This is a genomic window from Polaromonas sp. P1_E12 (assembly GCF_056405975.1).
The window spans coordinates 54,687-110,137 of the sequence record NZ_JBFUBB010000008.1 but is presented as its reverse complement, the minus strand read 5'-3'; the positions used below and the strand labels follow the sequence as shown (position 1 = coordinate 110,137).

Below are 55,451 nucleotides of genomic sequence, written 5' to 3'. Positions count from 1 at the left end.
GTCACGCGGGAGATGGTGGACTCGTGCAGGCCCAGCTCGTCGGCGATTTCGCGCAGCACCAGCGGGCGCATGGCGAGTTCACCGTGCGTGAAGAAATTTTTCTGCCGTTCCACAATCGCACTGCTCACGCGCAGGATGGTGTCAAAGCGCTGCTGGATGTTCTTGATGAACCAGCGGGCCTCCTGCAGGCGCTGCTGCAGCGCCTGGCCGCCCTGGCCCTTGTGCTGCTTGAGGGCATTGGCATAAATGTCGTGCACGCGCAGGCGCGGCATGACGTCGCCATTGAGCGAAACCTTGAAGCCCCGGCCCGACTTGATGACGATGACGTCGGGCACGATCAGGTTGCGCTCCACGTTCACGAAGCGGCGCCCGGGCTTGGGATCGAGCCGGCCTATCACCGTGATCGCGCCCTTGATGGCGGCTTCGGTGAAACCGCACAGGTGCGACAGGCGTTTCACGTCGCGCTTGGCCAGCAGCTCCATCGGTTGCTTGCACATGGCAATGGCTGCGCGGGTTTCTTCGCAGTCCTTGCAGTCCAGCAGCTGCAGGCTCAGGCATTCCGCCAGGTTGCGCGCACCGACACCGGCAGGCTCCATGTGGTGCAGCAGCTTGAGCGCCATCGCAAAACGCTGCTCCAGTTCTTCCGCCTGCGCCATGTCATCTCTTGCAAGACCGGCCGCGAGCGACGCCAGGCTGTCTTCAAGGTAGCCGTCGTCGTTGAGCGATTCAATGAGGAAGTGCAGCGCGGCACGGTCTTCCTCCGACAGGCGCAAGCTCAGCGATTGCCGGTGCAGGTGGTCCTGCAGCGACTCATGGCTGCCCGTGAGGTCGGAGGCCTCGGCTTCGCTCTCTTCATTGTTGTTCTTGCGCGCCGGTGCGTCGCTTCCCCACTCGCTGTCGTCGGGCGTGGTTTCTACCGTGCCATCGCCTTCCCAGCTTTCCTCGAGCTTGGGCTCCGCACTGACTTCTGCGTCATTCGGGGCTGTAGCGCTAGTCTCGTCTGCGCCGCCAGCTATCGAATCCGTAGCAGATTCAAACTCGCGGCTGTCCTGGCTTACCGGCGTGTTGATGTGCTCCAGCCCAAACTCTTCGCGCACCGCCGTCTCTTCCGACACTTCCAGAAACGGGTTTTCGTCGAGCATCTGCTCGACCTCCTGGCTCAACTCAAGCGTCGACAGCTGCAACAGCCGGATCGACTGCTGTAGTTGAGGTGTCAGCGCAAGATGCTGCGAGACGCGGAGTGACAGACCTTGTTTCACTGGATTTTCAAACTTGCGGAAGGTTGAGGCAATACGTCTTTAACCAGCGGGCGCCGCGGAACTGGCTTTGCCAGGCCGCAGGCGCCGTCCCCGGAGGGGGAGAGGGAGCTACACGAAGTGAGCGACAACAGGGGGGAACCATGTTCTACATCTTGAAGTGTTCGCCGAGATAGACGCGGCGCACATCGGCGTTATTCACGATCTCGGACGGTGTGCCTTGCGCCAGCACGTGGCCGTCGCTGATGATGTAGGCGTGGTCGCAAATGCCCAGTGTTTCACGCACGTTGTGGTCGGTGATCAGCACGCCGATGCCGCGCGATTTGAGGAAACCGATGATGCGCTGGATTTCGATTACGGCAATGGGGTCGATACCGGCAAAGGGCTCATCCAGCAGGATGAAGCGCGGCTGGGTTGCCAGCGCCCGCGCGATTTCGACCCGGCGGCGCTCGCCGCCCGAGAGCGCCGGTGCCGGTGAGTTGCGCAAATGATCTACCCGCAAATCCTGCAGCAGGGCGTCGAGCCGCGACTCGATGTCTGCGCGCCCCAGCGGTTTTCCGGTTTTGTCGAGCTGCAGCTCCAGCACGGCACGCACGTTTTCTTCCACCGTGAGCTTGCGGAAAATCGACGCTTCCTGCGGCAGGTAGCTCAGGCCCAGGCGGGCACGCAGGTGAATCGGCATGTGCTCGACCGACTCGCCGTCGATGGAAATTTCGCCTGCATCGGCGCGCACCAGGCCCACGATCATGTAGAACGAGGTCGTTTTGCCCGCGCCGTTGGGGCCCAGCAGGCCCACGACTTCGCCTTTTTGCACGGACAGCGAAACGTCCTGCACCACCTTGCGGCTGCCGTACGATTTTTGCAGACCTTGCGCAACAAGGCGGCTGGGGGTCAGGGCAGGAGCGGCCGGGGCCGCTGAAGTGTCAGTCACCACATCCATCTGTGCAGGTCTTTCTAGTTCTTTTCATTGCCCAGCGTCGTGCTGGGGCGCAGAACCGGGGCTGGGCCCGCGGGCGGTGCCGCAACGGGTGCCGAGGCTGTCGCGCGGGGTGACAGCATGGCGCGAACCCGCCCCGTGGGGTTGCTGGCCGTACGGTTTTGCGCGCCCCCATCCACGGTGAAGACGTCGGTGTTGTTGTCATAAACAATCAGGCTGCCGGTGGTTTCGTCCACCAGGGTGGCACCGTTGTAGCGGCGCACCACCGCCCGCTTGATGAACTTCACCAGGTCGGCGCGGCTGTCATATTCAATGCGTTCGCCTTCGCCTTCGATGTACTCGTCTACGCCGTCACGCTTTTTCCGGTAAAACGCCAGCTTGCCGGGCGCCGCGACGGACACCGCCTGCTGGTAGCCCTCGGGATCCTGCATGACGTCAACGCGCTCGCCGCGCACGATGGTCGTTCCCTTGGTGATCACCACATTGCCGGTAAAAACGCTGGTTTGCTTCAGGTCGTCATAACGCAGGGCATCTGCCTCCGCGTTCATGGGTTTGTCCCGATCAGCTTTTTCGGCAGCGGCCGGGAAAGCCGACCCCAGCGCCAGGATGACCGGCAGGATGAGGGAAAAAATGGGGTGTTTCATAAGGCACGAATCTTGCTGCTTGGTGTTGGGTCATTGTAGCCATGCCAGCTGCGGGAATGGCTTGCACGGGGAATATTAGGGGCATAAAAAAACCCGCCGGAAATCGGGCGGGTTTTTTGAGCCGGTGTTTGGCGCGGCGCACGGCCGCGGGCGCTTTCTTTATTTGGCCTTGCGGGATTGGGCGATCAGGTGATCTGTGACCTGCAGCGCGCGGGTCATGGTTTGGGTTTGGTCCGACGAGGTGTAATAACGCCCGGCGATACCCAGCGACGGCACGCCGGCCACTTTGTAGCTGTCCTGCAGCTGTGTGGCCTTGCGCGCCTTGGAGGCGACCGAAAAGGAGTTGTAGAACTCAACGAATTTGGCCTTGTTGAGGCCCTGCTTTTCAGCCCATGCAGCTATCAGCTCGGGCGTGTTAAGCGGTTGTTTTTCCACATGAATCGTGGCAAACACCTTCTTGTGAAGTTCCTCAATTTTTCCCATGGCCTCAAGCACGTAATACAGGCGCTGCTGAGGTTCGAAATCGGGCCGGAAGGACACTGGAACACGCCGCACGGACACGTCCTTGGGGATCTGCTTCATCCAGGCTTCGAATTGCGGCTCGAAGGCGTTGCAATGGGGGCAGTTGTACCAGAAGAATTCCACCACCTCGACCCGGCCGGCGGCGGCTTCGGTCGGCGCCGGCTTGTCCAGCGTCAGGTAATCCTCGCCGTCCTTGAAGGCCTTGGCCTGGGCTTGTGCCAGGGTGGGCAGGGCGGCGATGCCGCCCAGGGCGGCGGCTGAAAACGAAAACTCACGGCGTTGCATCAGATTTTTCTCCTGGAATGACAGAAATAGCCCGGAAACCGCCCCTCTGGCGGATGCCTCGTGGCGCGGGGTATAGGGGTTTGTACACCAGCCTCGTGAAAAGTTCAGCCTATCGTTGGATGAGGGCTTCAGCGCTGGACCCGGACCAGCGCGGTTTCAATGGAATTGTTGTCCAGGCGCTCCTTGGCCTTGTCGGCATCTTCCTTCTTGTCGAAAGGGCCAAGACGCACGCGGTACACGGTGCGGCCAGCCTGCTCGCGTTCCGTCACTTTGGCCTGCATGCCCAGCAGCAGCAACTTGGCGCGTTGCTGTTCCGCATCTTCCGGCGTGCGAAAGGCACCGGCCTGAATGAAATAGCTGAAGGGATCCGCTCCCGGACCGGATGACAGGCCTTCGACCTTGGCCTTTGCCAGATCGCCCAGCGGATCGGCAGGCGCTGGTTTGGCCACTTTGGCCGGCGCTGAAGCGGCGGCCTTGGGGGTGGCTCCGGCGGAGGGGTCGGGTACTGGAACACCAGGCACTTCAACCGCTGCCGGAGGAGGCGGCTTGGGCTGGTTTTTGCCGGCCAGCGGGGCGTTCGGGTTCCAGTCCTTGTTTTTCTTGGCTTCAACAGCATCGCTGTCGGGGTTGCGTGCCTGGCTCTTGTTCATGAAAGGAACCGGCACCTTGGTGATGTAAACCGCTACCGCCAGCGCCGCGCCCAGGCCGATCAGCGCGCCAATGATCAACCCCAACAGGGTTCCGCCTCGTTGTGTATTCATACCTTGCCCACGTTCATTGCCTTGTCCTGAAATTCGCATGGTTTTCGCCACCGTTTACATCTTGCGCGGGGCGCTCACGCCCAGCACCGCGAGGCCATTGTGCAACACCTGCGCAGTCGCGGCGACCAGCGCCAGACGGGCAAGCTTCACAGCTTCGTCGTCCACCAGGATGCGCTCGGCATCGTAATAGCTGTGATAACTGGCCGCCAGCTCACGAAGGTAAAAAGCCACGTCGTGCGGTGCAAATCCGTCAGCCGCGTTGGTCAGCATGTCGGGGTACTTGGCCAGCAGCAGCATCAATGACTGCGCCTGCGGGCTGTCCAGCGCCGAGAGGTCGACAGCTTTGAGGCTGGCTTCGTCGCCACCCTGGCCGGCCCAGGTGGTGAGGATGGAGCAGATGCGCGCATGCGCGTACTGCACGTAATACACCGGGTTTTCATTGTTTTTGGCCAGCGCCAGGTCAATGTCGAAGATGTATTCGGTGTCCGGCTTGCGGCTGAGCAAAAAGAAGCGCACGGCGTCGGCGCTGGTCCATTCGATCAGGTCGCGCAAGGTGACGTAGCTTCCGGCGCGCTTGGAAATTTTGACCTCTTCGCCGTTGCGCACCACGCGCACCATGGTGTGCAGGACGTAGTCGGGGTAGCCCTGGGGAATGCCTTCGCCGGCGGCCTGCAGCCCGGCGCGCACGCGGGCAATGGTGCCGTGGTGGTCCATGCCCTGGATGTTGATGGCCTTGCCGAAGCCGCGCTCCCACTTGGCCAGGTGGTAGGCCACGTCGGGGACGAAGTAGGTGTAGCTGCCGTCGCTCTTTTTCATCACGCGGTCTTTGTCGTCGCCGTAGTCGGTCGACTTCAGCCACAGCGCGCCATCCTGCTCGTAGGTCTTGCCGGCCTCTTTCAGTCTGGCCACGGCGCTATCGACACGGCCCGAGCTGTACAGGCTGGACTCAAGGTAGTAGTTGTCGAACTTCACCGAGAAGGCCTTCAAGTCCAGGTCCTGCTCGTGGCGCAGATAGGCCACGGCGAACTGGCGTATCGAGTCCATGTCTTCCACGTCGCCCGAGGCGGTGTATTCGCGGTCGTCCGACTTGACGGTCTTTTTGGCCAGAAAGTCGGCCGCGATGTCGGCGATGTAGTCGCCGTTGTAGGCCGACTCGGGCCAGCCGGCGTCACCGGGCTTGATGCCTTTGGCGCGCGCCTGTGTGCTGGTGGCCAGGGTCTGGATCTGCACGCCCGCGTCGTTGTAATAGAACTCGCGCCAGACCTTGGCGCCTTGCGTGGCGAACAGGTTGCAGATCGCATCGCCCAGCGCGGCCTGGCGGCCGTGGCCCACATGCAGCGGGCCGGTCGGGTTGGCCGAGACGAACTCGACGATCATCTTGCGGGCCGGGTCGGCCGGCTGCACGCCGAACTGCGCGCCGGCGGCCAGCACTTCGCGCACGGTCTCCTGCTTGGCGGCGGGCTTGAGGCGGATGTTGATGAAACCGGGGCCGGCGATTTCGATGGCGTCTACCCAGCGTTCAAACGCGGGCTTCTTGAGCAGGTTGGCGCGCAGGCTTTCGGCCACCTGGCGCGGGTTGAGCTTGAGCGGCTTGGCCAGCTGCATGGCGGCCGTGCAGGCGAAGTCGCCATGGGCCGCCACCTTGGGGGATTCAAAGGCAGCTTTGTCGCCTGCGCCGGGGGAAAGTTCATCCAGCCCCGCGGCCAGAGCCGCGAGCAGGTCTTTTTTAATCGAGAGCATGGTCTGATTTTACGGTTAAGCCATCTGCCGTTCGGACCCCTCAGATACCCGGTCATCGAATTTGCCCGGCGCGGCGTTATGTGTTGGAATTCCAGCCGGAACTCAAACCTGTTTCCCAACCCAATGGAGCCACCATGAAAAAGCTGTTATCCCTGATCGCCGCCGTTTTTGCCGTCTCGATGGCCTTGTCTCCGGTGGCGCACGCCGCGGACGCTCCAGCCAAAACCGCACAGCAAACCAAAATGGGCGCCTGCAACAAGGACGCTGAAGGCAAGAAGGGCGATGAGCGCAAGGCATTCATGAAAGAGTGCCTGAGCGCCAAGAAAGAAGCACCAACGCAGCAAACCAAAATGAAAACCTGCAACGTCGACGCCAAGGGCAAAAAAGGCGACGAACGCAAAGCCTTCATGAAAGAGTGCCTGAGCAAGTAAGCCGGTCTTTTCAGATCAAACCAGCCCGCCATGAATGTCATGGCGGGCTTTTTTTGTGCCAATATTCCTCCTGGGCGCTATTAATTCGATAGCTGTTTGCGCTTGTCTACAAAGCGCTAGCGGTACTTTTCATCTATAAACGCACCGTCACACCTGCAGCAGCTGCCCCTGCGCCGCCTGCTTGACCGCCTGTGTCAATCGCTGCGCCGCAACGGATTCACGTGCCCAGTGCTGCCAGTACAGCCGCACGTCGACCGTGCTGCCCGGCAGCACTTCCTGCAGCGGCGGCTTGCGGGTGCGCGCGGCCAGCAACAGGTCGGGCACCATGCCCCAGCCCATGCCAAGCTCCAGCGCAAGCTCGAACGCATCCACCGCCGGCACGAAGTGGCGCGGGTACAGCGCGTCGCGCAGCCCGAAATGCTGTTCAAGAAAAGTATCCTGCAGCGCGTCCTTGCGGTTGAAGATCACGGCAGGGCTGGCTAGCAGGCGATGGGCCAGCCGGTTCGGTGCGGCCTTGCCACCCGCCGCGGGCTCGTTCCACTGCGCCACCAGCGCGGGCGAGGCCATGCAGCGGTAACGCATCACGCCCAGCGGTTCAGCCACGCAGCCCCGCATGGCCTGCGCCAATGCGGTGACGCAGCCCGTGACATCCCCGCTTTTCAGGGCTTCCTGGGTGTGGTCCTGATCGTCCACCACGACATCGAGCAGCAGGCCGTTAGTGTGCAGGGCTGAGGCCACGCCCGGCAAGAACCACGTGCTCAGGGAGTCGGCGTTCACCGCCACGCTGAGGCTTTGCAGGCGAGCGGGCTTTCCCCCGCCCTGCAGCCCGGCCAGCAGATCACCCTCCATGAGGCGAACCTGCCGGGTGTGCCCGAGCAAAGCCTGGCCGGCCGACGTGGCGCGTACCTGTTTGCCGCGCACCAGGAGCCGCTGCCCCAGTGCGGTTTCAAGTGACTTGATGCGCAGGGACACGGCAGCCAGCGTCAGGCTCAGGGCCTTGGCGGCTTCGCCGAAACTGCCGTGCTCAATCACGGCGGCCAATGCTTCAAGTTGTCGGGCATCGAGCATGTTGTTAGGCGCCTACTAAATCAATTAATAATTGACTAAAGCTAATTTTAGTTAATTCTATTTAACTATTATGAGCCCTGGCACACACTTGCGGCCATGAACCCGCTCACCGCCCCCGCCTTCCTGACTGGCATGGTCCTCAGCCTCTCGCTCATCATGGCCATAGGCCCGCAGAACGCCCACGTGATCCGCATGGGCCTGCTACGCCAGCATCTCTGGCTCACCGTCGCCGTCTGTGTGCTGACCGATGTGGCCCTGATCGCCGCAGGCGTTGCCGGCCTTGCGCAACTGGGCGGTCTTTCCGACAAGCTGCTGGGCGCCATGACCGGCGCGGGCGCGCTGGTGCTGCTGGTGTATGGCGCCCAGGCCATGCGGCGCTTTCTGCAGCCTGCGCACGCGTCTGCCCAGAACCCCGATATGGCCGGCGCAGAGGCCATGCCGCGCCGCAAGGCCATCGGGCTGGCACTGGCGCTGTCGTGGCTCAACCCCCATGCATGGCTGGACACCGCCGTGGTCATCGGCACCGCATCACTGGCTTACGCCCGGCCGGACAACGCCGTCTTCGGCCTGGGCGCCATCACGGGTTCATTGCTGTGGTTTACCGGCCTGGGTGTGGCGCTGTGGTGCGTGGGGCGCAGGCTCAACACACCGGCCATATGGCGCGCGATGGACCTGTTGGTAGCGCTGATGATGTGGGGCACCGCCTTCTGGCTGGTGCATGGCCTGTTTTCAGCCTGACGCTGCAGCGCGGGTGTGTGCCTAACCAAAGCCTCGGGCCAGAAAGACGGCGGCCAGCGGAATGAACGGCAGGATGTGCGCCTGCACCATCACCAGCCGCCGCGCTTGTTTGACTTCCAGCGCATCGGGCAGGGCGCCGCTGGCGCGCAACTCACGGCGCCAGCGCAAAAACATCATGGTCGGCTTGATGGAAATCAGCCCAATCGCCAGGAACATGACGAGCTTGACGTACAGCAAGGGGTTGTGGGCGTACCAGGCCGCGCCCTTGCTGCCCAGAAACACGCGCGCCAGGCCGGTCAGGAAAACCGCGCCGGCCGAGATGCCGTAGACCATGTCGATCTTGCCGAGCCTCTCGATCACGGCGGCGTTCAGCCACTCGGTGCGGCACAGCGCCGCCTCGCTCGCCAGAAAAACCACCATGGTGAGAATCGCCAGCAGGTGGGCATAGGCCAAAAGAGATTCGAGAACCATCGTCGGGATCCTTTCCAGTCAGGGTTTTGTGGTGGTGGCGGCTGGCGACGAGCACCAGAACTCCGGTTGGCTGTAATGGTGTTTCAGAAAATCCAGCCAAAGGCGAACCCGCAGCGGCAAGTGTTTGCGTTGCGGAAATACGGCGTAAATACCGTTGGGCGGCGCGGCAAAATCCTCCAGCACCGCCACCAGCTGGCCGGCGGCAATTTCTGCCTCGACCTCCCAGGTGCTGCGCCAGGCAATGCCGTACCCTCCCAGGCACCAGTCATGCAGGACCTGGCCGTCCGAGCAGTCGAGCGGCCCGCCCGGCTTGAGATGGATCAATTCGTCCTGGACCCGGAACGCCCAGCCCCGCGTTTGCGAGGCGTCGCTGGACAGCGTCAGGCAGTCGAATTTCGCCAGCTCGCTGGGGTGCTGGGGCGTGCCGTGGCGGGCCAGGTAGACCGGCGTGGCCACGCACAGCCGGCGGTTGTCAGCCATGCGCACGCTCACCAGCGAAGAGTCCGGCATGTCGCCGACGCGCACTGCGCAGTCAAAACCCTCGCCGGCCAGGTCAACTACCCGGTCGCTCAGGTTCAGCGAGATCGTGACATCGGCATGCACTTCGCGAAAGCGTGTGACCAGTGGCGCCACGTGGCGGCGGCCAAAGCCGGCCGGCGCGGTGATGCGCAGATGCCCGCTGGCCTTGACGCCGCCGGCCGAAACGCTGGCTTCGGCGTTGGCAAAATCAATCAGCAGACGCTGGCAGTCTTCAAGAAAAGCGCTGCCTTCGTGTGTGAGCGTGATGCGCCGGGTGGTGCGTACCAACAGCTTGACGCCCAGGCGGCCTTCCAGTGCATCAAGCCGACGCCCCATGATGGCCGGCGCCACGCCTTCGGCGTTCGCGGCAGCGGTCAGGCTGCCGCGTGTCGCAACCGACACGAACGATTCAAGCTGCTTGAGTTTGTCCATGCTGGATTATGTCCATGAACGTCTGAAATCAGCCGTTTTTAGCATTGATTCCAACACTTCCCACCCAGGACGCACGGTGCGCGTGTCCTCTTACACTTTTTTAATAACTCAGCCGGGCCACCGATCGCAAGACGTCCGGTGTGGTGGTCGGCAGGCCAAAAAACTCGAGGTAGGCCGGGATCTGCTCGAACAGCATGTCGGACCCCACTTGCACCGTACAGCCACGCGCCTTGGCCGCTGCCAGAAACGCGGTCATCTCCGACTTCATGACCACTTCGCCCACAAAACTGTTGGCGGCGATACGTGAAACGTCCATGGGCAGAGGATCGCCTTCGTTCATGCCCATGGGCGTGGCGTTGACCACCAGGTCGTAACCCGCCGGGTCGTTTGAGCCTGTGAGGAGTTCCAGCGTTGCGTAATGCTGGCGCAGCCGCCCAGCCAGCGCCTGCGCGGAGGCCGCATTGACGTCGCACAGCCCTAGCGCGCGCGCGCCGGCCTTGGCCAGCGAAGCCGCGATTGCCGAGCCCACGCCGCCGCTGCCGACGACGAGGGCACGTTTTCCGCGCGGATCAAAACCCTTGCGTTGCACGCCGCGCACAAAGCCTTCCCCGTCGAACATGTCGCCCACGAGCTTGCCGTCCGCGTCACGCCTGACGGCATTGCAGGCGCCGGCGATGCGTACTGTGGGTGTGGCTTCGTCCAGCAAGTCGACTGTTGTGACCTTGTGCGGCATGGTGATCAGCGCGCCCCGGAAGTTCTCCAGGCAAGACACCGACCGCAGAAAGGCCGGGTAGTCTTCGGCCTTGCAACCCATGGGCACGACCACCGCGTTCACTCCCGCCTGTTCAAAGTAGGGGTTGTAGATCATCGGCGCCTTGAAAGAATGCGTCGGGTAGCCGATATGGGCGATGAGTTCGGTATGGCCGTTGATCATGGAAGTTCCAGAAATTTGCAGTTAAACCGCTGTTGAAAATAACGCCGAATGATCGGTGCTGACGGTCATTCGCCGGCAACAAAAAAAGCCTTTGGCGATCAATACAGGCCTGGGGTGCCACCGCCGTCCACAGCGATGGCCGTACCTTGAATGTGGCGGGCACTCTCCGAACACAGGAATATCGCAAGTGCGGCGACATCCTCGGGTGTACCCAGCCGGCTGAGTCCCTCGCGTGCGATTTGTGCCTGTCGTTCTTCTTCGACGGGCTTTCCACTTGCGGCTGCACGCTGCTGAAACAGTTGCGCCACACGGCCGGTTTCAGTCAAGCCCGGAAGAATGGCGTTGACATTGACGCCGTCCCGCTTTCCAAGACCGGACAGGCCCTTGGTGAAGTTGTGCATCGCAGCGTTGACCGACCCACCGATCAGGAAGCCCGGGTCGGGCGTACGGGCAGCGCCGCCAATGATGTTGACAACGTGCCCACCCGCAGTTTTCAGCATCGGCCAAAACAGGCGGCACAAGTTCACACAGCCGAAGAACTTCAATGCAAAGCCGTCATGCCATGCGTCCTCCGGAAGGTCCAGAAACGCACCGGCGCGCGTGGCACCCGCGGAATTAACCAACACGTCACAGCGTCCAAATTTTTCGGACACCAGGGTGAATACCGCTTTGCAACCTTCTTCGCCTCGAAGATCCGCAGCACATACCTCAGGGCGGAGTGCTCCAGTGCCTGCAATTGCATCTGCGGCAGTCTTCAGGTTCTCAATGGACGATGCGGCCAAAACGGTTTGCGCACCGCGTGCGGCAAACGCAGCGGCGATGCCATGGCCGATGCCCCGGCTGGCGCCACTTATAACGATGACTTTTCCAGCGAACTCCTGTGACATGGCCGCTCTCTTTCTGATGATTTACGAAACCCTTGCGGCATTGATCGCCGAAACAGCGGCGCGCAAAGCCAGCAGGTAGCTGTCAGCGCCAAAGCCGCAGATCTGCCCCTTGACGATTTCGGCGAACACCGACACATGGCGGAAAGGCTCGCGGGCATGGATGTTCGACATGTGGAGCTCGACAACCGGCACGGTGAGGATGGCCAGCGCGTCGCGGATGCCGTAGCTGTAATGCGTCCAGGCGCCGGCGTTGATCAGCACGGCGTCGACCTTGTCGGTGAATGCCTGGTGAATCCGTTCGCACATGTCACATTCGCTGTTGGTCTGGAAATGTTCCACCTCGGCGCCGAGGTCCCGGCCCAAAGCCTGCAGGCTGGTGTTGATTTCGTCCAGCGTGATGGTGCCGTACTGCGCCGGGTCGCGTTTGCCGAACATGTTGTGGTTGATGCCGTGAAGCATGAGCACTTTCATGGTGATTTCTTTCCTGGTTGTTGACGTTGTTTGTCGTGGTTTGATTTGTATGTGGGAGGGTCGAGCTGCTTAACCAACGGGCAACTCGATCACCTGGCCGGTTTGGGCGGCCTGCGCGATGGCTTCGGTGATGCGCAGGTTCAGCAGGCCGTCGCGGGCACTGACCAGCGGCGGTGCTTCACCACGAATGACGGCGCCGAAGTGCTCCAGCTGGTGCTTGAGGGGATCGTCGCGCACCATGTCGGCCACGCTCTCGTCAAATGGCTTCCACCAGGAACGGTCTTCCGGGCTGGGATAGGTTTTCAGGCGCATGGTCGGAACCGACAGGCTTCCGTTGGTGCCCGAAATCACGTAGCAGTCTTCGTCGCCATAGCTTGGGTAGGCCTTGTTTTCCTGGGAGGTCTGCTCCCAGCTGCGCGCGCATGCGGCGGTGTCCGACAGCATGAAGCTGCCCAGCGCACCGTTGGCAAAACGCAGATTGATGGCCACCGTGTCTTCCACCGGAAAACCGCGTGTGGCATTGGAGGCAAAGGCCTGCACTGCCACGATGTCACCGCACAGCATGCGCAGGTTATGCACCTCGTGAATCATGTTCAGGAGGATGGGGCCGCCGCCGATCTCGCGGCGCCATGACGCGTCTTCGTAGTAGCGGTCGGGCTTGAAGAATGTGGCACTGCCCGTCACGGCAACCAGCTTGCCAAGTTTTCCCGAATCCACGATTTCTTTCGCTTTGGCCATGATGGGGCTGTGCGCGCGATGGTGGCCGATCAGTACCTTGGCGCCCGTCTCAGCGACCGCCTTGACCAGCTGCTCGCCTTCGGCCAGCGTGGGTGCAATGGGCTTTTCCAGCAGGATGGGCACCCCGGCCTTGATGCATTGCAGGGCCTGCGGCACATGCAGCTGGTTCGGCGTCGCAAGGATCACGCCGTCAGGGCGGTCCTTGCTGAGCAGCTCATCCAGCGATGGGTACAGCGGAACACCCGCCCTGGCGGCGATAGCCTTTGCCGCCGGCGCAGGATCGACAATGGCCGAAAGGACGCAGGTTGGGCTCTCTTGAGCCACATCCATGTGGGCCAGGCCGATGTAGCCGGCCCCTGCGACAGCGATGCGGATTTTGCTCATGAAGGAAAGATACCCGGAACCGGAATGAAAGAACAGGCCAGCCCGGCGCTCCGGTGCGCTGGGCCGGCCGGGGCGTGAAGTCCTATTTACGCAGTTTGGCGAGCTCTGCCTGCAGTGCGCCGACCACATCGGCACCCACGATGGCCGAGTGCTTCTCGATAACGGGCTTCATCTTCTCGCGGAATTTGGCCATTTCTGCGGGGCTGAACTCGCTGACCTGCATGCCGTTCTTCTTCAGGTTTTCGAGCGCGGTGCCGGACTGTTCACGCGAGGCCTTTCGCTGGTACGCAGCAGCTTCGGCGGCCGCATCCGAGAAGATTTTTTTCTCATCATTGCTCAGGGTGTCCCACAGCTTTTTGCTGACGATCACGGTTTGTGGGTTGTACTGGTGGTTGGTCACCGCCAGGTACTTTTGCACTTCATAGAACTTGTTCGCGTTGATGACCGTGAACGGGTTTTCATGGCCGTCAATGGCTTTCTGTTCCATCGCGGCATAGACCTCGGGAAAAGCCATGGGCGTCGGGTTGGCGCCCAGGGCGGTCACCCAATCGATGTTGATGGCATTGGGAATCACGCGCAGTTTCAGGCCGGCAATGTCGTCCACCTTGGTGATGGGGCGCTTGCTGTTGGTGATGTTGCGAAAACCGAGTTCCCAGTAGGCCAGCCCGTGGATGTTTTTGGCGTCAAGCCTGGAAAGCATCATTTTCCCGAAAGGCCCATCCACCACGGCATCGGCTTCCTGCGAGCTTGCAAACATGAACGGAAAATCGAAAACGGCAAATTCCTTGGCCTGGCTGGCCAGGATGCCGGAATTCATCACCACCATTTCCAGCGTGCCGCCTTGCAGCGCGGAGATGTTCGGTGCATCGCCGCCCAGCACACCGCCGGGGAAGAGGTTGACCTTGATCTTGCCGCCCGATTTCGCTGCCACGGTTTCAGCGAATTTTTTCATGCCCAGCACAATCGGGTGGCCGTCCGGGTTTTGCGTGGCGAACTTGACGGTGCGTTCCTTGATGTCCTGGGCTGAGGCCATGCCGAAGGCCGCCAGGGCGACGGTAGCGAGGACGGATTTGATAAACAGGCGTTTCATGGTTGTCTCCGGTTTTTTGAGGGGATGAGGTGTCACGGTACGCTTTGACGTGGCTGCCGGCCGTGGCGTACCCAGCACGCCCGGCAGCGCGGAAAGTTGTCAGCCGCCGTAGAACCAGCGCGCCGGAATGATGACGATTTGCGGGAAAGCCACCATCAGGAACATGATGGCGAACTGGGCCCACATAAAGGGCAACACGCCCTTGGTGACTTCGTCCATGCTCACCTTGCCCACCCCGGCCACCGTGTTCAGCACCGTGCCCACCGGCGGGGTGATCAGCCCGATGGCGTTGTTGATGATGAACAACACGCCAAAGTACACCGGGTCAATGCCGGCGGCCTTGACGACCGGCATGAGCACCGGCGTCAGCAGCAAGATGGTGGGTGTCATGTCCAGCGCGGTTCCCACCACCATCACCAGCACCATGATGGCCAGCATCAGCAACTTCGGGCTGTCCAGAAGCGGCTGCAGCAGGGCAACCACCTGGCCCGGTATCTGCGCTACCGTGATCAGCCAGGCCGACACCATGGCCGCAGCCACCAGGAACATCACGATCGCGCTGGTCTTGGCGGCGCCCACGAACAGCGGATAGAGCTTCCTCAGCGTGAGCTCCTTGTAGACGAGTACTGAAACCAGCGTTGCGTACACCGCGGCAACCACAGCGGCCTCGGTCGGCGTGAAGATGCCGAACTTCAGGCCGAACACCACAATCAGCGGCAGCACCAGCGCCCAGGTCGACTCCTTCAACGCCACCAGGACTTCTGCACGGCTCTTGCGCGGCGGGGCCTTCACCACTTCCTTGCGCACCAGCCACCACCAGGTGAGCCACAGCGACAACCCCAGCAAGAGACCTGGAAAGATGCCGGCCAGGAACAATTTGGAAATTGACACATTGGCGGCCACACCGAAGATGACAAAGGCGATCGAAGGCGGGATGACCGGCGCGATAATGCCCGCCGACGCGATCAGCCCTGCGGAGCGCGCCTTGTCATGGCCGGCGGCCACCATCATGGGCAGTAAAAGCGACGCCAGCGCAGCCGCATCGGCCACGGCAGAGCCCGACAGTGCAGCCATGATGACTGCCGCCACAATCGTGACATAGCCCAGGCCGCCCTTGATGTGGCCGACCAGGGCCATGGCGAGGTTGACGATGCGGCGCGACAGGCCACCTGCGTTCATGACCTCGCCGGCGAGCATGAAAAAGGGCACGGCCAGCAGCGGAAAGCTGTCGGCGCCGTTCACGACGTTCTGTGCCAGGATCTGCGCGTCAAACATGTCGAGGTGCCACATCAGCGCCGCGCCGCACAGCAGCAATGAAAACGCGATCGGGATGCCCAGCGCCATGGCGGCAAGCAGCGATCCGAGGAATATAGCGATGGTCATGCCGGACCTCCTTCATGCGGCTGGTCTTCGGATTCCCTGATCATCATCAGCTCACCGTCCCCGGTCTTGCCGCTGAGCAGCCGGACCAGATCCCGCAGCAGCAACAGGCCGCCGAGCACGGCGAACACCATGCCCGAGCCGTAGAACCAGCTCATGGACACTTCCATCACGGCACTGGTGGTGGTCCAGTTGATCTTGACCTGCTCCCACGCACCACGGAACATCAGCCAACAGGCAAAAAGCATGAGCAGGTAACTGATGCCGAGGCAAATTTTCTTGCCCCTGGGGCCCAGGCGACCCACCAGCATGTCGGTGCCCAGATGCCCGCGCTCGTTGATCGCCACCACGGCACCGAGAAAGGTCAGCCAGACGAACAGCCAGCGAGACAGCTCCTCTGACAGATTGATGCCCGAGTTGAAGCCATAGCGCAACACCACGTTGCCGAACACCAGCACCACCATCAGCGCCAGGAACAGCGCAATCACGCCGTCCAGCACCCGGCAAAACCGGTCTATCCACTTGTCCATGTTGTCTCCTTTTTATGCGTGGCTGCGCGCGCAGCCGTCCAGCCCTGAGCCTGTTGAAGATTGCTTTAATCCATAATGTACGAACTAGTTAGTTTTAAACGAATCGGTAGAAACCCGACATGCCGGCCCCCCGGCCGGCGCGATCCGGAAGTTACTTGCGCACGAAGCGCACGATCATTTCGATGATGCTGTCGCGCCGCGCCGTCATGGCGCGCCCCGACTGGGTGTCGCTCTTGAAGATCAGTCCGAAGGTGTGCTGGTTGGAGACATTGAAGAATGTCAGCGCAGAAATCGACGCATGGATGTCGATCGGGTCCAGGCCCGTACGGAATATGCCCGCCGCCACGCCGCGCTCGTAAAGCTTGCGGATGGCATCGATGGCCGGCACATTGAGCTGCTGGATGATCTTGCTTTGGGCCAGGTAGCTGCCGCGCTCCATGTTCTCGGACATCACCAGCCGGATATAGCCCGGATTGCTGTGGTGATGGTCGAAGGTAAAGCCCACCAGGCGGCGCAGCGCATCTTCCGGCAGCAGGTCTTCCAGGTGCAGTTCCGCCTCGATGCTGCGCATGCGCCGATACGACTCCTCCAGCACGGCGAGGTACAGCCCCTCTTTGCTGCCGAAGTAGTAATAGATCATGCGCTTGCTGGTCTTGGTGGCCGCCGCGATCTCGTCGATGCGCGCGCCGCTCAGGCCCTTCTCGGCGAATTCGGCCGTTGCCACTTCGAGGATGCCGGCCATCGTGCGTGCCGGGTCGTTGGTGCGCGTGGCCGTCTGCACAGCCGGGGCCTTGCTTTTGCGCCCACGCACCTTGGTCGAAGCTGCCTGCGAATGTACTGTTTCGTCCATTCGCGCAGTATAGGGGGCAGGCTGAGGTCATGTCATACCAGCGCAATGGTGATGCGTTCAATCGCAGCGCGTGTATCGGGCCGCACGCCGCGCCACCATGCAAAGGCTTCGGCTGCCTGCTCCACCAGCATGCCCACGCCATCGGCCAGCCGCCGGGTTCCCGCGTTTTGCGCCAGGCGCAAAAACGGCGTGAGCCCTTTTCCGTACGCCAGTTCGTAGGCCAGGCAACCAGGAGCAAACACGCTTGCCGGCACCGGCGGCAGTTCTGCGCGCAGGCTTGCCGAGGTGGCATTGAACACCACGTCAAAGGTTTGCCCCGCCAGATCCGGATAGCCGCAGCCGCGGACGTTTGCCTGGGCCGCGCCCATGGCCTGCAGTTCATGTGCCCTGGCAACCGTGCGGTTGGCAATCACCAGTTCGGCCGGGGCCTGCGCCAGAAACGGCAGCAACGCGCCCCGGGCCGCTCCGCCGGCGCCCAGCAGCAGCACGCGTTTGCCTTGCAGCTGGCAGCCCAGGTTGTGCGTGACGTCGCGCACCAGGCCCACGCCGTCGAAGTTTTCGGCAACCACGCGTGTGCCGTCAAACCTCATGGCATTGGCCGCCCCCGCGAGCTGCGCCCGCTCTGAGCGTTCGGTGGCATAGGCAAAGGCGTCGAGCTTGAAGGGCGCGGTAATGTTCATGCCTTTGCCGCCCAGGGCGCGGAAGGCATCAACGGCCCCGGTGAATCCGCCTGGCGGCCCTTCGATGGCCGTGTATTCCATGTCCTGCCCGCTAGCCTGCGCGAACATGCCGTGGATCAGCGGCGATTTGCTGAATCCTATCGGGTTGCCGATGACGGCATAGCGGTCGGTCATGGCTGCACCTCTGCATACAGCACGCCGTCGTGCTCCATCGCCTCAATGTCGGCAGCGCTATAACCAACGCTCGCGGCGATCTCGCGGTTGTGTTGACCCATGCCGGGTGCAACGCAGGCAGGTGAGGTGTCGCACTCCGAAAACCTGAAAGGCAGGTTGGGCAGGCGGATCTTGCCCAGCACCGGGTGGTCCTGCTCAATCACCATGTTGCGCGCCTGAATTTGCGGATCGTTCAGCACTTCCTCGATGTTCTGCACCTTGGCGCAGGGCACGTCAATCGCATCCAGCGCAGCCAGGCACTCGGCCACAGTACGGCCCGCTACCCAGGCTTTCGCCAGGGCAAGTATTTCGGTGCGGTTTTCGTTGCGCCCTGCGGCGCTGTGAAAGCGCGCGTCAAGCGCCAGAGCTTCGCCGCCTATCAGCAAAGCAAAACGCTTCCATGCGTCGTCGACCTGCGCGGCAATCACGAGGTAACCGTTGCTGGCGGCAAATACGCCGTACAACGTGCTTTGAGGCATGTCGTGGCCGGTTTGCTGCGGAATTTCCTTGTCGCCTGAGAGGGTGTAACACTGCACCGCATAGTCATGCATGGACACCAGGCAGTCGTAGAGGGACAAGTCAATATGCTGACCCCTGCCCGACTTGATGCGGCCCAGCAGTGCGGCACATACCGCCGCCACGCCGTGGATGCCGGTGTACATGTCGCCCAGTGAAACGCGCAGCAGCGGCGGCACGCCGCCGGGCTCGCCGACCATGGCCATGATGCCGCTCTTGGCCTCGGCAATCAGGCCGAAGCCGGCACGGTGCGCGTCGGGGCCGGTATGGCCATAGGCGGAGATCGAGCAGTACACCAGGCCAGGGTTGCGCCGGGACAGCTCTTCGTAGCCCAGGCCGAGCTTTTTCAACGCACCGGGGCGGTAGTTCTCGACGAACACGTCAGCTGTGTCGGTGAGCTTGTGCATCATTTCCAGGCCGCGCGGGTCCTTGAGGTTGATGCACAAGCCCTTCTTGCCCATGTTCTGCTGCAAAAAGTAGCCGCTTTGTCCCTTGATGAAGTAAGCGTGAGCGCGTCCCGCATCCCCGTCCCTGGGCCGCTCGACCTTGATGACGTCTGCACCCATCGCTGCCAGGCAGCGCGACAAATAGGGCCCGGCCAGGAAATGGCTGTAATCGACGACGCGGATGCCCGCCAGCGGCAGCGCTTGGGTAGCTTTATTCATAAAAACCTGAATTCATCTTTGTATATCGGGCGCAAGCAGCTATGTTTTTGATAGCAAATCATTTTTCAGATGATGGCCGGCGCGGCACCATCAGGCGGTGCTCGCCCTTTTGCACCACCTGCCCGGCCTGGTTGATCAGCTCGGCCGGCAGCACCACGATGCCCCAGCCCGGCCTGCTTTTGGAGGGCCGCATGCTGGCCACACGAAATTTCATGTGCAGCGTGTCATTGATCTTGATCGGCAGCAGGAAGTCCCAGGTCCAGCCCAGCGACATGCCGGGCAGGAAGCGGTATTCGCTCTGGGTTTTCAGGCCGTCGGCAACCGACAGCCCCATCAGGCCGTGCGCAACACGGCAGCCGAAGTGCGAGGCATTGGCGTAGGCTTCATCCACATGCACGGGCGTGAAGTCGCCCGTGAGTTCGGCGTAGGCATCGATGCGCGCGGCGGTGAAGGTGTAGGACGGGCTGGTGCACTCGTCGCCGACCTGGGCGTCGTCCCAGTATTTTTCCGGCGTGGCGAACTGGATGTTGGGGTTGGGCATGAGGCGCCTTTCAGGCAGTGGTGGCTCTGGGATTGACTGCCAATACAGCAGACACGCAGCCGGTGCTGGCCTGGATCAGCTCGACGGCCAGGCCATCGGGCAGTTGCAGCCAGTTGCGGCCCTGGGGCAGTTGCTTCACGCCCCATGTCTTCGCCCCGGCCAAGGCGGCCTCCAGGTCGTCCACCATGATGCCCAGATGCGCCAGCCAGCCGGCGTCGTTCGACGGCGGCGCTGCAAAGCCTGGCGTACTCATGAGCTGCAGGCCGCCGATCGTCCAGTACTGGTGCGGTGCATCGGCGGGTCCGTCGATCTCGCGCACATCCATGCCCAGCACCTCCAGGAAGAAGTTGATATGCCACCGGATGTCTTTGACGCGCACCGCAACGTGTTCTACATAGGATTTTTGTTTGTGGGGGGCCAAGGTGTGCTCTTTTGAATCGCGTTGACGCGGCTGTGCGCGCTCAATACCCTTGATGCAGGCCACCAGGGCCTGGTTGACGGGTGTGGGTACGCCGCATTTCGCGCCCTGGCGCACCACCGCGCCGTTCACAAAGTCGATCTCGGTGATGGAGCCCTTCTCCAGGCTTTGCAGCATCGAGGTCTTGAACGCGTAGGGCAGGCCTTCGCCCGCCTTGACCCACGGCTGGCGCGGGTCAGTGGTGGCGAGCGTGATGCCGCTGGCTTGTGCCACCGCCATCGCTTCGGCCACGGCCGCAATGCCGCAGGCCTCAAGCTCAGGCACCTGGTACATATCGCCGTAGGTCAGGCGCGTGATGGCGCTCACGGCGCCGGTGGCCACATTGACCAGCAGCTTGTCCCAGATGGTGCCGATGATGTTGCGGCTGACGATGGTGTCGAGCCCGGCGGCGTTGAAGGCGGCGGCGATGCGCTGTACGCGCTCCGTGATGCGGCCATCCAGTTCACCCAGGTGGGTGTCCTTGCCGCGCGTTCCAATCAGCACATGCCCGGCGCCGAGCTGCGTGCCGCCCGCATAGGTTTTGCCGGCCAGCACGCGCTCGCGGCCCACGATGCTGCCCAGGATGTCTTCGTGTCCCAGCCCGTTTTGCAGTGACAGCACCACCGTGTCCGGCCCCAGCAGCGACAGGGCTGCCTCCATGGCCGGGCGGGTGTCGAAGGACTTGACCAGCACGATCACCAGGTCCACCGCACCGGTGTTCATGGCCACGCCTGCGGCGGAGGTCGCGGCATGCACCTGCACGCAGCGGTCTACACCGCCGTCGCGCAGGATCAGCCCGCGACTGTTCATGGCCTCGACCTGGGCAGCATTGCGGTTGATGAGCCAGACCTCGTGACCAGCCTCCGTCAGCACGCCGCCTAGTGCACAGCCCAGCGCGCCGGCGCCCAGAACACAAATCTTCACTGCACAACTCCTTCGTGATTCAGGAGCGAATTCTGGGTGGGTCCGACCATGTCGTCCATGCAATGAGGGCAATACCAATCATTGCGTATCACAATAGAGGTATGGAAAAGGACCTGGATCTGCTGGACATCAAGCTGCTGCGGCTGCTGGACCAGCTCTACACCACCCGCAGCGTCACCCGGTCGGCCGAGGCCTTGGGGCAAAGCCAGCCCACGGTCAGCATCTGGCTGGCGCGCCTGCGCAAGCAGCTTGGCGACCCGCTGTTTGTGCGTACGGCAGGCGGCATGCTGCCCACGCCGCGCACCGATATGCTGATTGCCACGGTGCGCGAGGTGCTGGGCGGATTGCAGCGACTGGCCCAGTCAGAGGCTGCCTTTGAACCGTCTACGGCGCAGCGGCGCTTTCGCATCTGTATGACCGACGCCAGCCACGTCACGCTGTTGCCCCGGCTGCTGTCCCACGTGCGGGCGGTGGCGCCGGGCGTGGCGCTGGAAGCCGCGCGTATCGATGCCGGCCTGGCGCATGCCCTGCAAGCAGGTGAGGCCGATCTTGCCGTCGGCTTTCTGCCCTGGCTCGACACGGGCTTCTACCAGCAGACGCTGTACGGCCAGGACTGGATTTGCCTGGCCAATGCCCGGCATCCGCGGGTGGGCAGCGAATTGGGTGCCGACTGGAGCCTGGCTGTCTACCAGGCCGAGGCGCACATCGGCATCAGTTCCGGCACCGGCTACCAGCTGCTGGACAGCGCCCTGGCGTCACAAAACATCTCGCGCCGCGTGTTGCTGGAGCTGCCGGGCTTTCTGGGCCTCTCGGCCATTTTGTCCACCACCGACCTGATCGCCACGCTGCCGCGCCACATCGGCGAAACCCTGGCCCGCGCCGCCGGCCTCCAGGTGCTGCCCTGCCCGCTGGCGATTCCCGGATTTACCGTGAAGCAACACTGGCATGCCCGCTACCACCACGACCCGGCCTCCCGCTGGCTGCGCAGCGTGTGTGCCGAGTTGTTTATGAAAAGTGCCCCCAGCCCTTTATAGCTTTGCGCGAGCAGCTACATTTTTTATAGCAACAAAACTCAGCGCGTCACCCGGTTGGCTTGCAGAGCCTGGATGGCGTCGTCGTCATAACCGAGCTCCCGCAGCAGTTCGCGCGTGTGCTCGCCCAGCCTGGGCGGGTTCAGGCGCACCCCGGGACGTTTGCCGCCCAGGGTCAGCGGCAGCAGGACGGTGGCGCTTGTTTGCCCGGTGCGGGCGCCGTCGGTCAAGGTGATGGGCGCCAGCCCGCCCGTGGCCTTGAGATGCGGGTCGTCAAACAAATCCTGCGGCCGGGTGATGGGCGCAAACGGCAATGCATGTTTTTCGAACACGGCACCCAATTCGGCCGCGCTGTGCCCAGCCAGATGTGAGCGCAGCAGGGGCATCAGCCACTCGCGCGCAAGTACCCGGTCGTTGTTGGTCAGCAGCCGTGCGTCGGCCCGCAGGTCTTGCAGCCCAAAAGCCTCGCAAAAAATGGCCCACTGCGTGTCGCTGACCACGGCCAGGAAAATCTGCTCACCGTCCCTGACCGTGAACACGTCGTAAATCGCCCACGCCGAAATGCGGCTCGGCATGGGCGCGGCAGGCTGCCCCGTCACCGCGAACTGCATCATGTGCTGGGCGACCAGGAAAACATTGTTTTCAAACAGCGCGGCCTGCACTTCCTGGCCCTTGCCCGTCTTCTCTCGCGCGGCCAGCGCGGCCATGGCGCCGATGGCGCCGAACATGCCGCCCATGATGTCGTTGACACTGCTGCCGGCGCGCAGCGGATCGCCGGCCCGGCCTGTCATATACGCCAGCCCGCCCATCATCTGCACCACTTCATCGAGCGCAGTGCGATGGTCGTAAGGGCCGGGCAAAAAGCCTTTGTGGCTTACATAGATCAAGCGCTCGTTGAGCTGCGAGAGGCTGGCGTAATCCAGGCCAAGCTTCTTCATGGTGCCGGGCTTGAAGTTTTCGCTCACGATGTCGGCGGTGGCAACCAGCTTGAGCACCAGCTCGCGGCCCTCGGGGGTCTGCAGGTCGACGGCGATGCTTTTTTTGTTGCGATTGAACAGGGGGAAAAATCCCGCACCGGAGCCGAGCAGCTTGCGGGTGTTGTCCCCCGAGATCGGCTCGACCTTGATGACCTCGGCCCCCAGGTCGGCCAGCAGCATGCCGCAGGTCGGCCCCATGACCATATGGGTGAATTCGACGACACGCAGCCCTGCATAGGGCAGGCTTTGTTCGCCGGATACGCTGGCTTCAGGCATGCAAACGTCCTTGTACAAAATCTTTGGGGAGGCCCGCCTCGGGTGTCATGCCATAAAGCGGTTCGCCCGGCAATCCGGCCTTGAGCGGCTCGCGCGCAGCCATCAACTTGACGAGATCCACTCCCGTGGAAATACCCATGGCCTCAAACATGAAAACCAGGTCTTCAGTGACCACATTGCCTGACGCGCCCGGTGCATAGGGGCAGCCACCCAGGCCGCCCAGCGAAGCATCGAAGGTGCGCACGCCCTCTTCATACGCAGCCAGGCAGTTGGCCAAGCCCAGTCCGCGCGTGTTGTGCATGTGCGCGGCGCCTGCCTTGTCGCCAAGCTCGGCGCGCAGGCGCCTGAAGAGGCGGCGCACCTGCGCGGGGTTGGCATAGCCGACCGTGTCCGACAAACCCGACTCATCCGCGCCGGCGGCAACACATTGCGCGGCCAGGCGGATCACGTCGTCCTCAGGCACTACGCCCTGCAGCGTGCAGCCGAAAGCCGTCGAGACGGCGGCCTCGAGTTTTACCTGTGGTGCAAGCTCACGGCGCAGCCCGTCAATGGCCCGCACTTCTTCGACCATCTCTTCGCGCGTCTTGCGCACATTGGCCAGCGAATGCGCCGCGCTGGCCGACACCGGCATGGTCAGCTTGTGCACGCCGGCCTGCAGCGCTGCTTCAGCGCCGCGGCGGTTGGGCACCAGGGCCATGACCGTGAGGCCGGGCAAGGTGAGCGCATGCCGTACCACCTCCGCCACGTCGGCCATTTGCGGCAACAGTTTGGCGGGGACGAACGAACCCACCTCGATTTCGCGCAGGCCGGCCGCGTGCAGGGCGGTGATCCAGCGCAATTTGTCGGCGGTCGCCATCGTGCGGGAAACACTTTGAAGACCATCGCGTGGGCCGACTTCACTGATCAGCACCTGGCTGGGCTGGGTGGTTTGCATCATTCTCAGGTGTTCTGTAAGATAGAACTATATTCTTTCTAATGAAATGATGAAGCAGGTTGCCGGCACTGTCAAGCAGGCAATCGACACGTAAGCCCAGGAGATCGAGCCATGCCGCGCAAAGCCCAGACCGAATCCGTTGCAGACGCCCATGCCGCTCCCGGCGGTGCCGCGGCAGTGGACCGCGCCCTGTCGCTGCTGTCGGCGTTCAGGGCGGGTGACATCTCACTGGGCCTGAGCGAACTGGCGGAACGCACGCAGCTTTACAAGAGCACGGTGCTGCGGCTGCTGGCTTCGCTGGAGCATGCGCGGCTGGTCCAGAAACTCGGCGACGGCCGCTACGCGCTGGGCGCCGAGGTGGCGCGCCTGCAGGGTGTTTACGCCGCCTCGTTTTCGCTGGACCGGGTGGTGCTGCCGGTGCTGCGCGAGCTGGTTGCGGCCACCGGCGAGAGCGCGGCCTACCATGTGCGCCAGGGCGAGGCTCGCCTGTGCCTGTACCGCGTGGACTCGCCGCACCCGATCCGCGACCACATCAAGGCCGGCGATCTGCTACCCGTCGACCGCGGCACGGGTGCTCGCATTTTGATAGCGTTCGGCGCAGGACAGCTAAGGGTTGGAGGCCAAAAAGACCGTCAGCTATACGCCAAAATCCGCGAACAGGGTTACTACACGGCTGTGGGCGACCGGCTGGCCGAGGTGGCCGGCATTTCGGCCCCGGTGTTTGGGGCCGATGGCGCACTGGCGGGCGCACTGACGCTGACCATGCCCGGCAACCGCTACAGCGAACGCCATGTCAAGCCGGTACTGGAAGCCGCCCGCCGCCTGACAGGCCGGGTTTAAGGGCTTCCCCCGGTTCAGCCTTGCGCCGAAGTGGGCTCGATGCGCCACTGGATGTTGAGCGAAAACTGTTCCCCTGGGCCCAGCACACGCAAGCCGGGCTGCCCTGGCAAATGAAAGGCATCGATAGGCTGCGTGATGGGCTCAAAACAAAACGCGGGCCCTTGCGGTGGGCGGTAAACCAGGCAGAAGTGTTCCTCGGCACCGCCGTTGCGCGCGAAGTCCGGCATGCGGGCCGTGACCTGCAGGCCCTGCTCGGGCCAGGCAACGCAGGCCTTGCCGCCCCAGCCGGTGTAGCCGTTGTCGATGAGCGGGCCGTTGGCCGGCGCACCCTTGTTCAGGTCCCAGCCCGCCGGAAAGTCGGTCGTGTGCGCAACCGGCAGCGGGTCGTCGCCGCAGAGCCAAAGGCCCTCCACCGGCGCGGTAATCCGTGTTTGCGGGGTGCGGGGAAACCAGGGATGCACGCCCAAGCCATATGGCAGCGGCTTGACGCCCAGGTGGCGCACCTGCACCTGCTGGTCCAGCCCGCCTTCGACCAGCCGGAAGGTCTGCACGGCTTCGTAGTCGTACGGGTTGCCGTCGAAGCCGTGCGACACCAGCGTCATCACCAGGGTGTCGTCAGCCGGCTGCGAAACCTGCCACGGCTGCAGCCAGCCGTCGCCATGAATGGGATAGGGTTCGCCCGCGCGATTCGGGCGCATGGCGTGGAATTGCCCCTCATGCGTGAAGCCTCCGCCGCTGATACGGTTGGACCACGGCACCATGGCAAATGAAGCGGTCTGGTAGAGATCGTCCGTTTTGCCGTCCCAAGGCCGCCAGAGGTCCAGCGGCCCTTGCGGACGGTCAAGCTGCCAGGCGGCCACACTGCCGCCGAGCGAGGGAACCAGTCCCAGGCGCTGGCCGGAATGGCGCAGCCAGACTACAGGATGTGCGGAATCGGTCATTGAAGGTCTTTCACGGTGAGGGCAGGTAGATGGTGCTTTGTCCGTGGCATCAGCCGGCGAACAAACCGGCAGGCGCACCTGGGCTGTCGATCGCGACTGCGAACAGGCCGCCGGCCAGCGGCTGGTCGGCGAGCTGCCCGGGCGTGAGCCCGGTGCGTGCCGTGCTGATAAAAAGCGTGCGCATGTCCGGCCCGCCAAAGGCGCAGTTGGTCACATGGCTTGTCGGCAGCGGCACGCGGCACAGTTCCTGCGCAGTGACCGGGTCATGGCAGCTGATGCAGGCACCGCCCCAGTGGGCAATCCACAGGCGGCCGTCGGCGTCGGTGGTCATGCCGTCGGGAACGCCGTCGCCGGCCGCAAAGGCCAGCCACAGCCGCTTGCCTGACAAGGTTCCCGCCGCGCTGTCGAAGTCATACGCATGGATGCGGCCATTGACGGTATCGTTGAAATACAGGGTGCGTCCGTCGGCGGACCAAGTGGGGCCGTTGGTCACCGCAAAACCTTCTTCATGGCGCGTGCAGCGGCCATCAGGGTCATAGCGATACAGCGAGCCGGTGGGGGCCACGCAGTCAAAGTCCATCGTCCCCGCCCAAAAGCGGCCTTGCCTGTCGCACTTGCCATCGTTGAAGCGATTGCCCGGCAACGCAGCCTCGGGTTGGTGCAGGTAGCGTGGTTCGCCGCCCAAAGCGGGGTCAAACAGCGCGAAGCCGCGCCGCAGGGTCACGATCAGACCGGGCGCATGCGCCCGCTCGGCCAGCGCGGAAATTTCCTCGTCAAAGGCCCAGCTGCTGCGCGCGCCGGTAGCGGGGTGAAAGCGGTGCAGGCGACAGCCAAGAATGTCCACCCAATACAGGGATTGCTCCCGCGGCGACCACAAGGTACCCTCACCCAGCAGGGCCCCCGCCGGATGGACGCAATGCACCTTGCCAGGGACCGGCATGGCCAGCCGCTGCTGATACACGCCTGCGCGCGTGTCTGGAATCAATGTCACTAATGTCTCCGTATTGCGGGGCTGTGCGGTGGCCTCTTGACGCGGTGGATGATATCAATGCATAGTGATGTTGGAAACTTATTCTTTTTATATTAATTGATACACAACTTGCAATGTCAAACATTTCCAGCTCTGCCCCCATGCGTGCCGCTCCCGCAAGCGAGACCCTCTCCGTCTTTCCCAGCCTGAACAAGCGGTCGGTATTTGTCACCGGCGGAGGCAGCGGCATAGGCGCCGCCATCGTGACAGCCTTTGCGCAGCAGGGCGCGCGCGTTGCCTTCATCGATGTCGCGAAGGAGGCCAGTGAAGCGCTTGCGCAGGAACTGGCGGATGCGGGGCACGCCCGCCCATGGTGGCGCGCCTGCGATGTGCGGGATGTTGCCGCGCTGCAGTCGGCAATCACCGACGCAGCAGGCGCGCTGGGCGACTTCTCGGTGCTGGTCAACAATGTGGCCAGCGATGACCGCCACAGCCTGGAGTCTGTAACGCCCGCCTACTACGATGACCGCATCGCGATCAATGAACGGCCCGCTTTTTTTGCAATCCAGTCGGTGGTGCCGGGCATGCAACGCCTCGGTGCCGGCTCCATCATCAACCTGGGTTCCACCGGCTGGCAAGGCAAGGGCGCAGGCTACCCCTGTTATGCCATCGCCAAATCGTCGGTGAACGGCCTGACGCGTGGACTCGCGAAAACGCTGGGCCGGGACCGCATCCGCATCAACACCGTGTCGCCGGGCTGGGTCATGACCGAGCGGCAGATCAAGCTCTGGCTGGATGCCGAAGGCGAGAAGGAGCTCCAGCGTAACCAGTGCCTGCCCGACAAGCTGCTGCCCCACGACATCGCGCGCATGGTGCTGTTCCTGGCATCCGACGACGCCGCCATGTGCACCGCGCAGGAGTTCACGGTGGATGCCGGCTGGGTGTAGACCTCCCCCCCGAAGCGCCTCCGGCGCCTCCCCCCTCAGGGGGCGACACTGGCGGCCCGGCAAAGCCGGTTCCGCGGTGTCTCTGGCCTAAGTCCGCTGGGGCTCTCAGTCCATCTCGAGTTTCCGCCCGTAGAGTGTGAGACTTGCAGTCTTCAGGGCCTTCATCATGACCTTGGCGGCTGGCGATGGCAGCCGGTCGGTACGGGTGATGATGCCGAAGGCGTCCATGTGGCAGGGCATGTCCAGCGGCAGCACCGAGACGATACCGTGCGCGGCGTAATACCGCGCCACATCGGCGGCGACCACGGCCACCATGTCGCTTTGCTGCAGCATGCGCGTGATGAAAAGCAGGGCTGAAGACTCCACCACGTTGATCGGCGGTGCAAGCCCATCCTCCCGGAACATCAGCTCGAACCGGTGCCGCAGGACACTGCCCGCGGGCGGCACAATCCAGGCGGCCGCCACCACGTCGCGCAGGGTGAGGCCAGACACACCCAGCAGCGGGTGCCCCGGCCTCGCCATGGCGCACACCGGCTCCTCGACCAGGGGCTCATAGCGCAAATTGGTCTTGTCATGTTCGGCAAAGAGGCGTGCCACCAGGATGTCGAGCTTGCCCTGCTCCAGGCGCTCGAGCAGTACCGGGCTGGTTTCGATGTCCAGCGAAATGCGCAGGCTCGGGTGCTCCTGTTTGACCACGGCCACCGCAGACGGCAACAAGGCCAGCCCCGGCGACGTGATGGCGCCGATGCCGACCTGGCCGAAGTGCCCGGTTTTGAGGGCGGTGAGCTCGTCATGTGCCTGGTTCAGGCTGGCCAGTGCCATGCGCGCGTGCCGGATCATGGTTTCGCCATACCAGGTTGGCCGCATGCCGCGGGGCAAGCGCTCAAAAAGCTGTACCTCCAAGACATCTTCCAGATCCTTGAGCAACTTGGACGCCGCCGGCTGGGTCATGCTGAGAACCTGTGCTGCGCGATGAATATTGCCTTCTTCGGCCAGTGCAACCAGCAACAGCAATTGCCGTGTTTTGAGCCGTGCGCGTATGAACCAGTGGTTGTAGGTGCTCATCGGGGTTTTCCAGAATGCGTAGAACGATATCTATTTTGTCAAAAAAACGATTGGATTGATATCAAAATTAATTCTAGACTGCAGCGCTATGAAGACGAGGCTCTCACTCTCATGAAATTCGGCGAACTGCAACAAAACGCCCGGCATTACATCAATGGGCGCTGGGAAACCGGCACCACCACCGGCACCAGCACCAACCCCTCGGATACCCGGGAGGTGGTCAGCGAGTACGCACGTGCCGACCGCAACCAGACCGAACTTGCGATCCGGGCCGCGGCCGAGGCATTGCCGCACTGGAGCCACAGTACGCCGCAACGCCGGGCCGATGTGCTTGACCAGATCGGCAGCGAGATCCTGGCGCGCAAGGATGAGCTGGGCATGCTGCTGGCACGGGAAGAAGGAAAAACCTTGCCCGAAGGCGTGGGCGAAGCGGCACGGGCCGGCCAGATATTCAAGTTTTTCGCAGGCGAAGCATTGCGTGTTCAGGGGGAGACCATGGCATCGGTCCGGCCCGGCATCCAGGTCGACGTGACGCGTGAGCCTGTCGGCGTGGTGGGAATCATCGCGCCATGGAATTTCCCGTTGGCGATTCCGGCCTGGAAAATCGCGCCGGCACTGGCCTATGGGAACACGGTGATTTTCAAACCGGCCGAGCTGGTGCCCACCTGTGGTTGGGCTCTGGCCGAAATCATCAGCCGCTGCGGGCTGCCTGCGGGCGTCTTCAACCTTGTCATGGGAAGCGGCCGGGAAGTCGGGCAAACGCTGGTCGACCATCCCCTGGTCAATGCGCTGAGCTTCACGGGCTCGGTGACAACCGGCGAACGCATCCTTCAGTCGGCTTCCGCGCGCCGCGCGAAAGTGCAGCTTGAAATGGGTGGCAAAAATCCGCTGGTGATACTGGCTGATGCCGATCTTGACCAGGCCGTCGAATGCGCCGTGCAAGGCTCGTACTTTTCGACCGGCCAGCGCTGCACCGCGTCAAGCCGGCTCATCGTGGAAGCGCCTGTACACGATGCATTCGTTGCGCGCCTGCGCCACCGCATTGCCGGGCTCAAGGTGGGCCACGCGCTGGAGCGGGGCATCGATATGGGTCCGGTGGTTGACCGCAGCCAGCTCGAACAGAACCAGTCGTATCTGGACATAGGGCGCAACGAGGGCGCCGAGCATGTCTGGGGCGGCGAATTGCTGGAGCGCCCGACACCGGGGCATTACATGAATCCGGCGCTCTTCCTGGCCCGGCCGGAACACCGCATTGCGCGCGAAGAGATTTTTGGACCCATAGCGTGTGTGTTGCAGGCCGATGACTTTGAACACGCACTGGCCCTGGCCAACGACACCCCCTTCGGCCTCTGTGCAGGCATCTGCACGACGTCCCTCAAGCACGCCATGCACTTCAAGCGTCACGCAGAAGTCGGCATGACCATGGTGAACCTGCCTACTGCGGGTGTCGACTTCCACGTTCCGTTCGGCGGGCGCAAAGGGTCGAGTTATGGCTCACGCGAACAAGGCCGCTACGCTGCCGAGTTCTACACCACCGTCAAGACCGGTTACGTGCTAGCCTGAGCCATTGAAGATCACCAGAGAGCTGTCAGTTCCATTTCAACCAAGGAGACAAAATGAAAATCCATCGCCGCACCCTCGCCGTCGCACTCGCCTGCGCCCCCCTTGCCGGCCTGTTGCCGGTTTCAGCATGGGCACAAAAGCCCATCGTGCTGGGCTTTAGCCAGGTCGGCGCAGAGAGCGAATGGCGCACCGCCAATACCGAATCCATCAAATCGGCCGCCAAGGACGCGGGTATCGAACTCAAATTCTCCGATGCCCAGCAGAAGCAGGAAAACCAGATCAAGGCGATTCGCTCCTTCATTGCCCAAAAGGTGGACGTGATCGCGTTCTCGCCCGTGGTCGAGTCGGGCTGGGAAACCGTTTTGCGTGAAGCCAAGGCCGCCAAAATTCCGGTGGTGCTGACTGACCGCTCCGTGAACGTCAAAGACACCTCTCTGTATGTTTCCTTCATGGGCTCGGACTTTGTGGAGGAAGGCCGCAAGGCAGGCCGCTGGCTTGTCGAAAAAATGAAGGGTACAAGCGGCCAGGTCAACATCGTTGAGTTGCAGGGAACCGTGGGTTCCGCACCGGCGATTGACCGGAAAAAAGGATTTGAAGAAATCATCAAGGCCGACCCGAAGTTCAAAATCATCCGCTCGCAGACGGGTGATTTCACCCGGGCCAAGGGCAAGGAAGTGATGGAAGCCTTTCTCAAGGCCGAAGGCAAGAAGATCAATGTGCTTTTCGCGCACAACGACGACATGGCTATCGGTGCGATCCAGGCGATTGAAGAGGCTGGCATGAAGCCGGCCAAGGACATCACCATCATCTCGATCGATGCCGTCAAGGGCGCTTTCGAAGCCATGATGGCCGGCAAGCTTAACGTCTCCGTGGAGTGCAGCCCCTTGCTGGGCCCGCAACTGATGGCGGCAGTCAAGGATATCAAGGCCGGCAAGTCCGTTCAGAAACGTATCGTTACCGAAGAGGGTATTTTCCCGATGGAAGTAGCCGCCAAGGAATTCCCCAAGCGTAAATACTGATCAGCATCCGGGCCGGCGCCTCGATACTGGGGCGCTCTTTCAAACCTCCAGAAGGAAACTATTTCATGAAGCGTACATTTCTCCAGACTCTGCTCGCCGGCCTCGTGCTGGGAACCCTCGGTATTGCACCGTCAGTCCAGGCGCAGGACAAAGGCAGCATCGGCATTTCGATGCCCACCAAATCCTCTGCCCGCTGGATCGCCGACGGCGACAACATGGTCAAGGTACTCAAGGAGCGCGGCTACAAAACCGACCTGCAATATGCCGATGACGACATCCCGAACCAGCTTGCCCAGATCGAGAACATGATCACCAAGGGCGCGAAGGTGCTGGTGATCGCCTCCATCGACGGCACCACGCTGTCCAAGGCGTTGCAGAACGCGGCCGACAAGGGTGTCAAGGTCATCGCCTACGACCGTCTCATCAAGGGTTCGAAGAACGTGGATTACTACGCCACCTTCGACAACTTCCAGGTTGGCGTGCTGCAGGCTACTTCCATCGTCGACAAGCTGGGCCTGAAGCAGGGCAAGGGCCCTTTCAACATTGAACTCTTCGGCGGCTCCCCGGACGACAACAATGCATTTTTCTTCTACGACGGTGCCATGAGCGTGCTCAAGCCCTACATCGACAGCGGCAAGCTGGTGGTGCGCAGCAAGCAAATGGGCATGAACAAGGTCGGCACGCTGCGCTGGGACGGTGCGGTGGCCCAGGCACGCATGGACAACCTGCTCTCGGCCTACTACGGCAAGGAAAAAGTCCACGCAGTCCTGTCGCCATATGACGGCCTGTCCATCGGCATTCTGTCCTCGCTCAAAGGTGTCGGCTACTGCACGGCGCAGCAGCCTTGCCCGGTGGTCAGCGGGCAGGACGCCGAAATTCCTTCGGTCAAGTCCATCCTGAAAGGCGAGCAGTACTCGACGGTGTTCAAGGACACGCGCGAGCTGGCCAAGGTGACGGCCAACATGGTGGACGCCACCCTCTCTGGCAAGCAGCCCGAGATCAATGACACCAAGACCTACAACAACGGCGTGAAAGTGGTGCCCTCCTACCTGCTCAAACCGGTGGCTGTGGATGCCTCTAACTGGAACCAGGTTCTGATTGGCAGCGGTTACTACAAAGAGTCACAAATCAAGTAACCCCGGCTGAAGGGTGAAAGCACGACGGTCCCGTGCCGGGGAGGCGCGGGACTGTTTACGCCCATCGGTGTCAGTCGCCGTCGGAGCGATTTTTGTACCAAAGGACAGGCATTGGAAACGATTCTCGAGATGCGCGACATCCGCAAAACCTTCCCAGGGGTGGTCGCGCTGAACAAGGTCAACCTGCGCGTGCGCGCGGGTGAGATTCATGCCATCGTCGGTGAAAACGGCGCCGGAAAATCGACCTTGATGAAAGTGCTCTCGGGGGTCTATCCGCACGGCTCCTACAGCGGGGACATCGTCTACGAAGGCCAGGAGCGCCAGTTCCTCGGAATCCACGACAGCGAGCAGCTGGGCGTCATCATCATCCACCAGGAACTGGCGCTGGTGCCGCTGCTATCCATTGCCGAGAACATTTTCCTCGGCAACGAGACTGCACAGCGCGGCGTGATCGACTGGATGGCTGCGCACAGCAAGACGCAGGACCTGCTGAAAAAAGTGGGCCTCAAGGAATCGCCCGCCACGCTGATCACGGACATCGGCGTGGGCAAGCAGCAACTGGTGGAAATTGCCAAGGCCTTGTCCAGGCAGGTCAAGTTGCTGATCCTTGACGAGCCGACGGCGAGCCTCAACGAAAACGACAGCCAGGCCTTGCTGGACCTGTTGCTGGAACTCAAGGGGCAGGGCATTACCTGCATCCTTATTTCACACAAGCTCAACGAAATTTCACGCGTGGCGGACGCCATCACCATCCTGCGCGACGGCAGCACCGTCGAAACACTGGACTGCCGTGCCGAAGCCATCAGCGAAGACCGCGTCATTCGCGGCATGGTGGGCCGCGAGATGGCTGACCGATATCCGCCGCGCCAGCCGAAAATTGGCGAGACCGTGTTTGAAGTGCGCGACTGGAACGTCTACCACCCGCTGCACACGGACAGGAAATTCATCAAAGGCGTCAGCCTGCAGGTGCGGCGCGGTGAAATCGTCGGCATTGCCGGGCTGATGGGGGCGGGGCGCACGGAACTTGCCATGAGCATCTTTGGCCGTTCGTGGGGGCGCCGCATCAGCGGCCAGGTCCTTCTGAACGGCCAGCCTGTTGATGTCGGCACGGTAGAGAAAGCCGTTCGCCATGGTCTGGCCTATGTGACCGAAGACCGCAAGGGCAACGGGCTGATATTGAACGAAGACATCCAGTTCAACGTCTCGCTGGCCAACCTCAAGGGCGTTTCAAGTGCCTCCGTCATCGACAGCGGCCGCGAATACCAGGTCGCGCAGAGCTACCGCGAAAAACTCCGCATCCGGTGCTCAAGCGTCGGCCAGAAAGTCCTCAACCTCTCGGGCGGGAACCAGCAGAAAGTGGTGCTCGGGAAATGGCTGTTCACCAGTCCCGAAGTGCTCATCCTCGACGAGCCCACGCGCGGCATCGACGTGGGCGCCAAGTACGAGATTTACACCCTGATGGCCCAGCTCGCGGCAGAAGGGAAATGCATCATCATGATTTCCTCGGAAATGCCGGAATTGCTGGGCATGACGGACCGGATCTACGTCATGAACGAAGGCCGCTTCATCGCCGAGATGCCGACGGCCGAAGCCTCCCAGGAAAAGATCATGCGCGCGATCATGAAAGCAAGCTGAAATGAACAACGAGTCCTCCAACGCCACCGCGATTGCGGCAAAAACCGCCGCTGCCAGCGGCAAATCGCCGCTCGACTACCTGAAGCACAACTTCCGCGAGTACGGCATGCTGATCACGCTGGTGGCCATCATGGGCTTCTTCCAGTACATGACCGAGGGCACGCTCATGCAGCCCCTCAACCTCACCAACCTGGTCCTGCAGAACAGCTACATCGTCATCATGGCGCTGGGTATGCTGATGGTGATCGTGGCCGGGCATATCGACCTGTCGGTCGGTTCGGTGTGCGGCTTCATCGGCGCGCTGGCGGCCGTGCTGATGGTGGAGTACGGCTGGCATTTCGTGCCGGCCTCGCTGGTGTGCCTGCTCTGCGGCGCGCTGATAGGCGGGGTTCAGGGCTGGTTTGTCGCGTTCTTCCGCATCCCTTCTTTTATCGTCACGCTGGCCGGCATGCTGGTGTTCAAGGGGCTGGCGCTGGCACTGCTGCAAGGCCAGTCGGTCGGCCCCTTCCCCGATTCATTCCAGATGCTCAGCTCGGGTTTCATGCCCGACCTGCTGAGCAGCGAAGGCCTGCGCATGACTTCGCTGCTGCTGGGCGTGGCGCTGGCCGCCGTGCTCGCCGTGGCCGGCATACGCGCGCGGGCCAAGCAGCTCAAGCACGGCATCCAGGCCGAGCCCGCCGCCATTTTCTTCGTCAAAACGGCGATGTTCTCGGCACTGCTGATCTATTTCAGCTACCTGCTAGCTTCCTACAGGGGGCTGCCGAATGTGCTGATCGTGATGGCCGCGCTGATTTTCCTGTTCCACTTCATCACGGGTCGCACCACCATCGGGCGGCGCGTCTATGCGCTGGGCGGCAACGAAAAGGCAGCCAAGCTGTCGGGCATCAAGACCGAGCGCCTGGCCTTCTACACCTTCGTGAACATGGGCGTGCTGGCGGCGCTGGCGGGCCTGGTGTTTGCCGCGCGCCTGAACACTGCTACACCCAAGGCCGGCCTGGGCTTTGAACTCGATGTCATCGCCGCCTGCTTTATCGGCGGGGCCTCGGCTTCGGGCGGTGTCGGCAAGGTCATGGGCGCGGTGATCGGTGCGTTTGTGATGGGCGTGATGAACAACGGCATGTCCATCCTGGGCATCGGCATCGACTACCAGCAAGTCATCAAAGGTGTGGTGCTGCTGGCCGCCGTGTTTGTCGACGTCTACAACAAGAACAAGGCATGAACCTCCTGGCCGTTCTGAAGGCGAATATCGTGGCGCGTGGCGCGAAGGCCGCTCCATGACCGTGGCCGACGCCGCCCCCGTGCTGGAGCTTGCGGGCATCCACAAACAGTTCGCGGGTATTCCGGCCTTGCAGGATGTGCGTTTGCGCCTGTTTCCCGGTGAAATCCATGCCTTGATGGGGCAAAACGGCGCCGGCAAGTCCACGCTCATCAAGGTGTTGACAGGCGTGCTGGAAGCCAGCGGCGGCCAGATGCAACTTGCCGGAAAACCGGTATGGCCGGACTCTCCCCTGGCCGCGCAGCGGCTGGGCATCAGCACGGTCTACCAGGAAGTCAATCTCTGCCCCAACCTGTCGGTGGCGGAAAACATCTTCGCGGGCCGCTATCCGCGGTACGGGTTTGCGCAGGGGTCTCGCATCGACTGGACCACCGTGAACCGCCGTGCGCGCGAACTGGTCGCGCGCATGGGCCTGGACATCGACGTCACGCGCCTGTTGTCCAGCTACCCGGTCGCCGTGCAGCAACTGGTGGCCATCGCGCGCGCCATCGGCATTGAATCCAAAGTGCTGATCCTCGACGAGCCAACCTCCAGCCTCGACGATGACGAGGTGCAAAAACTCTTTGAGGTGCTGCGTCGCTTGCGTGGCGAGGGGCTGGCCATTGTTTTTGTCACTCATTTCCTCAACCAGGTGTATGCGGTGTCGGATCGCATCACCGTTCTGCGCAACGGCAGTTGGGTCGGCGAGTGGCGTGCCAGTGAACTGGGGCCGCAGGCACTGATCGCGGCCATGCTGGGCCGGGAACTGGCCGCGCAATCCGCCACCGCCGCCGTGCCTCCGGAATTTGACGATGCTGCGCCGGCGCTTTTGCAAGCTGAAGGTCTGGGCCAGGCCGGTCAGTTGCAGCCTGTGGACCTGCGCGTGCGTGCCGGCGAGGTCGTGGGCCTGGCCGGGCTGCTGGGCTCGGGCCGCACTGAACTGGCGCGCCTGCTGTTCGGCCTGGAGACGCCGGACCGCGGCATGCTCAGAATCGACGGCGAGGCGGTCACGTTTTCCAATCCCGCCGAGGCGATCCGGCAGGGCCTCGCCCTATGTCCCGAGGAGCGCAAGACCGATGGCATCGTGGCCGAGCTCTCAGTCCGGGAAAACATCGTACTGGCGCTGCAGGCCCGCATGGGCATGCGCCGTTTTTTATCGCGTGCCGAACAAACCGCATTGGCCGAACGCTTTGTCCAGGCGATGGGTATCAAGACCGCGAGTGTGGACACCCCCATAGGCCTGCTGTCGGGCGGCAACCAGCAAAAGGCCATGATCGCGCGCTGGCTCGCGACCGAGCCGCGCCTGCTGATCCTGGACGAACCCACGCGCGGCGTCGACGTGGCCGCGAAGCAGGAAATCATGGAGCAGATCCTGCGCCTGGCTGAGGCTGGCATGGCGGTGATTTTCATCTCTTCTGAAATGAGCGAGGTGGTTCGTGTGGCGCACCGCATCGTGGTGCTGCGTGACCGCCGCAAGGTGGGTGAGTTGCCGGCAGGCAGCAGCGAAGACACCGTCTATGAACTGATTGCGGCTGAACATGCCTGAAGAGAAACACCACCCCTCGCCTCTGGCCACTGCCATGAGGCACCGCCTGGCCTGGCCGCTCATCACACTGTTCCTGCTGCTGGCTGTGAACACAGTGTTTAACGCCAGTTTCCTGCACGTCGAGTGGCGTGACGGTCATTTGTACGGCAGCCTGATCGATATTCTCAACCGTGCCGCGCCGCTGGTGCTGGTGTCGCTCGGCATGACGTTGGTGATCGCCACCCGCGGCATCGACATTTCCGTGGGCGCCGTGGTGGCCATTGCTGCCGCAGTGGCCGCCTGGATGATTGGCGGGTCGGTGGCAGGGAGCGTGAGCCGTTTCCCGATGCCGCTGGCAATTCTGGCGGCATTGGCCATCGCGCTGCTGTGCGGACTATGGAACGGGCTGCTGGTCGCCAGGGTAGGCATGCAACCCATCATCGCCACACTGATCCTCATGGTAGCGGGTCGCGGCATCGCGCAGCTGATCACCGGCGGGCAGATCATCACCATCTACTACGCGCCATTTTTCTTCCTGGGCAGCGGTTACCTGCTGGGCCTGCCGTTCTCGCTCTCTATCGTGGCCGTGGTCTTTGCGTTGCTGTACCTGGCGGTGACGCGCACCGCCCTCGGGCTGTTCATACAGGCTGTGGGCATTAATCCAACCGCAGCACGCGTCGCGGGCGTGCAGGCCAGGCGCCTGATGGTTGCCGCCTACGGCTTCTGTGGCTTGTGCGCGGGCATTGCGGGCTTGCTGATCAGCTCCAACGTCAAAAGCGCCGATGGCAACAACGCGGGTCAGTTGCTCGAGCTGGATGCCATCCTGGCCGTGACGCTGGGCGGCACCGCCCTCACCGGTGGGCGTTTCAGCCTCGTGGGCAGCGTGATCGGCGCGCTGATCATCCAGACGCTGACTTATGCCATTTACTCGCTGGGTGTGCCGCCTGAGATCAACCTGGTGGTCAAAGCTGTGGTGGTATTTGTGGTCATGCTGCTGCAATCGGCTGAATTCCGGGCCGAGATCGGTATCTGGATGCGGCGGCCGGCCGCGCGGGGGATGCGGCCATGAACACAACCGTCACCCGGCCCCCCGTAGAGGCCGCCTCCAGCCAACGGGCACCTGCTGCGCCGGCTTCAGGTTTTAATCCCAAATACCTGCCGCTGGCGGCCACCATATCGCTCTTCGTTGCCATGGCGACCATGGGTTCGGTGCTCTACAGCGGGTTCTTTTCGGCTCAGGTGTTTCTCAACCTGCTGATTGACAACGCCTTTCTGGTCATCATCGCCGTGGGCATGACGTTTGTCATCCTGTCGGGCGGCATTGACCTGTCCGTCGGCTCCGTGGTCGCACTCACCACCATGGTGTCTGCCGCGCTGGTGGAGCACCATGGCTGGAGTCCGGCCGCGGTGATTCCGCTGGTGCTCCTCATGGGCACGGCGTTCGGCGCCTTCATGGGTTTTCTGATTGAGCGTTTTCGCCTGCAGCCTTTCATCGTGACGCTGGCCGGCATGTTTCTGGCGCGCGGCCTGTGTTACCTGATCAGCGTCGATTCCATCAGCATCACCAACGAGTTTTATTCAGAGGTTTCGCAGCTGCGCATTCCCTTGTGGGAAGACGCTTCCCTCTCGATCAGTGCCGTGATCGCCATCGCGGTGCTGCTGGCGGCGGTGTTCATTGCACACTGCACTCCCTTTGGCCGCGCGGTGTATGCCGTCGGCGGCAACGAGCAATCGGCACTGCTGATGGGTCTGCCGGTGCGCCGCACGCTGGTGGGGGTTTACACGCTGTCGGGTTTTTGCTCGGCGCTGGCCGGTGTGGTCTTCACCTTCTACATGCTTTCGGGCTACGGCTTGCACGCCACCGGCATGGAGCTTGACGCCATTGCCGCCGTGGTCATTGGCGGCACCTTGCTCAGCGGCGGCGTGGGTTATGTGGCCGGCACCCTGTTCGGGGTGTTGATGCTCGGAATCATCCAGACCCTGATCTCTTTTGACGGCACTTTGAGCTCCTGGTGGACGCGCATTGTCGTCGGCGTGTTGCTGTTTGTTTTTTGCCTCCTGCAACGGCTGCTGGCAAATCGCACACCCAAATCTTCCTGAAACCTTAATGGCCAGACCATCATGACAAGCACCAAACGAAAACTACGTTCCACCGAGTGGTTCGGCACGGCCGACAAAAACGGCTTTATGTACCGCAGCTGGATGAAGAACCAGGGCATTCCCGACCATGAGTTCGACGGCCGCCCCATCATCGGCATCTGCAATACCTGGTCGGAGCTCACGCCTTGCAATGCCCACTTCCGCAAGATTGCCGAGCATGTGAAGCGCGGCATCTCAGAGGCGGGCGGCTTTCCGGTCGAGTTTCCGGTGTTCTCGAACGGCGAGTCGAACCTGCGTCCCACCGCCATGCTCACACGCAACCTTGCCAGCATGGACGTGGAAGAAGCGATTCGCGGAAACCCCATTGATGCCGTGGTGCTGCTCACCGGTTGCGACAAGACCACGCCCGCATTGCTGATGGGTGCTGCGAGCTGCGACATTCCGGCCATCGTGGTGACCGGCGGGCCCATGCTCAACGGCAAGCTTGAAGGCAAAAACATCGGCTCGGGCACGGCGGTGTGGCAATTGCACGAGTCACTGAAGGCCGGCGAAATCCAGCTGCACCAGTTCCTGGCGGCCGAGGGCGGCATGTCGCGTTCGGCCGGCACTTGCAACACCATGGGCACGGCCTCCACCATGGCCTGCATGGCCGAAGCGCTGGGTACTTCGCTGCCGCACAACGCCGCCATTCCCGCGGTGGATGCACGCCGCTATGTGCTGGCGCAGATGTCGGGCGCGCGGGCCGTCGAGATGGCGCGCGAGGGCCTGACGCTGTCGAAAATCCTCACACGCGAAGCCTTCGAAAATGCGATCCGCGTCAATGCCGCCATTGGCGGTTCCACCAATGCAGTGATTCACCTCAAGGCGATCGCGGGCCGCATTGGTGTGCAGCTGGACCTGGAAGACTGGACACGGATTGGCCGCAACACGCCCACCCTCGTTGACCTGCAGCCTTCCGGCCGTTTTCTGATGGAAGAGTTTTACTATGCCGGCGGCCTGCCCGCCGTGTTGCGCCGGCTGGGTGAAAACAGCTTGCTGCCGCATCCCAATGCGCTCACCGTCAATGGCCGGTCGATATGGGACAACGTGCGTGAGGCGCCGCAGTACAACGACGAGGTGATCCGCCCTCTCGACAACCCCTTGATCGCCGACGGCGGTATCTGCATCCTGCGCGGCAACCTGGCGCCGCGCGGCGCCGTGCTCAAGCCCTCCGCGGCCTCGCCCGAACTGCTCAAGCACCGCGGCCGCGCGGTCGTATTCGAGAACCTCGAGCACTACAAGGAACGCATCGTCGACGAGAACCTCGACATCGATGCCAGCTGCGTGATGGTGATGAAGAACTGCGGGCCCAAGGGCTACCCCGGCATGGCCGAAGTCGGCAACATGGGCCTGCCGCCCAAGCTGCTGCGGCGCGGCGTCAAGGACATGGTGCGCATCTCGGACGCACGAATGAGCGGCACCGCTTACGGCACCGTTGTGCTGCATGTGGCGCCAGAAGCAGCGGCCGGCGGGCCGCTGGCCGCGGTACGCGACGGCGACTGGATCGAGCTCGACTGCGATGCGGGCCGCCTGCACCTGGACATCAGCGATGCCGAACTGGCTGAACGCCTTGCCGCCCTGCAGAAGGCCCCTGCAGGCATGCGTGGCGGCTACCAGCGCCTGTATGTCGACCACGTGCTGCAGGCCGACGAGGGCTGTGATTTCGATTTTCTGGTCGGCTGCCGCGGCTCCGAAGTTCCTCGGCACTCCCATTAAACCGCTCAAGCAGTGAACTACTGAACTTTATCCAACCTGATCCAGTCCCCATGAACACGCTCCGCCAGCCGCGTTACCGCGGTATCTTCCCCGTTGCCCCCACCACCTTCACCGAAACCGGCGAGCTTGACCTTGAAAGCCAGAAGCGCTGCGTCGACTTCATGATCGACGCCGGCTCCGACGGCATCTGCATCCTGGCCAACTTCTCCGAGCAATTCGTGCTTTCGGACGAAGAACGTGAAACCCTGACCCGTACCGTCCTCGAACATGTGGCCGGCCGCGTGCCGGTGATCGTGACCACCACCCACTACGGCACGAAGGTTTGCGCCGAACGCAGCCGCCGGGCGCAAGACATGGGCGCCGCCATGCTGATGGTCATGCCGCCGTATCACGGGGCCACCTTTCGCGTGAGCGAGCCGCAGATTTACGAGTTTTATGCGCGGCTGTCGGACGCGGTCAACATTCCCATCATGATCCAGGATGCGCCCGCCAGCGGCACCGTGCTTTCAGCCTGCTTCCTCGCGCGTATGGCCCGTGAGATTGAACACGTCGCCTATTTCAAGATCGAAACCGCCGGTGCAGCATCCAAACTGCGCGAACTGATCCGTTTGGGAGGCGACGCGGTGGAAGGGCCCTGGGACGGCGAAGAGGCCATCACACTGCTGCCCGACCTTGATGCCGGTGCCACCGGCTCCATGACCGGCGGCGGTTACCCCGATGGCATTCGTCCGATCATCGAGGCGCACCGCGCCGGTGATCACGACAAGGCCTATGCCCTTTACCAGCAGTGGCTGCCACTGATCAATTACGAGAATCGCCAGGCAGGGCTGCTGGCCGCCAAGACCTTGATGAAGGAAGGCGGCGTGATCGCCTGCGAGGCGCCGCGTCATCCTTTTCCGGCCATGCACCCGGACACGCGTGCTGGGCTGCTGGCGACCGCCAGGCGGCTTGATCCGCTTGTGCTGCGCTGGGCGCGGTAGACGGCGGGAACAACTTAGGCGGCATGGCGCGCGCCGCACGGCCTCTGCCGCATCGGTATTTGCGCTTTCCGCCTGAGTTTTTGCTTCTTTTTTGATAGCAGCTTGCGCTTATATCTGTTGGGCTGCACGCCTATGAGGCCATTAACGAGGCGTTCCAGACCCGATCTGGCGCGCCAGGTGCATTTGGTGCAGGGTGATCTTGCGCACCTCGGCCTGGCTGGTTTCGATGTGGGCGCGCAGCAGCATGGCGGCCTGGTCGCCACGCTTGGCGCGCACCGCCTTGAGAATCTTGGCGTGCTCTTCATAGGTGGCCTCAATGCGCGGCTGCTTGATGAAGTCAAGCCGGCGAATGATGCGGATGCGGTCGGTCACGTCGCGGTGCACACGCGCCATCTCGGCATTGCCGGCAGCCGCCACCAGCGCGCAATGAAAAGCTTCGTCCCACTGGGCGACCCGAACATGATCGGTGCTGCGCTCGCCCACCGGAACCAGCCAGATGGCCGCCAGTTCATCGAGCAGCGCCGTGTCAATCGTCTGGCTACCGGCGCACAGCCGCTGCACGGCCGTGGTTTCCAGCACCATGCGCAGGTCGTAGAGCTGTTCAAACTTGTCGAAATCAAAGGGCAGCACACGCCAGCCACTGCGAAACAGCACCTCGACGAAACCTTCCTGCTGCAAGCGAAACAGGGCCTGGCGCACGGGCGTGCGCGAGACGCCAAGACGTTCGCTGATTTCGGTTTCGGTGAAGCGGTCGCCCGGCACCAGCTTGAACTCGGAGACGTCGCGCTTGAGTTCGTCGTACACCTCGTTGGCCCGCGAACGGTGGACGAGCGCAGCGGCAAGGCTCGCGGGAGGGTTGGAGGCAGTGTGCATGGTGAAACTCTAGCAGTGTTGGGGCTGTGCCGGCAGTGCCGCCAGCAACTCGCCGCTGGTGGCGGTCCAGCCGACGATGGCGCCCTGGGCGCGGATCATCGCCACGGCCGCCGACTTGAAGACGGGGAAATAACTTTCAGTGCAGTCTTCCAGCAGCAGGCTGTCATAGCCGCGGTCGTTGGCTTCTCGCATGGAGGTCTGCACGCAGACTTCCGTGGTCACGCCCATGAACAGCAGGTGCGTGATACCGGCATGCTGCAGCCGCTCGTGCAGGCCGGTGGCATAGAAGGCGCCTTTGCCGGGCTTGTCGATGGCGATCTCGCCGGGCAGCGGCGCCAGCTCGGGGATGATCTGGTTTCCCGGTTCACCGGCTATCAGGATGCGGCCCATCGCTCCCATGTCGCCGATACGCAGGGTCGGGTTGCCGCGGCTGCGCTTGGCGGGCGGGCAATCGGCCAGGTCGGCCCCGTGCGCCTCGCGGGTGTGCACCACAAGCCCGCCCGCGCGGCGCCAGGCCTCCAGCACGGCCTTGCAGGCCGGCACGATGGCCTGCAACAGCGAGACGTCATTGCCCAGCGTTTCACCGAAGCCGCCGGGCTCGATGAAGTCGCGCTGCATGTCGATGATGACCAGCGCGGTGTGCGCCAGCTCGAACTCGTAGGCGAAAGGAGCCGCTGCGATTTTCATAGGAGTGCTCCTTCGTGGGCCACCGCGGAACCGGCTTTGCCGGGCTGCTGGTGGCGTCCCCTTGAGGGGGGAGCGGCTGCAGGCCGCTTCGGGGGGGAACTCATCGTCCCCCGCCCATGTGCGCACCCAGCACCTGCCGCTGGGCCCCGGAGGCCGCGGTCTCGAAGACGATGCGCCCCTCGCTCATCACCACGATGCGGTCGGCCAGTTCAAGCAGTTCGTCCAGGTCTTCGCTGACCAGCAGCACTGCCGCGCCCTGCTGCGCCACGCCCCGCAGGCGGGTGTGGATTTCCTTCACGGCGGCGAAGTCCAGGCCGAACACCGGGTTGGCGGCGATCAGCACCTTGATCTCGCCATGCAGCTCGCGCGCCAGCACGGCACGTTGCACGTTGCCGCCAGAGAGGCTGCGAATGGGTGCGTTCTCCCCCTGCGTCTTGATGCCGTAGCCCTTGATCCATTCGCGCGCGCGGCTGCGCCAGAGCCCGAATCGCAAGCGTCCCGCGGCGCATAGCGGCGGCCGGTCGAAGTCGCGCAGCGCCATGTTTTCGGCCACGCTGAAGTCACCCACACAGGCATTGCGCAGCGGCTCCTCAGGCAGGCTGCGCACCTTCAGGCGGTGGTTCTCGCCCCGCGTAGCAGCGTAAGGCTCGCCGCCCACCCGCACCATGCCGGCGGCGCGCGCCCGCTGGCCGACCAACGCTTCGACCAGCTCGCGCTGGCCGTTGCCGGATACGCCGGCGACGCCGAGGATCTCGCCCGCGAGCACCGACAGGCTCAGGTCGCGCACCGCTAGCGTGCCGCGGTCGCCCATGACCTGCAGGCCGTGAACATCAAGGGATGCGGTTTGTGCCGCAACATCGACAGCCCGCACGGCGCTGGTGGCAGGCACCTTGGGTTCCGTGGCCTGGTTTTCGGGGTGGGCCGCGGCCGCATCACCCACCATGGCCTGCGCGAGCCGCGCCGGGTCGGTCGCCGGCACCGATGTGACGTGTACCGCCTTGCCGCGGCGCAAGACGGTCACGTCGTCGGCATAGGCCATGACTTCGCGGAACTTGTGGGTGATGATGAGCACCGTGCAGTGGCCGGCACGTGCGAAGTCGCGCACATGGCCCAGCACTTCGTCGGCCTCCTGCGGCGTCAGCACCGAAGTCGGCTCGTCCAGGATCAGCAGGCGCGGCTTGAGATAGAGCTGCTTGAGCAGTTCGAGCTTTTGTTTCTCGCCGGCGGCCATGTCCAGCGGACGCGTGTCCAGGTCCAGCCGGAAGGGCGTGGTTTGCACAAAGGCCTCCAGCTCCGCGCGTTTTTGCGTCCAGTCGATCAGCGCCGGCGTCTTGCCGCCGGCCAGCAGCAGGTTTTCGGCGACCGTCATGCCGGGCGCCAGCGTGAAATGCTGGTAGACCATGCCAATGCCCAGCGCGCGAGCCACCACCGGATTGGCGATCGTCTGCTCACGGTCGTCGATGACGATGCTGCCTTCCGAGGGCCGCTGGAATCCCGCCACGCACTTGACCAGTGTGCTTTTGCCCGCGCCGTTTTCACCGAGAAGCGCATGCACGGTTCCCGGCGCCACCTTCATGTTGACACCGTCGAGCGCCGTGAAGCTGCCGAACCGCATGCTCATGCGGTAGATGTCCAGCGCCAGCGCGCCGGTGGCGGGCGGCAGGCTGCCGATGGTGATGCCTGGACTCATGGCGTGGCCAGTGCGTCCAGCACCGCCGCCGATGAAGCATGCGCGCCGAACACGCCGCCCTGCATGGTGATCATCTTCAGCGCTGCCTCATGGTTGCCGCGGTCGGTGGCGGCGGTGCAGTCCGACAGCAACAGGCATTCGAAGCCGCGGTCGTTGGCGTCGCGCATGGTGGTGTGCACGCAAACGTCGGTGGTGATGCCGGTGAGAATCAGGTTCTCGATGCCGCGCGTTCGCAGCACCATCTCCAGATCGGTGGCGTAGAACGAGCCTTTGCCGGGCTTGTCGATCACCACCTCGCCGGGCAGCGGTGCCAATTCGGGAATGATCTCCCAGCCCGGTTCGCCGCGCACCAGGATGCGCCCGCAAGGGCCGTCGTCGCCGATGCCCGCGCCGTGGGCGCCGATACGGCGCGAGCGCCAGCGCTTGTTGGCCGGCAGGTCCGACAGGTCGGGCCGGTGGCCTTCGCGCGTGTGGATCACGTGGTAGCCCGCGGCACGCATGCCGGCCATCAGGGCCCTGAGCGGTTCAATCGGCGCGCGCGTCAGCGAGATGTCATAGCCCATCTTGTCCACGTAGCCGCCTTCACCGCAGAAGTCGGTCTGCATGTCGATAACGATAAGCGCGGTGTTGCCGGGCCGCAGGTCGCCGTTGTACGGCCATGGGTAGGGGTTGGCGTTGACGAAGCGTTCCATCTGGATGTTTTCCTTGTCAGTGCTTGCAGTCACTAGCGGGTGGCGGAAAGCTCGCCCGGGCTGCCACTCACGGTGCTGCCTGGCCGGCAGGTGATGACCAGGATCAGCAGGGTGAGCACATAGGGAACAATGTTGAAAAGGTGGTATCCCCAGTTGATGCCGACGGACTGCAGGGCCGGGCCGATGGCGCCGGCGCCGCCGAACAGCAGCGAGGCGTACACGCAGCGCAGGGGGCTCCAGCGCGCGAAGATCACCAGCGCCACCGCGATCAGGCCCTGGCCGCTGGAGATGCCTTCGTTCCAGCTGCCGGGATAAAACAGGGTGAGCGAAGCGCCGCCCAGGCCGGCAACCAGGCCGCCGGCGGCGGTCGCGGCAATGCGGATGGCGGACACCGAATAACCGAGCGAGCGAGCGGCGTTGGCCGAATCCCCCGCCATGCGTACCATCAGGCCAGCGCGTGTGTTGGCAAAGGCCCACCACAAGGCCACGGCCAGCGCCAGCCCGATCGGCACCAGCACATTGATCTGCAGCGCCGAGCGGACGGCGGCCGAGCTGCTCCAGCCGCCCAGCGCGATGGCGGGCAGTTGCGGCGCCTGCGGCTGGATCAGCGGCTTGCCCAGGTAGAAGGCCAGGCCCGTGCCCAGCAGCATCAACGCAATGCCGGTGGCAATGTCGTTGACCCGCGGTAGCGAGCAGAGAATGCCATGCAGTGCGGCCAGCAGCGCGCCGGTGGCCGCCGCCGCCAGCACACCGACCCAGGGCGAGCCCGAGAGCCAGGAGGCGCCGAAGGCCGACATGGCCGACAGCACCAGCACGCCCTCCAGCCCCAGGTTAATGCGGCCGGATTTTTCGGTGATGCATTCGCCCAGGCTGACAAAGAGGAAGGGCGCGCCGACGCGCAGCGCGCCGCCGACGATACCGGCGAAAAAGATCAGGAGCTGGTCGGTGGTCATGGCTTTTCCTCCGGCAAAGGAATCGGGCTCGGCTCCGAAGGGCCGAAGCGGCTGATACGCTCAAAAAAAGTTTTCCAGTCCACATCGCGCAGAGCCTCGCTGGCCAGGATCAGCACAAAGGCGATGCCCTGCAGCACCAGCACCGAGGCATCGGGCAGGCCCAGGCGGCGCTGCAGCAGGCTGCCGGCCGCGCCAAAGCCGCCGAACAGGATGGCCACCGGGATGATGGCCACGGGATGCTGGCGTGCGATGAAAGCCACCAGGATGCCGGCGTAGCCGTAGCCCGCGATCAGGGCGGCGTTGGCATTGGTGTGCACGGCCGCGACCTCGATGGCGCCGGCCAGGCCGGCGCAGGCCCCGCCCAGCGCACAGGCCAGCAGGATCAGCCTGGAGGCCGGTAGCCCGACGAGTTGCGCCGCACGCGGGTTGCCGCCGACCACGCGCACCGCGAAGCCCGAGGGCGTCATTCGAAACCACAGGCCCGCCGCCAGGCAGGCCAGCACGCCGATCACCAGCCCCCAGTGCACATCGGAGCCGGCGATGCCGCCGATGCGCAGGCCTTCGGCCAGCGAAAAAGTCGACGGCTTGTTGAGGCTGGACGGATCGCGCAGCGGCCCTTCGACCAGGTGCTTGAACAGGCCGACGGCCACATAGGCCAGCAACAGGCTGCTGATGGTTTCGTTGATGCCGCGGTATTGCCGCAGCCAGCCAGCCAACCCAATCCACAAGGCACCGGCCAGCGCGGCGGCGAGGCAGACCATCACCGTGCCTGCCATGTTCGCGGGCAGGGGCAGGCTTTGCGCGAGGCCGGCGCAGGCCAGTCCGCCCAGCACCACCGCGCCCTCGCCGCCTATGACTGTCAAGCCCGCGCGCGCCGGAATGGCGACACACAGGGCTGTGAGCATCAGCGGCGCGGCGCGCTGCAGCGTGTTCTGCCAGGAATACCAGTCGCCGAACGCGCCCTTGAACAGCAGCAGCCAGACCTCCAGGGGGCTGACACCGGCGAACCAGGCGAAAACCCCGAACACCCCCAGTGCCGCGATGATGGCGCTGCCCGGCAGCAGGAAGTTGGCGAGGGAGTGGCGCATGGATAAGGAAAGTCTCAGGCCCGCAAGGTCAGCCGCCGGCTCACACGGAGCCGATCACGCCTTCGACCAGGTAGTTCATCTTCTCGAGCTCAAGGTCGGTCTGCTTGAAGACCTTGCCGGAAGGCACGATGGTGCCGCCCTTGTTGTCCTTGAGCGGACCCTTGAAGATGTCGAAACTGCCCGCCATCATCTGCGCCTTGACACCGTCGGCCTGCTTTTTCGCCGCCTCGGTCACGGTGGGTCCGTAAGCCGACATCTTCACGTAGCCCTCCTTCAGGCCGCCACGGATGAAGTTGGGGTGCGGCTTGCCGCTGCGTGCCGCCTCGATGAAGGTGGTGTAGGCCGTGAGCCAGTTCCACTCGGCACCGGTCAGGTAGGCCTGCGGAGCCAGCTTGGCCTGGCTGGCGTGGTAGCCGCAGACCATCTTGCCGCGCTTGGCGGCTGTTTCCACGATGACCTTGGGGCCGTCCACGTGCATGGTGAAGACGTCCACACCCTGGTCGGCCAGGCTGTTGGTGGCTTCAGCCTCCTTCACGGGCATGGACCAGTCGCCGGTGAAGATCACGCTGGTGGTGATGCCGGGCTTGACCGAACGCGCGCCCATGGTGAAGGCATTGATGTTGCGCAGCACTTGCGGGATCGGCTTGGCGGCGATGAAACCGATCTTGTTGCTCTTGGTCATGTGGCCGGCGATCACGCCGTTGAGGTATTGGCACTCATCGATGTAACCAAAAAAGCTGGCGGTGTTTTTCGGGTGCTTGCCTTCCGTCCACATGCCGCCGCAATGCGCAAAACGCGCCGCGGGAAACTTGGCCGCCACCGCCAGCATGTGCGGATCGAAGTAGCCGAAGGAGGTGGGAAACACCAGGCTGGCGCCGTCCTGCGCGATCATGCCGGTCATGGTCTTCTGCACGGCCGCGGTTTCGGGAACGTTTTCTTCTTCCACCACCTTGATGCCCGGCATCTTCTTGAGCTCGGCCGCCGCTTGCGCCTGGGCCTGGTTGTAGCCGTAGTCGTCACGCGGGCCGACGTAGATCACGCCCACGGTCAGGGGCTTTTGCGCGAAGGCAAACGGGCCGGTTGCCGCGGCGCCGAGCGCGGCCAGGGTCTTGATCGAATCGCGGCGATTGAGGAAGTTGCTCATGGTCAATGCTCCAGGGGTTATGAGGTCAAGGAAATGAAACTCAGGCAAGAAGACTCACGTGCGCGGCGACCACGCGCCAGCCCTCGGGCGTGCGCATCCAGGTCTGGCTCTGCCGGCCGGTTCTGGCGCTGCCGGCGCGCTGGAATTCAGTATTGGCGGTCGCCATGTCGCGGCCATAGGTTGTGATCACGGTTTTCAGCAACCGCCGCTCCAGGCCCTGCGCCGGCCGTCCTGCCCGGAAGGCCTGGATGTCGGCGTAGCCGTAAAGGTTTTCCGTCGCGCCGTAGCGCAGGGTGTGCGGGCTGTTCCAGAACAGCTCGTCCAGCACGTCCACCTTGTTGTTGACCAGCGCATCCTCATAACGCGCAAACACCGCCGTGACTTCGGCCAGGACGTCGGGGAGGTTGATGGCAAGGCTGGGGTTCATGCTTGTGTCACCAGTGTGGCGGGCCGGATATGGGCGTCGCCGGCGTCGCCGAGCACCTGTGCGACCCGCAAGGCCAGGTCTTCGCGCCAGGGCGCGGCGATGACCTGCACGCCTATCGGCATGCCGCCGGCTGCCGGCCACATGGGCGCGGTGACCACGGGGCAGCCGGAAAAAGAGATGGGCTGGGTGAGCAGGCCCATCGCGGCGCGGCAGGGCTGGCGCACGCCGTTGATGTCCAGCCACTCGGTGCCGATGACCGTGGCGCCGACCGGTGTGGCAGGCGTGAGCAGCACGTCCCAGTCCTGGAACAGGGCGTTGACCTTGTCGCGGTAGCTGCGGCGAAAGCGCTGTGCGCGCACATACCAATCAGCGGGCTGCAGCGCGCCGGCGATGAAACGGTCCACCGACAGCGGTTCGAATTCGTCGGCACGCGTGCGCAGGTCGCCCAGGTGCAGGCTGCCGCCTTCGCTCGCGGTGATGATGAAGGCCGCCGCGCGCGCCAGTGCAGCATCCGGCCACACCACGTCGGCTTGCGCACCCAGGGTGCGGGCGGCCAGCGCCACCACCTCGCGCGCTTCGGGCCCGGCATTGTCGTGAAAGTACCCGCCCAACACACCGATGCGCAGGCCGCTTGCACCCTTGCCCAGGACCGGAGAGACCGGCTGCACACGCAGCGCATGGCAGCCCGGGTCCAGCGGGTCGGGCAACTGCAGCGCATCGTAGGCCAGCACCAGCCCGCCCAGGCTGCTGGCGAGCGGACCCAGGTGGTCGATGCTGTGCACGAAGGGATAACTGCCGCGGCGCGATAGCCGGCCGAAGGTCGGCTTCAGGCCCCAGACACCGCACAGCGACGACGGCACGCGGATGGAACCGTTGGTGTCCGAGCCCAGGGTGAGGGGAACCTGCCCGGCCGCGACCGCCGCGCCGGAGCCGCCCGACGAACCGCCGGCGATGCGCGTCAGGTCGTGCGGGTTGCGGCAGGGGCCGTAGTGTGTGTTTTCCGTGGTGAAGCCGTAGGCGTATTCGTCCATGTTCAGCGCGCCGACGAGCACGGCGCCGGCCGCCTTCATCTGCGTGACGAGGACCGCATCGGCCGAAGCCGCGGGCAGGCCGCGGTTGATTTTTGAGCCGGCCAGTGTGGTCAGCCCTTCGATGTCGAACAGGTTCTTGACCGCGTACGGCACGCCAGCCAGCGGTCCCAGGGGTTCGCCGCGCGCCCGCTGCGCGTCCACCGCGTCGGCCTCAGCGCGGGCCCGGGTGCGGGTTGTTTCGGTGAAGGCATTGACCCGGCCGTCCGTGCTGTCAATGCATGCCAGGCTGGCATCGAGCAGTTCGCGCGCGCTGACCTGCCCCGCCGCAACGGCGGCGGCCATGGCGGACGCATCAAACACCATGCTTTTCATGACTGCTCGCGCCCGCCGTCGCTGGACGGGAAAACCGCCGGGCAGTAAATTTCGGCCGGCTCGTCGTGCGGGGCCAGCGGCGCCGCGTCCAGCAGCGCGGCCATGACGGTGGTGCGCTGCAGGTGGGCGGCCACGCGTGCCGCGCGGTCCGGCGGCAGCGGCAGGCCCAGCACCGCGCCGGCGCTTGCGACATAACTTGCAATGCTTGCTTCGTCCATCATGGCTGCAGCTTTCTCAACGCCTGACTTCGCGCTGGAAGATTTCCAGGCTGAGTTTCTTGGTGCTGATGAAGCTGGCCTCAGACAAGGTCTCCACCGTGCGCGGACGCGCATCGCCGTAGGGCAGGATTTCGGCTACGCGCGTCGGGCGCTTGGTCAGCAGCAGTACCTGGTCGGCGAGGTACACGGCTTCTTCCAGGTCATGCGACACCAGCAGCATGGTCGTGCCGGTCTGCATGAACACCTCCTGCAGTTTTTCGCGGATGAACAGCGTCATCTCGAAGTCCAGCGCCGAGAACGGCTCGTCCAGGAACAGCACCTCGGGATTGGGCGCCAGCGCCCGCATGATGGAGGCTGTCTGTTGCTGCCCGCCCGAGAGTTCATAGGGGTAGCGGTTCAGGTCGAACTTCACGTCGAAGGAGGCCACGAGTTCGGCCATGCGCCTGTCGACTTCCGCCTTGGATCTGCCTTCAAGCTTGAGCGGATAGGCGATGTTGTCGATGGTGCGCATCCACGGGAACATGGCCTCGCGGTAGTTCTGGAAGACGTAGCCGATCTTGGTGTCTTTGAGCGACTTGCCGTCAAACAGGATTTCGCCCGCGTCTATGGGGATCAGGCCCGCGATCATGTTGATCAGCGTGGACTTGCCGCAGCCGTTGGGCCCGAACACCGAGACGATCTTGTGCTTGGGGATGTCCAGGTTGAAGTCTTCGTACAGCGGCCAGCCGGCGAAGTACTTGGTCAGGCCGCGTATGGTGATGTGCGTGCCGGCCGGGCCGGGCTGGAATTCACGCACCGGGACGTCGGCGAATACGGGAGCATTAATTACAGCGGACATGTCGGACTCCGGTGGGATCCATGGGTAAACACAGCGGTGAGTGACCGCAGGCCTCTCACCTTCAAGCAGGGGCCGCGGAACCGGCTTTGCCGGGCCGCAGGCGCAGCGGCCCCCTCGGGGGGAAGCGCATTACACGAAGTGAAAAGCGTGGGGGCCATTTATCTTCCGCTCCAATGCACGATGCGTCGCTCTGCGACGAGAAAAAGGATATTCAGCGCATAACCCAGGGCGCCGGCAGCCAGGATGGACGCGTACATGTCCTTCACGTTCATGACCTGCTGCGAGTTGATGATGCGGTTGCCCAGGCCGGTGTCGGCGCCGATGAACATCTCGGCGACGATCACGATGACGAGTGCCATGGACACCGCTGAACGCAGGCCGACAAAGCTCGGCTGCAGGCTTTCCCAGATCAGCACGTCCTTGAACACTTGCCAGCGCGAGGCGCCCATGACCCTGGCCGCCATGACACGCTGCTTGCGCGCGTTGATCACGCCGTAAGCGCTATTGAACACCACGATCAGCAGCGCGCCGAAGGCGGCAATCGCTACCTTGTTGATGTCCGACACGCCGAAAATCATCAGGAACAGCGGGATCAGCGCCGAAGACGGTGTGGAGCGAAAGAAGTCGATCAGGAATTCGACGCTGCGGTAGGCTTTTTCATTGCTGCCCAGCAGCACGCCCAGCGGCATGCCGACCGCAGCGGCGATCATGAAGGCCTGCACCGTGCGCCATACGGTGACCGCAAAGTCCTTGAGCAGCGGTCCGCCGGCCAGGCCGCTGAGCAGCGCGCCCAGCGCATCGATGGGTGGCGGCAGCAGGATGGCCTTGATGAAGCCCAGGCGCACGGCCAGGTCCCAGATGATGAAGAGCGCCACCGGGCCGATGAAGGGCAGGGCCTTGTCCAGCGCCGGCTTGCGCTGCACGACGGCCGCCGGCGCGGCCGGAGGCGTCCAGGGTTTGGCGGGCGTTGCCGTCACGGGAGAGGTGGTACTCATGGTGTTCAACCCTTGTAGAGCATGGTGTCCACGATGAGGCGCGAGCTGAAGATGCCTTTTTCGGAGAACAGGTCGAAGAATTTCTGGAAGTGCGCCACGTCGGCCGGGGTGAACTCGTTGTACATGGTGTAGGCGGCCAGCGGTACCTCGCCGGTGAGCGGGCCTTCGATGGCGGTGTAGCCCTTGAGGTACTGGCGTGCCTCGACCGATTTGCTGCGCACGTAAGCCACGCCCTTGCCATAGGCAGCGACGAATTTTTTTGCCGCGTCGGGATTCTTCTTGATGAAGTCGGAAGACAGCGAGGCCGAGCCGCCGAACCACGGCGCCATCGGGTCGCCCAGTACATAGCGCGCAATCACGCCGGCTTCAAGCACACGGGTGGTGCCATTCATGCGGCCTATGGTGCCGGTGGGCTCCAGCGTGTAGGCGCCGTCGATCTGGCCGGCGGCAAGCGCGGCCACATGCTGGCCGATGGGCAGCTCGACCACGGTCGCGCCGGTAGCGCCGCCGCGCTCCAGCACGGTCTTGGCCAGTGTCACGTTCTGGATGCCGGGGCCGGAGCCGACGCGCTTGCCTTTGAGGTCGGCCATCACCTTGGCCGGACTGGCCGCCGGCACGATCACCTCGTCGAGCACATTCTTCACGTTGCTGGGGTTGGAGCAGAAGATCTTGAAGGTGCCGGGCTGGGCGATCTCGCCGATGGCGATGTTGGCCGAACCGGTGCCGTTGGCGGTACCGTCGGCGCGGCCCGAGAGCACCGCCTCCATCACCTGCTGCGCACCGGCGAATTTGAGCGGCTCCACGTCAAGGCCGGCCTCTTTGAAGTAGCCCAGCTCGATGGCTGAGTAGAACGGCAGGCCGGCGGCGATGGGCCAGTAGCCGATGCGGATTTTCGGCCCGCCCTGCGCATGCAGGAAGGCGGGCATGCCCAGCAGCCCCAAAGTGGCGCCGGCGGCCGTGGCCTTGAGCAGCGAGCGGCGTGCCGGGCCGTGGGGGGCGGATGACGGTGTGGGAACGGGCTTCATGAAATGCTCCTGCTGGTGATGGGTAAACGGTGGATGAACGGGTTGGTAAAGGGTGATGAAAGCTTCAGGCCGGTGCGCTGGACTTCAGTGATTCGAGGTAGGCGCGCCAGCCACCCAGATGCGTGATGTCCTCGGCGCCTTGCAGCGCGTGCGCCTCGCAAACAAAACCCTGGACGCTGCCGCCGCCCTCCAGCGCCAGCGTGCCTATGCCCAGGGGCGCGGGGATCAGCGCAACGAAAGAGCCGTAGTGCTGCACCGGCATTTCCCAGATTTCCAGCGCGATGCCCGCGCCCTCGTTGGGGGCCACACGCAGCAGCCCCGGCTTGGGCGGCACCGTACCCGGCAGCGCGTAGAAGCGATAGTCAGGCGCGGTGCGTGCGGGGCCCACCAGCGTGGCGCCGCGCGTTGTCAGCTGGCTGTTCAGCGGCATGCCCGAAAGATGTGCGCCCACCACGGCCAGCCTGACCGTGGCCGCCGGCTGGATGCCTGGCAACGCTGCGGGTGCGGGCAGCGCTTCGTTCAATGCTCCCAGCGGCAAACCAGTGGCATGGTGATAGCGCTGTCCCAACTCAGCCAGTTGCCAGTCGCTGCCCGCCAGCCCCACCAGCGTGATGCCGAAAGGCAGGCCGTCAGGACGCAGGCTGCTGGGCACGGAAAGGGCCGCGTAGTCCAGCAGGTTGACGAAGTTGGTGTAGGTGCCCAGGTTGCGGTTCAGCGTGATGGGGTCGCGCTGCATGGCCTGCAGCGTGTAGTGCGTGGGCGCGGTCGGCAGGAGCAGCACGTCAATGTCGCGCCACATTGCGCCCGCCTGCTGGCCCAGCGCGCGCAACTTTGTTTGGGCTGCATACAGGTCGGCGGCGCTGTATTGGCGGCCTGCGCCGATGATGCTGCGGACCGGTTCGATCACTGCGTCTTCATGTGTGTCGAAAAAATCGCGTACGGCGGTGTAGCGTTCAGCCACCAGCGCGCTTTCATAGAGCAGCGCGGCCGCCTCGGCCAGCGGCGCGAAATTGATGGGCACCGGCACGCCGCCCAGGGCCTGCATGCGGGTGACAGCTTCGCCAAAAGCCTGCTCGGCCAGCGCGTCGCCGCAGAAGCCCAGTGTTGAAGGCACACCGAAACGAAAGCCTGCGGGCAAGGCGGTGTCGGCCATCGCCAGCACGCGCGAGTAGGGATCCAGCGGGTCGTAGCCCATGGCCGCTTCGAGCACGCGGGCGGCCGTGGCCACGGTGCGCGCGAAGATGGAGACGCAGTCCACGCTCTGCGCGGCCGGCACCACGCCGCGCGCGCTGACCAGACCCCTGGACGGCTTCAATCCCACGATGTTGTTCAGGCCGGCTGGTACGCGCCCCGAGCCGGCCGTGTCTGTACCCAGTGCAAAGTCGGCTTGCCCGGTCGCTACTAC

Annotated in this window: 55 protein-coding genes and 1 pseudogene (2 of these 56 cut by a window edge); 15 read left to right on the top strand and 41 right to left on the bottom strand. The window is 63.5% G+C overall.

The genetic code is table 11. The features are described from left to right. The 6 genes from AC1D13_RS20840 to argS all read right to left on the bottom strand — a co-directional run. Nucleotides 1–1,259: the 5' portion of an RNA polymerase factor sigma-54 gene (locus AC1D13_RS20840; RefSeq protein WP_457282377.1), read on the bottom strand. It extends 277 nt beyond the left edge of the window; 1,259 of the gene's 1,536 nt are visible here — the first part of the coding sequence; it begins with the start codon at nt 1,257–1,259; its stop codon lies off the left edge, out of view. Nucleotides 1,260–1,404: 145 nt separating this feature from the next. Next, on the bottom strand, nt 1,405–2,196 hold the full coding sequence (lptB, locus tag AC1D13_RS20835) for an LPS export ABC transporter ATP-binding protein (RefSeq protein WP_457282376.1): 792 nt from the start codon (nt 2,194–2,196) through the stop codon (nt 1,405–1,407). Nucleotides 2,197–2,210: 14 nt separating this feature from the next. Next, nucleotides 2,211–2,837, bottom strand: a complete 627-nt coding sequence (lptA, locus tag AC1D13_RS20830; RefSeq protein ID WP_457282375.1) for a lipopolysaccharide transport periplasmic protein LptA — start codon at nt 2,835–2,837, stop codon at nt 2,211–2,213. Nucleotides 2,838–2,996: 159 nt separating this feature from the next. Next, on the bottom strand, nt 2,997–3,644 hold the full coding sequence (locus AC1D13_RS20825) for a thiol:disulfide interchange protein DsbA/DsbL (RefSeq protein WP_477666926.1): 648 nt from the start codon (nt 3,642–3,644) through the stop codon (nt 2,997–2,999). A 128-nt stretch (nt 3,645–3,772) separates the two neighbouring features. Further along, nucleotides 3,773–4,405, bottom strand: a complete 633-nt coding sequence (locus AC1D13_RS20820; RefSeq protein ID WP_457282373.1) for an SPOR domain-containing protein — start codon at nt 4,403–4,405, stop codon at nt 3,773–3,775. A 54-nt stretch (nt 4,406–4,459) separates the two neighbouring features. After that, entirely contained in the window at nt 4,460–6,145 is a 1,686-nt protein-coding gene (gene argS / locus AC1D13_RS20815; RefSeq protein ID WP_477666925.1) for an arginine--tRNA ligase, read from the bottom strand. 134 nt (nt 6,146–6,279) lie between these two features. Between argS and AC1D13_RS20810 the strand changes: the two genes are divergently transcribed. After that, on the top strand, nt 6,280–6,576 hold the full coding sequence (locus tag AC1D13_RS20810) for a PsiF family protein (protein WP_457282371.1): 297 nt from the start codon (nt 6,280–6,282) through the stop codon (nt 6,574–6,576). Nucleotides 6,577–6,723: 147 nt separating this feature from the next. Here AC1D13_RS20810 and AC1D13_RS20805 read toward each other — a convergent pair whose 3' ends face one another. Beyond that, nucleotides 6,724–7,644 carry an HTH-type transcriptional regulator ArgP gene (locus tag AC1D13_RS20805; RefSeq protein WP_477690215.1) on the bottom strand — a complete coding sequence of 307 codons (921 nt, stop codon included), beginning with the start codon at nt 7,642–7,644 and terminating at the stop codon, nt 6,724–6,726. Nucleotides 7,645–7,740: 96 nt separating this feature from the next. On the opposite strand from AC1D13_RS20805, the gene AC1D13_RS20800 reads away from it, so the two are divergent. Then, complete coding sequence (locus AC1D13_RS20800; RefSeq protein ID WP_457282369.1) at nt 7,741–8,382, top strand: LysE/ArgO family amino acid transporter; 642 nt, start codon at nt 7,741–7,743, stop codon at nt 8,380–8,382. A gap of 21 nt (nt 8,383–8,403) precedes the next feature. Here AC1D13_RS20800 and AC1D13_RS20795 read toward each other — a convergent pair whose 3' ends face one another. From AC1D13_RS20795 to AC1D13_RS20725, 15 genes and pseudogenes are all read right to left on the bottom strand, one after another. Further along, on the bottom strand, nt 8,404–8,853 hold the full coding sequence (locus AC1D13_RS20795; RefSeq protein ID WP_457282368.1) for a DUF2214 family protein: 450 nt from the start codon (nt 8,851–8,853) through the stop codon (nt 8,404–8,406). 18 nt (nt 8,854–8,871) lie between these two features. Beyond that, a complete protein-coding gene (locus AC1D13_RS20790; RefSeq protein WP_457282367.1) occupies nt 8,872–9,804 on the bottom strand; it encodes a LysR family transcriptional regulator in 933 nt (310 codons plus the stop codon). A gap of 100 nt (nt 9,805–9,904) precedes the next feature. After that, nucleotides 9,905–10,738, bottom strand: coding sequence for a shikimate dehydrogenase family protein (locus AC1D13_RS20785; protein WP_477690214.1), 834 nt, complete (start codon nt 10,736–10,738; stop codon nt 9,905–9,907). Between the two features lie 98 nt (nt 10,739–10,836). Beyond that, nucleotides 10,837–11,625, bottom strand: a complete 789-nt coding sequence (locus AC1D13_RS20780; protein WP_457282365.1) for an SDR family oxidoreductase — start codon at nt 11,623–11,625, stop codon at nt 10,837–10,839. A 21-nt stretch (nt 11,626–11,646) separates the two neighbouring features. Further along, nucleotides 11,647–12,096, bottom strand: coding sequence for a type II 3-dehydroquinate dehydratase (gene aroQ / locus AC1D13_RS20775; protein ID WP_477690213.1), 450 nt, complete (start codon nt 12,094–12,096; stop codon nt 11,647–11,649). 69 nt (nt 12,097–12,165) lie between these two features. Beyond that, the gene (locus AC1D13_RS20770; protein ID WP_477690212.1) at nt 12,166–13,218 is read right to left on the bottom strand and encodes a Gfo/Idh/MocA family protein; all 1,053 of its coding nucleotides are present in this window, start codon (nt 13,216–13,218) and stop codon (nt 12,166–12,168) included. A gap of 82 nt (nt 13,219–13,300) precedes the next feature. Then, a complete protein-coding gene (locus AC1D13_RS20765; protein ID WP_477690211.1) occupies nt 13,301–14,308 on the bottom strand; it encodes a TRAP transporter substrate-binding protein in 1,008 nt (335 codons plus the stop codon). 99 nt (nt 14,309–14,407) lie between these two features. Continuing rightward, nucleotides 14,408–15,691, bottom strand: a complete 1,284-nt coding sequence (locus AC1D13_RS20760) for a TRAP transporter large permease subunit (RefSeq protein WP_457282361.1) — start codon at nt 15,689–15,691, stop codon at nt 14,408–14,410. Continuing rightward, complete coding sequence (locus tag AC1D13_RS20755; protein WP_457282360.1) at nt 15,688–16,218, bottom strand: TRAP transporter small permease; 531 nt, start codon at nt 16,216–16,218, stop codon at nt 15,688–15,690. Before AC1D13_RS20755 ends, AC1D13_RS20760 begins: the two co-directional genes overlap by 4 nt. Before the next feature lie 151 nt (nt 16,219–16,369). Beyond that, a complete protein-coding gene (locus tag AC1D13_RS20750) occupies nt 16,370–17,068 on the bottom strand; it encodes a TetR/AcrR family transcriptional regulator (protein WP_477690210.1) in 699 nt (232 codons plus the stop codon). 32 nt (nt 17,069–17,100) lie between these two features. Next, nucleotides 17,101–17,922, bottom strand: a complete 822-nt coding sequence (gene aroE, locus AC1D13_RS20745; protein ID WP_477690209.1) for a shikimate dehydrogenase — start codon at nt 17,920–17,922, stop codon at nt 17,101–17,103. Continuing rightward, nucleotides 17,919–19,142, bottom strand: coding sequence for a CaiB/BaiF CoA transferase family protein (locus AC1D13_RS20740; protein WP_477690208.1), 1,224 nt, complete (start codon nt 19,140–19,142; stop codon nt 17,919–17,921). Before AC1D13_RS20740 ends, aroE begins: the two co-directional genes overlap by 4 nt. A gap of 58 nt (nt 19,143–19,200) precedes the next feature. Next, nucleotides 19,201–19,683: a MaoC family dehydratase gene (locus AC1D13_RS20735; protein ID WP_477690207.1), complete on the bottom strand. Its 483-nt coding sequence runs from the start codon at nt 19,681–19,683 to the stop codon at nt 19,201–19,203. Between the two features lie 10 nt (nt 19,684–19,693). After that, nucleotides 19,694–20,104: a VOC family protein gene (locus AC1D13_RS20730; protein ID WP_457282454.1), complete on the bottom strand. Its 411-nt coding sequence runs from the start codon at nt 20,102–20,104 to the stop codon at nt 19,694–19,696. A gap of 18 nt (nt 20,105–20,122) precedes the next feature. Next, nucleotides 20,123–21,064: pseudogene (locus AC1D13_RS20725) on the bottom strand (ketopantoate reductase family protein); the annotation flags it as partial. A 101-nt stretch (nt 21,065–21,165) separates the two neighbouring features. Between AC1D13_RS20725 and AC1D13_RS20720 the strand changes: the two are divergent. Beyond that, nucleotides 21,166–22,098: a LysR family transcriptional regulator gene (locus tag AC1D13_RS20720; protein WP_477690206.1), complete on the top strand. Its 933-nt coding sequence runs from the start codon at nt 21,166–21,168 to the stop codon at nt 22,096–22,098. Nucleotides 22,099–22,136: 38 nt separating this feature from the next. On the opposite strand, the gene AC1D13_RS20715 is transcribed toward AC1D13_RS20720, so the two are convergent. Then, nucleotides 22,137–23,348: a CaiB/BaiF CoA transferase family protein gene (locus AC1D13_RS20715; protein ID WP_477690205.1), complete on the bottom strand. Its 1,212-nt coding sequence runs from the start codon at nt 23,346–23,348 to the stop codon at nt 22,137–22,139. Then, nucleotides 23,341–24,285 carry a hydroxymethylglutaryl-CoA lyase gene (locus AC1D13_RS20710; RefSeq protein ID WP_477690204.1) on the bottom strand — a complete coding sequence of 315 codons (945 nt, stop codon included), beginning with the start codon at nt 24,283–24,285 and terminating at the stop codon, nt 23,341–23,343. Before AC1D13_RS20710 ends, AC1D13_RS20715 begins: the two co-directional genes overlap by 8 nt. Nucleotides 24,286–24,393: 108 nt before the next feature. On the opposite strand from AC1D13_RS20710, the gene AC1D13_RS20705 reads away from it, so the two are divergent. Then, the gene (locus AC1D13_RS20705) at nt 24,394–25,122 is read left to right on the top strand and encodes an IclR family transcriptional regulator (RefSeq protein ID WP_477690203.1); all 729 of its coding nucleotides are present in this window, start codon (nt 24,394–24,396) and stop codon (nt 25,120–25,122) included. A 14-nt stretch (nt 25,123–25,136) separates the two neighbouring features. On the opposite strand, the gene AC1D13_RS20700 is transcribed toward AC1D13_RS20705, so the two are convergent. Together AC1D13_RS20700 and AC1D13_RS20695 are read right to left on the bottom strand one after the other, a co-directional pair. Beyond that, nucleotides 25,137–26,063 carry an aldose 1-epimerase gene (locus AC1D13_RS20700; RefSeq protein ID WP_477690202.1) on the bottom strand — a complete coding sequence of 309 codons (927 nt, stop codon included), beginning with the start codon at nt 26,061–26,063 and terminating at the stop codon, nt 25,137–25,139. A gap of 49 nt (nt 26,064–26,112) precedes the next feature. After that, on the bottom strand, nt 26,113–27,003 hold the full coding sequence (locus tag AC1D13_RS20695) for an SMP-30/gluconolactonase/LRE family protein (protein WP_477690236.1): 891 nt from the start codon (nt 27,001–27,003) through the stop codon (nt 26,113–26,115). 191 nt (nt 27,004–27,194) lie between these two features. Here AC1D13_RS20695 and AC1D13_RS20690 point away from each other — a divergent pair, with 191 nt between their 5' ends. Further along, nucleotides 27,195–27,980: an SDR family NAD(P)-dependent oxidoreductase gene (locus AC1D13_RS20690; protein ID WP_477690201.1), complete on the top strand. Its 786-nt coding sequence runs from the start codon at nt 27,195–27,197 to the stop codon at nt 27,978–27,980. A 105-nt stretch (nt 27,981–28,085) separates the two neighbouring features. On the opposite strand, the gene AC1D13_RS20685 is transcribed toward AC1D13_RS20690, so the two are convergent. Next, nucleotides 28,086–29,045 (bottom strand): LysR family transcriptional regulator, encoded by a 960-nt coding sequence (locus AC1D13_RS20685; protein WP_457282349.1) that lies wholly within the window; start codon nt 29,043–29,045, stop codon nt 28,086–28,088. Between the two features lie 111 nt (nt 29,046–29,156). Here AC1D13_RS20685 and AC1D13_RS20680 point away from each other — a divergent pair, with 111 nt between their 5' ends. The 10 genes from AC1D13_RS20680 to AC1D13_RS20635 all read left to right on the top strand — a co-directional run bounded on the left by AC1D13_RS20680 (nt 29,157) and on the right by AC1D13_RS20635 (nt 42,013). Further along, nucleotides 29,157–30,608: an aldehyde dehydrogenase family protein gene (locus AC1D13_RS20680; RefSeq protein WP_457282348.1), complete on the top strand. Its 1,452-nt coding sequence runs from the start codon at nt 29,157–29,159 to the stop codon at nt 30,606–30,608. Nucleotides 30,609–30,661: 53 nt separating this feature from the next. Beyond that, the gene (locus AC1D13_RS20675) at nt 30,662–31,627 is read left to right on the top strand and encodes an ABC transporter substrate-binding protein (protein ID WP_457282347.1); all 966 of its coding nucleotides are present in this window, start codon (nt 30,662–30,664) and stop codon (nt 31,625–31,627) included. Between the two features lie 65 nt (nt 31,628–31,692). After that, the gene (gene chvE / locus AC1D13_RS20670; RefSeq protein ID WP_457282346.1) at nt 31,693–32,763 is read left to right on the top strand and encodes a multiple monosaccharide ABC transporter substrate-binding protein; all 1,071 of its coding nucleotides are present in this window, start codon (nt 31,693–31,695) and stop codon (nt 32,761–32,763) included. Nucleotides 32,764–32,892: 129 nt separating this feature from the next. Continuing rightward, on the top strand, nt 32,893–34,398 hold the full coding sequence (mmsA, locus tag AC1D13_RS20665) for a multiple monosaccharide ABC transporter ATP-binding protein (RefSeq protein WP_457282452.1): 1,506 nt from the start codon (nt 32,893–32,895) through the stop codon (nt 34,396–34,398). Between the two features lies 1 nt (nt 34,399). After that, nucleotides 34,400–35,617, top strand: coding sequence for a multiple monosaccharide ABC transporter permease (gene mmsB, locus AC1D13_RS20660; RefSeq protein WP_457282345.1), 1,218 nt, complete (start codon nt 34,400–34,402; stop codon nt 35,615–35,617). Nucleotides 35,618–35,672: 55 nt separating this feature from the next. Next, the gene (locus tag AC1D13_RS20655) at nt 35,673–37,199 is read left to right on the top strand and encodes a sugar ABC transporter ATP-binding protein (RefSeq protein ID WP_477690200.1); all 1,527 of its coding nucleotides are present in this window, start codon (nt 35,673–35,675) and stop codon (nt 37,197–37,199) included. Further along, nucleotides 37,192–38,247, top strand: coding sequence for an ABC transporter permease (locus AC1D13_RS20650; protein ID WP_477666911.1), 1,056 nt, complete (start codon nt 37,192–37,194; stop codon nt 38,245–38,247). Before AC1D13_RS20655 ends, AC1D13_RS20650 begins: the two co-directional genes overlap by 8 nt. Next, a complete protein-coding gene (gene yjfF / locus AC1D13_RS20645) occupies nt 38,244–39,278 on the top strand; it encodes a galactofuranose ABC transporter, permease protein YjfF (protein WP_457282342.1) in 1,035 nt (344 codons plus the stop codon). The genes AC1D13_RS20650 and yjfF overlap by 4 nt, the downstream gene beginning before the upstream one ends. 21 nt (nt 39,279–39,299) lie before the next feature. Further along, entirely contained in the window at nt 39,300–41,033 is a 1,734-nt protein-coding gene (locus AC1D13_RS20640) for an IlvD/Edd family dehydratase (protein ID WP_477690199.1), read from the top strand. A 50-nt stretch (nt 41,034–41,083) separates the two neighbouring features. Then, nucleotides 41,084–42,013 (top strand): dihydrodipicolinate synthase family protein, encoded by a 930-nt coding sequence (locus tag AC1D13_RS20635; protein ID WP_457282340.1) that lies wholly within the window; start codon nt 41,084–41,086, stop codon nt 42,011–42,013. Between the two features lie 141 nt (nt 42,014–42,154). Here the strand turns inward: AC1D13_RS20635 and AC1D13_RS20630 are convergent, their stop codons facing one another. The 14 genes from AC1D13_RS20630 to atzF all read right to left on the bottom strand — a co-directional run. Then, nucleotides 42,155–42,886 carry a GntR family transcriptional regulator gene (locus AC1D13_RS20630; RefSeq protein WP_457282339.1) on the bottom strand — a complete coding sequence of 244 codons (732 nt, stop codon included), beginning with the start codon at nt 42,884–42,886 and terminating at the stop codon, nt 42,155–42,157. 9 nt (nt 42,887–42,895) lie between these two features. Further along, entirely contained in the window at nt 42,896–43,573 is a 678-nt protein-coding gene (locus AC1D13_RS20625; protein ID WP_477666909.1) for a cysteine hydrolase family protein, read from the bottom strand. A 100-nt stretch (nt 43,574–43,673) separates the two neighbouring features. Beyond that, nucleotides 43,674–45,263 carry an ABC transporter ATP-binding protein gene (locus AC1D13_RS20620; protein WP_457282337.1) on the bottom strand — a complete coding sequence of 530 codons (1,590 nt, stop codon included), beginning with the start codon at nt 45,261–45,263 and terminating at the stop codon, nt 43,674–43,676. Beyond that, on the bottom strand, nt 45,260–45,955 hold the full coding sequence (biuH, locus tag AC1D13_RS20615; protein ID WP_457282451.1) for a biuret amidohydrolase: 696 nt from the start codon (nt 45,953–45,955) through the stop codon (nt 45,260–45,262). The genes AC1D13_RS20620 and biuH overlap by 4 nt, the downstream gene beginning before the upstream one ends. Before the next feature lie 32 nt (nt 45,956–45,987). After that, nucleotides 45,988–46,908, bottom strand: a complete 921-nt coding sequence (locus AC1D13_RS20610; RefSeq protein ID WP_457282336.1) for an ABC transporter permease — start codon at nt 46,906–46,908, stop codon at nt 45,988–45,990. Then, nucleotides 46,905–47,996 (bottom strand): ABC transporter permease, encoded by a 1,092-nt coding sequence (locus AC1D13_RS20605; RefSeq protein ID WP_457282335.1) that lies wholly within the window; start codon nt 47,994–47,996, stop codon nt 46,905–46,907. The genes AC1D13_RS20610 and AC1D13_RS20605 overlap by 4 nt, the downstream gene beginning before the upstream one ends. Nucleotides 47,997–48,036: 40 nt before the next feature. Beyond that, nucleotides 48,037–49,140, bottom strand: coding sequence for a BMP family ABC transporter substrate-binding protein (locus AC1D13_RS20600; RefSeq protein WP_477666908.1), 1,104 nt, complete (start codon nt 49,138–49,140; stop codon nt 48,037–48,039). Between the two features lie 40 nt (nt 49,141–49,180). Then, nucleotides 49,181–49,567 carry an oxalurate catabolism protein HpxZ gene (gene hpxZ, locus AC1D13_RS20595; RefSeq protein WP_457282333.1) on the bottom strand — a complete coding sequence of 129 codons (387 nt, stop codon included), beginning with the start codon at nt 49,565–49,567 and terminating at the stop codon, nt 49,181–49,183. After that, nucleotides 49,564–50,961, bottom strand: a complete 1,398-nt coding sequence (locus AC1D13_RS20590; RefSeq protein ID WP_477666972.1) for an AtzE family amidohydrolase — start codon at nt 50,959–50,961, stop codon at nt 49,564–49,566. Before AC1D13_RS20590 ends, hpxZ begins: the two co-directional genes overlap by 4 nt. 5 nt (nt 50,962–50,966) lie before the next feature. Further along, nucleotides 50,967–51,191, bottom strand: a complete 225-nt coding sequence (locus AC1D13_RS20585; protein WP_457282332.1) for an AtzG-like protein — start codon at nt 51,189–51,191, stop codon at nt 50,967–50,969. Between the two features lie 13 nt (nt 51,192–51,204). Next, nucleotides 51,205–52,026, bottom strand: a complete 822-nt coding sequence (locus AC1D13_RS20580) for an ABC transporter ATP-binding protein (protein WP_477666907.1) — start codon at nt 52,024–52,026, stop codon at nt 51,205–51,207. 158 nt (nt 52,027–52,184) lie between these two features. Beyond that, nucleotides 52,185–53,021, bottom strand: a complete 837-nt coding sequence (locus AC1D13_RS20575) for an ABC transporter permease (RefSeq protein WP_457282330.1) — start codon at nt 53,019–53,021, stop codon at nt 52,185–52,187. Nucleotides 53,022–53,026: 5 nt separating this feature from the next. Then, nucleotides 53,027–54,046, bottom strand: a complete 1,020-nt coding sequence (locus AC1D13_RS20570; RefSeq protein ID WP_477666906.1) for an ABC transporter substrate-binding protein — start codon at nt 54,044–54,046, stop codon at nt 53,027–53,029. Between the two features lie 64 nt (nt 54,047–54,110). Then, nucleotides 54,111–55,451 carry the 3' portion of an allophanate hydrolase gene (gene atzF, locus AC1D13_RS20565; RefSeq protein WP_457282328.1) on the bottom strand. 357 nt of this gene lie beyond the right edge of the window, so 1,341 of the gene's 1,698 nt are visible here — the last part of the coding sequence; its start codon lies off the right edge, out of view; it ends in the stop codon at nt 54,111–54,113.

Excerpts from the sequence above, each read along its gene's own strand:
- mmsA (WP_457282452.1), top strand. The coding sequence starts at position 32,893 with ATGCGCGACATCCGCAAAACCTTCCCAGGGGTGGTCGCGCTGAACAAG.
- AC1D13_RS20600 (WP_477666908.1), bottom strand. The coding sequence starts at position 49,140 with ATGAGCAACTTCCTCAATCGCCGCGATTCGATCAAGACCCTGGCCGCG.
- AC1D13_RS20735 (WP_477690207.1), bottom strand. The coding sequence starts at position 19,683 with ATGCCCAACCCCAACATCCAGTTCGCCACGCCGGAAAAATACTGGGAC.
- biuH (WP_457282451.1), bottom strand. The coding sequence starts at position 45,955 with ATGGAACGCTTCGTCAACGCCAACCCCTACCCATGGCCGTACAACGGC.
- AC1D13_RS20800 (WP_457282369.1), top strand. The coding sequence starts at position 7,741 with ATGAACCCGCTCACCGCCCCCGCCTTCCTGACTGGCATGGTCCTCAGC.
- AC1D13_RS20805 (WP_477690215.1), bottom strand. The coding sequence starts at position 7,644 with ATGCTCGATGCCCGACAACTTGAAGCATTGGCCGCCGTGATTGAGCAC.
- AC1D13_RS20590 (WP_477666972.1), bottom strand. The coding sequence starts at position 50,961 with ATGGTGTTTGATGCGTCCGCCATGGCCGCCGCCGTTGCGGCGGGGCAG.
- AC1D13_RS20700 (WP_477690202.1), bottom strand. The coding sequence starts at position 26,063 with ATGACCGATTCCGCACATCCTGTAGTCTGGCTGCGCCATTCCGGCCAG.
- AC1D13_RS20585 (WP_457282332.1), bottom strand. The coding sequence starts at position 51,191 with ATGATGGACGAAGCAAGCATTGCAAGTTATGTCGCAAGCGCCGGCGCG.
- AC1D13_RS20710 (WP_477690204.1), bottom strand. The coding sequence starts at position 24,285 with ATGATGCAAACCACCCAGCCCAGCCAGGTGCTGATCAGTGAAGTCGGC.
- AC1D13_RS20810 (WP_457282371.1), top strand. The coding sequence starts at position 6,280 with ATGAAAAAGCTGTTATCCCTGATCGCCGCCGTTTTTGCCGTCTCGATG.
- AC1D13_RS20605 (WP_457282335.1), bottom strand. The coding sequence starts at position 47,996 with ATGCGCCACTCCCTCGCCAACTTCCTGCTGCCGGGCAGCGCCATCATC.
- AC1D13_RS20750 (WP_477690210.1), bottom strand. The coding sequence starts at position 17,068 with ATGGACGAAACAGTACATTCGCAGGCAGCTTCGACCAAGGTGCGTGGG.
- AC1D13_RS20790 (WP_457282367.1), bottom strand. The coding sequence starts at position 9,804 with ATGGACAAACTCAAGCAGCTTGAATCGTTCGTGTCGGTTGCGACACGC.
- AC1D13_RS20720 (WP_477690206.1), top strand. The coding sequence starts at position 21,166 with ATGGAAAAGGACCTGGATCTGCTGGACATCAAGCTGCTGCGGCTGCTG.
- AC1D13_RS20755 (WP_457282360.1), bottom strand. The coding sequence starts at position 16,218 with ATGGACAAGTGGATAGACCGGTTTTGCCGGGTGCTGGACGGCGTGATT.
- AC1D13_RS20655 (WP_477690200.1), top strand. The coding sequence starts at position 35,673 with ATGACCGTGGCCGACGCCGCCCCCGTGCTGGAGCTTGCGGGCATCCAC.
- AC1D13_RS20640 (WP_477690199.1), top strand. The coding sequence starts at position 39,300 with ATGACAAGCACCAAACGAAAACTACGTTCCACCGAGTGGTTCGGCACG.
- AC1D13_RS20785 (WP_477690214.1), bottom strand. The coding sequence starts at position 10,738 with ATGATCAACGGCCATACCGAACTCATCGCCCATATCGGCTACCCGACG.
- AC1D13_RS20575 (WP_457282330.1), bottom strand. The coding sequence starts at position 53,021 with ATGAGTACCACCTCTCCCGTGACGGCAACGCCCGCCAAACCCTGGACG.
- AC1D13_RS20705 (WP_477690203.1), top strand. The coding sequence starts at position 24,394 with ATGCCGCGCAAAGCCCAGACCGAATCCGTTGCAGACGCCCATGCCGCT.
- AC1D13_RS20580 (WP_477666907.1), bottom strand. The coding sequence starts at position 52,026 with ATGTCCGCTGTAATTAATGCTCCCGTATTCGCCGACGTCCCGGTGCGT.
- AC1D13_RS20630 (WP_457282339.1), bottom strand. The coding sequence starts at position 42,886 with ATGCACACTGCCTCCAACCCTCCCGCGAGCCTTGCCGCTGCGCTCGTC.
- AC1D13_RS20770 (WP_477690212.1), bottom strand. The coding sequence starts at position 13,218 with ATGAGCAAAATCCGCATCGCTGTCGCAGGGGCCGGCTACATCGGCCTG.
- aroE (WP_477690209.1), bottom strand. The coding sequence starts at position 17,922 with ATGACCGACCGCTATGCCGTCATCGGCAACCCGATAGGATTCAGCAAA.
- lptA (WP_457282375.1), bottom strand. The coding sequence starts at position 2,837 with ATGAAACACCCCATTTTTTCCCTCATCCTGCCGGTCATCCTGGCGCTG.
- chvE (WP_457282346.1), top strand. The coding sequence starts at position 31,693 with ATGAAGCGTACATTTCTCCAGACTCTGCTCGCCGGCCTCGTGCTGGGA.
- hpxZ (WP_457282333.1), bottom strand. The coding sequence starts at position 49,567 with ATGAACCCCAGCCTTGCCATCAACCTCCCCGACGTCCTGGCCGAAGTC.
- AC1D13_RS20690 (WP_477690201.1), top strand. The coding sequence starts at position 27,195 with ATGCGTGCCGCTCCCGCAAGCGAGACCCTCTCCGTCTTTCCCAGCCTG.
- mmsB (WP_457282345.1), top strand. The coding sequence starts at position 34,400 with ATGAACAACGAGTCCTCCAACGCCACCGCGATTGCGGCAAAAACCGCC.
- AC1D13_RS20625 (WP_477666909.1), bottom strand. The coding sequence starts at position 43,573 with ATGAAAATCGCAGCGGCTCCTTTCGCCTACGAGTTCGAGCTGGCGCAC.
- AC1D13_RS20610 (WP_457282336.1), bottom strand. The coding sequence starts at position 46,908 with ATGACCACCGACCAGCTCCTGATCTTTTTCGCCGGTATCGTCGGCGGC.
- AC1D13_RS20795 (WP_457282368.1), bottom strand. The coding sequence starts at position 8,853 with ATGGTTCTCGAATCTCTTTTGGCCTATGCCCACCTGCTGGCGATTCTC.
- AC1D13_RS20765 (WP_477690211.1), bottom strand. The coding sequence starts at position 14,308 with ATGAAACGCCTGTTTATCAAATCCGTCCTCGCTACCGTCGCCCTGGCG.
- AC1D13_RS20820 (WP_457282373.1), bottom strand. The coding sequence starts at position 4,405 with ATGAATACACAACGAGGCGGAACCCTGTTGGGGTTGATCATTGGCGCG.
- AC1D13_RS20685 (WP_457282349.1), bottom strand. The coding sequence starts at position 29,045 with ATGAGCACCTACAACCACTGGTTCATACGCGCACGGCTCAAAACACGG.
- AC1D13_RS20570 (WP_477666906.1), bottom strand. The coding sequence starts at position 54,046 with ATGAAGCCCGTTCCCACACCGTCATCCGCCCCCCACGGCCCGGCACGC.
- AC1D13_RS20680 (WP_457282348.1), top strand. The coding sequence starts at position 29,157 with ATGAAATTCGGCGAACTGCAACAAAACGCCCGGCATTACATCAATGGG.
- AC1D13_RS20780 (WP_457282365.1), bottom strand. The coding sequence starts at position 11,625 with ATGTCACAGGAGTTCGCTGGAAAAGTCATCGTTATAAGTGGCGCCAGC.
- AC1D13_RS20635 (WP_457282340.1), top strand. The coding sequence starts at position 41,084 with ATGAACACGCTCCGCCAGCCGCGTTACCGCGGTATCTTCCCCGTTGCC.
- AC1D13_RS20715 (WP_477690205.1), bottom strand. The coding sequence starts at position 23,348 with ATGCCTGAAGCCAGCGTATCCGGCGAACAAAGCCTGCCCTATGCAGGG.
- AC1D13_RS20620 (WP_457282337.1), bottom strand. The coding sequence starts at position 45,263 with ATGAGTCCAGGCATCACCATCGGCAGCCTGCCGCCCGCCACCGGCGCG.
- AC1D13_RS20760 (WP_457282361.1), bottom strand. The coding sequence starts at position 15,691 with ATGACCATCGCTATATTCCTCGGATCGCTGCTTGCCGCCATGGCGCTG.
- yjfF (WP_457282342.1), top strand. The coding sequence starts at position 38,244 with ATGAACACAACCGTCACCCGGCCCCCCGTAGAGGCCGCCTCCAGCCAA.
- lptB (WP_457282376.1), bottom strand. The coding sequence starts at position 2,196 with ATGGATGTGGTGACTGACACTTCAGCGGCCCCGGCCGCTCCTGCCCTG.
- AC1D13_RS20650 (WP_477666911.1), top strand. The coding sequence starts at position 37,192 with ATGCCTGAAGAGAAACACCACCCCTCGCCTCTGGCCACTGCCATGAGG.
- AC1D13_RS20825 (WP_477666926.1), bottom strand. The coding sequence starts at position 3,644 with ATGCAACGCCGTGAGTTTTCGTTTTCAGCCGCCGCCCTGGGCGGCATC.
- argS (WP_477666925.1), bottom strand. The coding sequence starts at position 6,145 with ATGCTCTCGATTAAAAAAGACCTGCTCGCGGCTCTGGCCGCGGGGCTG.
- AC1D13_RS20740 (WP_477690208.1), bottom strand. The coding sequence starts at position 19,142 with ATGAATAAAGCTACCCAAGCGCTGCCGCTGGCGGGCATCCGCGTCGTC.
- AC1D13_RS20675 (WP_457282347.1), top strand. The coding sequence starts at position 30,662 with ATGAAAATCCATCGCCGCACCCTCGCCGTCGCACTCGCCTGCGCCCCC.
- aroQ (WP_477690213.1), bottom strand. The coding sequence starts at position 12,096 with ATGAAAGTGCTCATGCTTCACGGCATCAACCACAACATGTTCGGCAAA.
- AC1D13_RS20695 (WP_477690236.1), bottom strand. The coding sequence starts at position 27,003 with ATGCCGGTCCCTGGCAAGGTGCATTGCGTCCATCCGGCGGGGGCCCTG.